Genomic DNA, 56652 nt, shown 5'->3' on the forward strand with positions numbered 1-56652 from the left:
CGGCGCGGCTGTCCAGGCACAAAGCGCTGCGAGCAGGACCTCACCTGTAAGGATCGAGTTCTTGGCGACACCGCCCATGCCGGAAAGCGCGGCAGCGCCGCCGCTGCCGAGATTGAGAAGCCGATAGGCATCGGTCGGATTGGCAAGCAGCAGGAAATCGAGCAGGCCATCCGGCAGTGAACGGCCTTGCACTGCCACGAGCCCACCCAGCAGTGCCATGTCGTAGATCAGCACGAAGAAAAGCCAGAGGCCGATGGCGATGCCGCCAGCAGTGCTGCGCTCGCCCGCACTCGCACTCACGAAATAGCCGATTGCGATGAAGACCGCGCCAAGCAGGACGGACGACCCGGTCATGGAAACGAAAGCGAGCCAGCTTTGTACGTCCGTTGCCCCGCCCATCAAGGCCAGTGCAATGGCGGCTGCGCCATAGCCGCAAAAGGTTGCGAAGCACAGTATGGCGATATGGCCGAGGAATTTGCCGAGCACGATCTGGCCGCGTCCAATGGGATAGCCGAGTAGCAGCAGCATGGTGCCGCGTTCGACTTCGCCGACGATGGCATCGTGCGAAATCAGAAGGGCGATCAGCGGTACCAGAAAGATTGTCAGGCTCGAAAGGCTGACGATCACCACGTCCAGGCGGCTCGCGCCGACATTGCCGGTGGGCGCGCTTCCAAGGAAGGTCAGGGTCAGCGCAAGGGCGGCGAGGACCAACGTCGTCGCAAGTACCCAGCGATTGCGCATGCCCTCGCGAACTTCCTTTGCCGCGATAATCAGGATGTTGTGCATTATACCGCCTCCTGGCTGTTCAGGAAATGCGCGTAGAGGTCGTCGAGTGTCGGCTCCATCATCGTCAGGGTGTCGATCCCGGAGGCCGCGTCGCTGAGGCGGTGCAACAAAGGAAGTCTTTCGGAATGGGCCACTTCGGCCTCCAGGCTGCCGTCGCCCGCTTCCGTCCATCGGACGCAGGGATCATTGAGAAGGCCGGGCCTTTCGTCAGAGACCGGTCGGATCCGGATTCGGGACGGCAGGCTGGCGATCCGCCTGAGGTCGTCGATGGTTCCATCAGCGATCTGCGAGCCGCGGTTGACGATGATCACCCGCCCGGCGCGATCTTCGAGTTCCCCAAGCGCATGCGAGGACAGGAGGATCGTCGTTCCGCCAGCGCGCAGTTCATCGATAAGAGTATAGAAATTGCGCCGTAGCGCCGGATCGAGGCCGCTCGTCGGTTCGTCGAGAAACAGCACTTTTGGTGTACCCAACAGCGCCTGCGCCAGCCCAAGTCTTTGCCGCATGCCCTTGGAATAGGTGCGGATGGGGCGGTCGGCGGCGCTGATAGCAAGCCCGACGCGCTCGAAGAGCCCGTCTGCGCATTTGATATCCACGCGCTTCAGGCGCGCGTAGAAGGAGAGCGTTTCGCGCCCCGTCAGCGCCATATGGAAGGATACGCTTTCCGGAAGATAGCCAAGCGCCCTGCGGACAGCGAAATCGCCCTTTGCCGGATCTTCGCCGAGGACACGCACCTCGCCGGATGTCGGGCGGATAAGCCCGAGCAGCAGCTTGATCAGCGTCGTCTTGCCGGCGCCATTGTGGCCGACGAGCGCGACGGTCTCGCCCTCGTCGAGGGTGAAGGAAAGCGCACGCAGGGCATCCACCTTGCCGCCGTATCTTTTGGAAACCCCTTTGACACTAACGGTAGAGGTCATGGTCATTGTTCCTTTCGTGGCGGCATCGCCATCAACGGATGGCTGTCGGTGACGCCGCCGGGCAGAAGTGCGGGAAACCGCGCCTGGGCCCAGCGTACGACCTGAACGGCAGGGCTGCTGGTCAGCACGCGCGCCTGCGGTGCCGTCCAGAGCACCCGATCGATCAGATCGTTGGGCCGGTAGGCGTTGTCGGAGATGCCGTCGCCATCGAGGTCGAAGGCCGGGTTGTCGCTCCAGTAATTGCCACGTCCGTCCTCGGACCAGTCGAGATAGCGGGCGCCGACATACTTCACCTGGTTGCGGTTGCCGACGAAGGCGTTGCCGCTCAGCTTGTTGCTTTCAGAACCGGCGGTGAAATGGATACCGATCGCGCAGCCCTCGAACAGGTTGTCCCGCAGGCGATTCTTGTTGGCGTTGTAGATGAAGACGCACTTGTCCGGACCGGGACGCATACCCGTCCTGTCTTCGACGGCATCGCCGTCGGCCGCTGGAATGCCGTGCTCCTGAGACCGGACGCCGCGCTCGTCCCAGCGCGAGGCGGGTTGCAGGCGTCCTTTGACGATGTTGCCGGTGATGGTTGAACCGTTGGCATAGTTCAGAAGCAGACCGTGGTCGCGGTCGCCATCGGAGACGTTGCCGGTGATTTTCAACCGACTGGAGAACATGATGGCATAGCCGACCGAGTTGCCGGTGGAGATGTTGTCGCGGATCTCGCTATCGTCGGTGTACATGTAATGGATGGCAAAACGCAGATTGCTGAAGCGGTTGCCACTGAAGACGTTACGCTTGCTGGCGTTGGTCGCGATGCCATCGCGCCCGAAGCTGATATCGTTTCCGGTCACGCGTGCGCCCGGCGCATTCCACAGCGTCACGCCGTTGCCGGTTTCGCTCAACCGGCCTTCCCCGGTGCCGATGATGACGTTGTCGCGTGCTATCGAGTTCTCGGCGCCGTGCAGATAGATACCGTAAAGATTGCCCTCGATCCGGTTCTTCTCGACGATCGCCCGCTTGGCGGTTTGCGCAACGAAGACGCCCGAATTCATGTCTTCGAGAGAGCTGCCCGATCCCGAGACGGCAATGCCGCTGAAGACCACGTCTTCGGCGGTGATGGTGACGACGCTACCCTTGCCGTTGCCTTTGATTGCAGCGCCGGGCTCGCCGCTGAGCGTCACAGGTGTCGCGATCGTGATCGGGCCGTAAAACTCTCCGTTCTCCAGCACCAGTTCATCGCCGGGCTTGGCAGCATCGATCGCTTGCTGGAGGGCTGGCGCGGTAGCAGGCGAGAGGCGGATTGTCTCCGCCTCAGCCATTGCCGGGATGGCGGCGACTGCCGCCATCCCGAGCATTACCGCCTCGTGGAGACGCATCATGCCTTCTTCGGCTCCACGAACATCCGGCCCTTCATCTCCATGTGCATGGCGTGGCAGAACCAGGAGCAATAATACCACCACACGCCCGGCTTATCGGCGGTGAAGGTCACAGAGGCCGTCGCCTGCGGCGCAACTTCCATGTTGATGCCGTAGTTGATGATCGAGAAGCCATGCGTGAGGTCTTCCACCTCGTCGATATTGGTGACGTAGACGGTTACCTCGTCGCCCTGCTTCACCGTGAAGCTCTCGAGCCCGAAGGCGGGCGCGGCCGACGTCATGTAGACGCGAACCTTGTTACCGTCACGGATCACCTCGGAATCGACGAGCAGGTCGATGTTGTCGGCTTTTGCCTGGGCCACCGCATCGGCAAAGAAGCTGTCGTCGCGGCTCCAGATGCTGACCGGGTTGATCTTCGAGTTGTGAACGATTGTCGCGTCATGCGGCTCGGCGAACGTCGGGTTGTCGTGAACCAGCACCATTTCATCGCCCGAGATATCGATGAGCTGATCGTTCTCGGGCTTCAGCGGGCCGACGTTCAGGTAGCGGTCCTTCGAGAACTTATTCAGAGAAATCAGCCACTTGCCATCAGCTTCCTTCGTTTGCCCCATCGACGTGTGGTTGTGGCCGGGCTGATACTGCACATCGAGCTTCTGGCGGATCGGATTGACTTTTTCCCCCTTGTAGGCGCGCCTTGCATCCTCAAGGTTCCACTTGCAGATCTGGCTGTCGATGAAGAGCGTCGTGTAGCAATTGCCCCGACCGTCATAGGCGGTGTGCAGCGGTCCAAGCCCGAGTTCCGGTTCCGCGACGACCGTATCGCGCGGCTTGATCTTGTCGTCGAAAAGGTCGTCGAACAGACGCACGTCCATGACGGTGACGGTTGGCGACAACTTGCCGTTGGCGACGATATGAATGCCGTCCGGCGCAGTGTTCATGCCGTGCGGGCCGTTGGAAACCGGAATGTAGCGGGTGTAGGGGGAACCCTTGCGGCCGTCCAGAACCGGAACGCCGCCCATTTCCTTGAAATCGCCTTTCGCGACCGCTTCCTCGATGCGCTTGAGGTTAAAAACGACGATCCAATCCTGGTCTTTCGCCATCATCTCGGCGAGGTTCACGCCTTCTTCGGAGTTGTAGCAGGTGGCAAAGGCATATTTGCCCTGGTAGTCGGCGTCGACGTTGTCGAGATTGCCGTCGACCATGACCTGCCATGCCACCTTCATCGTGTCGCCGTCGATCGCCGAAAAGATCGCGTGATACTGCTTGTGGTCGTCGAGAACCGAGCCATCGTTCGGGATCGGTACACGATCTTCGCCATTGGCGAAGACGTAGCCGGTACGCGGGTACTTCTGCACGCGCAGACCGTGAACCGTGTGCTGGTTCGGCAACTGGATGATCTTGTCGCACTTCATGACGTCGAGGCGAATGCGGCAGACGCGCGTATTGGCCTTGTCGTTCGCGAAGAGATAGCGCCCGTCATAGGTGCCCTCGGTGAAGGACGGGTGCGGGTGGTGCAGGTCGCCGTTGAGGTAGATGCCGCCCTTGTCCTTCAGATATTCCTTGGTCTCCGGCAGCAGCCCTTCCGTCAGGATCTTGCGGCTCTCGTTCGTCTGGCCCCAGCCGGTGGCGCTGTCGCGGTTGAAGACCGGAATTCGCATCAGCTCACGCATCGACGGCAGGCCGAGGATGCGGACCTCGCCGCTGTGGCCGCCGGAGAAGAAGACGTAGTATTCATCGAGTTCACCAGGCTTCACTTCGATGGACTGGCCACCGGCTGCCAGTGCCGGTGCTGCCGTAACGGTGGAAATCGTAACCGCGCCACCGACGGCCGCAGCACCCGCGACGGCCGCCGCGGCAGTGGAGCCGAGAAGCTGGCGCCTGCTGAGGGCGGTTGGATTGTTGGGATCTGACATGTCTTTGCTCCTTTGATGATGGCTTCAGGCGGGCTCGCCTGTGGCCTCTTCCTTGCCGCCGATCGGCTTGCCCTTGTGGGTAACCACGGTTTTCGCCGGCGCCTGTCCCCGCGATGCAGGGGTGGAAAGCGCCATGAATTTCTCCCGCTTGAGCCGCACCTGGATCATGTGCGGGCAGCGTTGGTCGTCCTGGTAAAGTTCCTGGCAGTGCATGCAGTAGATGCACTCGTTGACGTTGATCTGCCCTTCCGGATGGATCGACTGCACCGGACATTCCTTGGCGCAGCGCTGGCAGGGCGAGCCGCATTCAGGCCAGCGCTTCAGCCATTCGAACATGCGGATGCGTCCGGGAATGGCGAGTGCTGCGCCGAGCGGGCAGAGATAGCGGCAGTAGAAACGCTCGATGAAGAGACCTGCAGCCAGCAGCGTCAAGGCAAAGAGGACGAAGGGCCAATCGCGCGCGAACTTCAGGATGATCGCCGTCTTGAAGGGCTCGATCTCGGCAAAGGTCTCCGCCAGCGCCACCGAGTAGAGCGACAGGCCGAACAACCCGAGGAAGATGATGTATTTCACCGGCCAGAGGCGCTCGTGCAGTCCCCAGGGCAGCTTGACCTGCGGCACCTTCAGCCATTTGGCTATGCCGTTGGTAAGTTCCTGCAGTGCGCCAAACGGGCAGAGCCAGCCGCAAAACGGGCCGCGTCCCCAGAACAGCAGCGCTGCCGCCACGGCCGCCCAGAGAATGAAGATAAGCGGCGCGGAGAGGAAAAACTCCCAGTGAAACCCGGTGATCAGTGAATTGACGAAGGTCAGAATATTGACCACGGAGAGCTGTGCATTGGCATACCAGCCCAACCAGACCAGGGCGAAGAGCAGATAGCCGCGTCGTATCCAGCCGAAGAGTTTCGGCCTGCTGACCAGCCAGTTCTGGAAGAAGAAGATGGCGGTCAGTACCAGCAGTCCGGCAAAGGTGATGACGACGGAAACGCGGCTCATTTCCCAGATGCTGACCCATAACGGCACCTGTTCCCCCTCGACCTGCTTAACCCCCGCCGCGGCTTGCGCGGAGGGCGCGGCGGCGGGCTGGGCTGCCGCTTGGACAGGCGCCGCCTCGACGATCAGGTAGCGTTCGGGAAGTGTGTATCCGAGATCGTAGGGCAGGGTGGCCTTGTCGCGCACGCCGGTGCTGCGCTGGACCAGAAGTTGCAGTTCCCACGGCTCTGTGACGTCGAAGGTGAAGTTGTCGGGAATGATGTAAAGGGCGATTTCGCGCAAGCGAGGCGCGCCTTCGGCGGCGATCTGTATCAGCCGTGTGTGGTCGCGGTCACGAAAGCGCAGACCTTGCCCGTCCTGCAACAGTTCGATGCGGTCGAAGATGCCGCCGCGCACATAGCCTGATCCCTTGAACGAATAGGCACCGTCACCGGCGACCAGAATGGCGGACTGGCCGGGCTTCAGCCGCTTGGCAAGGCGTGCATAACCCTCTTGGCCAAGCAGGCTCTTGCCGATGGCGGGCACGCTGACGGGTGCAAGATGGAGGTCGATGAAGCGGTCCTTGGGGTCGGCTGTTTCGGGCTTCTCGGCCGCATCCTTGTGGCCGGCCCTCAGGAAAGCTTCCGATACTTCACCGACGTCGAGCCGAAGGCTGCGGATCGAGCCGTCGCCGAGAAGGGCTTGCCAGTCGCGGACCTCCTGTTGCGAGGGATCGAGCTTTCGAACCGGAGCACTGCTGGCTGCTGCTGCTGCGGCCTTGTCGCCGAGCCTGCCGCTTCGCACCAGCTTGACGGAAGAGCGCACCACGCTATCGCCCATCACCAGAACGGTAACGGTCGCGCCGCTGACGATGTCCACCTGCGGCGGACGCTCGGCACCCGAGGCGACGTGCGAGAGGTCGCGGCCGATGATCGAGTTCAGCGCCTCGACGACGCGGGCTTCCGGTATGCCGATCAGCACGATCGGCTCCTTGTGGTCCACCAACTTCAGCCCACGCACCACGCCAGTCTTGTCGATCCCGACAATGATATGGATTGGCTTGCCCGAATAGCCGGTCGAGTTGGTGAAATCGGAGTTGAGATAGGCGTAGCCGGCAATGTCGGCCCCCTTGTAGACGGGCGCGATTGCGGGCTCGCCAACGGGGTCGCCAAAGCGGTCGGCGCCGGCAAAGAGCTCCGTCGGCTGAACCTTGGCGAGGTATTCGGAAAGGCGGCCGGCGGCGAACGCCTGGCCCCCAACGGCAAGGACCGAGATGAAAAGCGCGAGAAAACCGGCCAGACCGTGGTTTCGGATGGGGACGTTCTTCAGCATTCGCATTCCATCTGGCGCAGCGGCCGCTCTCACACCGTTCCTGCGCCGCGCCGCGATCTTCGACACAGGAAATTCGAGCGGAAGTTAGCGCCGGAGACGGCCTGATCGTTGAGCCAGATCAACCAACGGTTTTTTTATTTCCATAGAATGCGGACGTTATTTTCGGAGAGACTTCATGCCCAAACTGACCGAAGAGCCGCCTGTTCTGGACACCATGGAGGGCCTGATGCAAACTGCCGCGCGCATGGAGCAGGAGGCGATCGAAGGATATGAGGCGCTGCGAAACAGGATGAGCGCCGAGGGACGACCTGAGCTGGTCCCGGTCTTCGAACGGCTGATCGCCGAGGAACGATCGCATTTGTCCGAGGTCGCAAATTGGTCCAGGGTAAGCGGAATTGAAGCTGCCGGAACAGCGGCCGGGGATTCGGCGCTGCCTGATCTCTTCGACCCTGAAGGCGCCGATTTGATCCCGGCGGAGGCCTTAAGCGCCTATCGCGCTTTTTCGATCGCAGTCAGAAACGAAGAGCGCGCTTTCGAATTCTGGAGCTACGTTGCCGGGAGAGCTCCTTCGCCAGAGATCCGGCAGGCAGCCGAAAGGATGGCCGGCGAGGAACTGGGCCACATCGCGACCTTGCGGCGCGAACGGCGGCTAGCCTTTCATCGCGCGCGTCAGGCTGCTTCGGCTGGCGCCGAGTTGACGCTTGAAGATCTCGAACGGCGTCTTCATGAGCAGTTGCTGGGCTTGGGAGATATTGCGGGTTTGAGGGAACTAACCCGCTTCGCGCATGACGCGAGAGAGCGTCTCGCGAGATGCTACGACCTTGGCGTGGTCTGCAGGCCCAATATCGACGGGTTTTCTCCGGCAGCGTTCGAACGTCCAGCCGTCCTTTGCGGCATCGTGCTCGACTGTTACCTCGATCTCATGGCGCGCGAAGAGGACGAAAATATCCTTGTCTTCGCCCAGGACGCTGCCTCCCAACTGGTGCGGTGCCTTCTGTTCCTGCGGAGCTTGCCGCCCCAGATGTGATCTGGCGTTGCGATGATACCAGATCGGATTACCCCCGAATGGCGATGACGGGCGCGCGTGTCTAAGCCTGGCGGTGCCTGAGGACCATCGTGATGAGCGTGGCGAAGACCATGATGACGCCGTAGGGGATCTTGCGGCTTGCGCGGATCTCCTCGATGCGCCTGACGACGGCGTAGTGCGCAAATGCCAATGGCATGGGCACCCTCAGGGCCAGCATGGTCACGATGCCGCCAAGCAGCAGGAAGAGAGCGAAGGGGAGCATGCCGTGCCAGCCGACGAAGAGGCCGATCGGCAGGAAAAGCTTGGCGTCACCGGCGCCAAACAGCCGGAAGGCCCAGAGCGCGACGCCAAGTGCAAAGAGCAGCAGACCCGCGCCGACATCACCACCTATACCGTCGAGCGAGAAGAGCGCGGCGCCGGTGTCCTGTGTTGTCGCGAGCCTGGCCGTGGCGCCAAGCGCATAGACGGCGACGAGCGCGAGGACAACCCCGTTCGGAATGCGCCAGCGTTGGAAGTCGCTCCAAGCGGCATAGAGAAGGAGTAGGGCCGCTACCAAAGTAATTATGTTGATTGTTTCCATCATGTTTTGCCCGGCTCGCACGACAGATGCTCTTTGCGTTGTGATTGTCGAGTTCTTCCAAAGACTTCGCAACAATCCTAGCGGCGGAAGATCTCAAGAAATATTACACGATTTCACAGTTTGGTGGGTTACTCCTGTATTCGCCCCTAAAAAACAAGGGGTTCTGATTTTAACCATAAGACAGGAATGCTCCATACTGCATCGTATTAGAAGTTGACGATATAATAATTAAGGGATTATTAATTATCTTAGTCGGAGAGGCGGTCTCGATGACATGCGCGGACCGGGGAAGTAAGCGGTCACGCAGAAGTAATATTGCGTTGGAGGTAATTCTCGATGAAAGCATTTTTGACAAAAGTCCGCGCTTTCTCGCGGGAAGAAGACGGCGTAGCGCTGACTGAATACCTTATTCTGCTCGCGCTGCTGGTCGGCGGTGTGATCACCGCAGTAACTGCAGCCGGCTCAAATCTTAGTAATGCCTGGGAAGCCTGGGGCAACTGGTGGACCACGAGCTTGTCTCCTCCGGCTTGAGCTACTTAACATCATTATCGAGGAGGAGGGGAGTTTGTTAACTCCTCTCCCCCTAAATTAGAATTTCAGAATAGTTGTACTTTTCAACTTTGCGAGAATTGGCGATGCGCTCTTCAACGATCATCAGCCTTGTAGTTGCCCTCTTTCTTGCTTTCGCGGCGGTCTATGCTACCCGCACCTATCTCGCTGGTGAGCGCGCCCGCCTTGCGGCGAGTGGCGGTGTCAAACAAACGGAAAAAACGCTCGTCGTCGCGGCGAAGCCCATGCGCTTCGGCGACCGGGTCCGGGCAGAGAACTTGAAGACCATTCCCTGGCCATCAGATGAGAGACCGGAAGGCTCCTTTGATGCGATCCAAGCGGTTCTTGGAGACAAGGAAGAAGCGCGTTATGCCATGGAGGCGATCGATCCAGGCGAACCTGTGTTGGCTTCGAAGATCACTGGTGCAGGTGAACGCGCCACCCTCTCGGCCGCTCTCGATCAAGGGATGAAGGCCGTTTCCATCCGCGTCAACGATGTGCTTGGCGTCGCCGGCTTCGTGCGTCCCTCGGATCGGGTCGACGTACTTCTGACCCGCGTTATCCGCAATTCGAAGAGCGGCAACGAGCAGACCTCGGTGGACGTCCTTTTGCAGGGGGTGAAGGTGCTCGCTGTCGACCAGACAGCCGACGAACGCAAGGACGAACCCTCGGTCGTGAAGACCGTCACTTTCGAAGTGACGACCGACGAGGCGCAGCGCTTGACGCTTGGCGCCAATATCGGGACGCTTTCGCTCGCACTTCGCAATATCGCCTCGGCCTCTGTCGAACAGACGCGACCGGTAACCGTCGCAGATCTGGGGGGTGGCCCCGTGGCCACCGAACTCGTACAAGGTTCTGACGATGGGCGATTCGAGTCGATCGAACGCATGGTTCGCAAAGTCGGCGAGGACCTCGGTGGCCGGATCAATTCCGTCGAAAGCAAGATGAATGCACCTGTAGGTGAAAAACAGGTGCAAATTGTCGAGCGTGATGTCGCGCCGGTCTTGCCCACGGAGCCGAAGTGGGCGACGGTCGGCGTCTGGAGCGCGAACAAACGGGAAGAATACCGGGTGGGGCTGATCCAGTAACATGGGATTTAACCTGTTCCGATTCGGTGCAGGGCCGGCTTCGAGGAGAGGGGCTTTGGCAGGAATGAGGGGAAACATGAGGCACGCTGCGAGATGCAGAGCCCTCCTGGCGACGGCCGCGATTTTTTCGGCCTGCGCTCTTTGGGGGCCTGGCCTAGTCGGGCCGGCGGACGCGCAGGAGAAGTTCATCAATCTCGGCGGGTCGGTTCAGCAGGTTGTGCTGCCACCGAACGACACGATCACGATCGCGACGGGCAAGCCTTTCGGAGACCTCGTGATTGGCAGCGCGGAACTCATCGATGTGGTGCCACTTTCCGACAAGTCGCTTTTTATCCGCGGCAAGAAGACCGGGGCAACCAACATCTCTGTCTATGGTGACGACAAGAAGCTTCTCGGCGTCATCGACATCCGCGTCGCCAGCGATTTCAGCGAGGTGGCATCGGCGATCCGCTCCGCCTCGCCGGGGTCACAGGTTCGGGTGATCAATTCGAATGATCGTATCCGCCTGACGGGCATGGTTCGCGACGCCACCGAGTTGCAGCGAGTGCTTGAAATCGCCCAGTCCTATTCGGATCAGCCCGTCCTCAACCAATTGCGCGTCAACGACTCTCAGCAGGTTATGCTGGAAGTTCGGGTGATAGAGGCCTCCCGTCAAACCGGACGTGACCTCGGTATCGGTTGGTCAGGGCAGGGCAAGAATGGCATCGGCAAGGCGACGACCAGCCAGGGCATCGCGGTAAAGGATGGCGCTCTGGTTCGAACCCTCGAAGATGCGGCGGGCGCGGCAACTGGCATGCAGCCCTTCGGCCAGCTGATTGCCAAGGTCCTCGAGATCTCCGGCGGCCAGATTGACGTGGTCATCAATGCTCTCGAACAAAAGGGTCTGGTGCGTCGCCTCGCGCAACCGAACCTGATTGCCATGAGCGGCGAGACCGCGAGTTTTCACGCAGGCGGCGAAGTGCCGATCCAGACGACCGTGGCCAATGGCGCGACGCTTGCGACGCAAACCGACTACCGCCCCTTCGGTGTGCGATTGACTTTTACCCCTGTCGTCCTCGATGGCGGGCTGATCAGCTTGAGGGTTGAGCCGGAAGTCTCTGAAATCGATACATCTATCAACGTCAACGGCAATCCGGGCTTCATTTCGCGTGCGGCCAAGACGACCGTGGCATTGCGCGATGGCCAGAGCTTCGCCATGGCCGGATTGCTGCAATCGATCAACTCCAAGGATATCCAACAGCTCCCGGGCCTGGGCCAGCTTCCGGTGATCGGTGCACTCTTCCGTTCAACCAGCTTCCTGAAGCGCGAATCCGATCTTGTCATTGTCGTGACCCCGCACATCGTGCGGCCGGCGGCCCCTGGTGAGGCGCTCTATAGTCCGCTGGACCAGACGCGTTCATCCAATGATGTCGAGCTTTTCGCGCTCGGCGTCATGGAAGTGGACAAGGACATGCTCCGTCGCTTCCGCAATGGCGAAGGCATCACCGGGCCCTATGGCCACAGGCTCGACCTCGACACGGGAGGCGCACTTGCAGTTGCGAAGAAGTAAGCACGTCCTCTTGGCTCTTGCCGCAACGAGCCTCATTTCCGGCTGCGCCGACTATTTGAACCACCGTGACAGTATCACATTCGGGCTTGGAAACGCTGTTGAAGCCAATAAAGGGATCCATACTCAGGATCCCTTCCCGCGGGTGGCGCAAAACACGCATATCGCCACCGACGGCAAGACGATCAGTAAGGTCATGCGGAACTATAACGGCTCCGGCCCGAGTGCTGGCGCAGCGATGCCAACGGCGGTGATCCTACCGACGGCGACGCCGCCCATGGGGGCGAACGGCAACAGCAGCGCTGGAAAGTGAACGTGATCCTGGCAGCAGATAGGCAGCGAGGGCCTTGAAAGGAATTCAATAGAAACAACGCGTCACGACGGTAAGCCGCCGCGATCAATGGGGCATGCCAATGTTGAACAGGGCAATCAGACGCTTCTGGAACGATCATCGGGGCTACGTCATCGCGTTGACGCTCATTGCCATGCCACTGCTGCTTGGCGTCTCTCTTTTCGTCATTGATGTCGGCCGCAGCGCCAATCTTCATACCGACCTTCAGAACGCGGTCGATGCCATGGCGCTGACAGGAGCGCGTGAACTCGACGGCCGGGACGACGCGATCGCTCGTGCCGAGGCGGCGATCGAAAAGCTTGCCAACACCGCAGCCTTCGGTGACGGCGGCACCGGGATGTCGATGGGGTCGTACATCACCGTCTCCTACGATGCGGGGAACGATGCAGCCAGCACGGTGACGGTCAAATTTCTGAAAGGCATTCCTGGTGACGGCACTTTCGCTGGAGACGACGACGATCCGATTACCGAGGCGATGGTCACAACGGATCCGAACGAGGCCGGTTACACCTGGGTAAGGGCCAAGGACCAGGCGATGCAGACCATCTTCCCGGTGCCTGTCGGTCTCAATCGCGATACCATTAATGTGTCCGCTGACGCGGTCGCAGCCTACCGGGTCAGCGCCTGTGACGTGACACCGATCTTCATCTGCAACCCTTACGAGCCTGCCGGTAACACCAGTGCGGCCGCAAGCGAGCAGGCGGCGGAGGCGTTGCACGACAAATTTGCGGCCGGCGACCTCTATGGGGTCCAGATCGAGCTTCACAGCACGTCTTCGTCCAATCCGGGGCCGGGCAATTTCGGCTTCCTTCGCACGCCGCTCGGAAATGGCGCATCCGTGCTCGCCGAGGCTCTTGCAACAGGCAATCCGGGCACATGCTACACGAAGGACAGCCTCGATACCGAAACCGGCGCAAAGGCGGGACCGGTGGAAGCCGGCGTGAACACCCGCTTCGGTTTGTATTCAGGATCATTCAAGAGTGTAAGCAACGACGGTCGGTACAGACCGTCCGACAATGTGCGTTCAGCGCAGAATCAGACGGGTGGTGCCAGCAAGATCTGCGGCGACTATAACCCGGTTATGGCCGGAAGCGCGGTTGGAGACGTCACCAAGGCGGTGCCGCTTGGTTACGGTGCGATGATGACCTCGATGGGCGGGGGCAAGATCAGCAGTGGCAACAATTGGAACTACGCCGCCTATTGGAATGTCGCGCAGGGTGGCACGGCGCCGTCCGTCACCGCAATCCTCAGCAACCACTCGAGCTATCCTGGTAATGGCGCCTCGGCCCCGAGCCAGCCCTCTGCCTACGATGTCTATCGCTACGAACTCAACAACCCGTCGCTGATCAGCCATGCTTCGGCGAATGGAGAAAAGGGTACACCGACAACGGGCGGCCAGTGCTATTCGGGGCCGGCATTGTCGAACTATACCTCGGACGAATATGGCGATCGCCGCGAGATCTTTTCCGCAATCGTCAATTGCGGCTATGAGGCGTCGGTCGGCCATCTGAACGGCCATAAGGCCACTCAGGCGGTCGCCTTCGCTCGTATGTTCCTGACCAAACCCGCGATCACGGACGGCGGCGAACGGTATCTTTCCCTGGAGATGATCGACATCACCGGCAAGGGCGGGCGTGGCACTCTCGACGAATTCCTGCGCGAAGAAGCGGAGCTGGTTCGATGATGATCGCGCTCCGAAAATTCCTCTCCGATCGCGGCTTCTGGTCGAGAGATGACGGCGCCGTGCTGACCGAAGCGCTGGTTGCCGTGCCTTTCATCACGCTGTTCGCCGCCGGTGTTCTCGAATTCGGCAACCTTTTCTGGGAACGAATGCAGATTGACGCCGGCCTGAGAGATGCGGGCCGCTATCTAGCGAGGTGCCGGCCCGATTCCGGGACCTATGACCCGACATGCAATGCGGTAACCGCAAAGATGATCGCATTCTACGGGACGCAGAGCCCCGCCGCGAACGCTGCCTTGCGCGTTCGCGGCTGGGGGCCTGATGCTGCCGACATCACGATCGTTCCCGTCGATGCCGATGGCACGATCACGGTGCAGACCTCGCATGTCTATCAGAGTTCGCCGGTCTTTTCCTGGCTCGGCATCGATCAAATCACCATCAGATCCTCTCATGAAGAGAGGTACATGGGATGGTAAAGCGACGAATGCCCGTTTCATTCTGGCAGGATGAGCACGGTGTGACACTCACCGAAGGCCTGATAACGCTGCCGCTCGTCCTTCTGGCGATTTCGGCCTTTGTCGAGTTCGGTTACGCCATGTCGCAATGGAACCAGACGGTGAAGGCCCTGCAATTTGGTGCCCGCCTCGCCGCAGTCTCCGATCCTTTGACCATTGACTTCGCCGATGTTTTCCCGACCGACGCAGCCGACCCGCTGAACAACGGCGACGCGACGCCGAACGACTCGACGATATCGTCGACCTGCTGGCCGGGCTCGACCGATCCGGCAGTGAGCGGGAACTGCAGCGCAGAACTGAACCGGATCGTTATGGGAAGCGATGGTGCCTGCGGGGTGGCGGGTGATCCGAACCCGGGCATCTGCGATCTCAATTGGCGGATCCAGCCGGCAAATCTGGTGGTGACCTATCAGCGTTCGGGGCTCGGTTACTGGGGGCGGCCGAACGGACCGGTGCTGACCATGCGGCTGGAAGTGCGCGGCGTTACATTCGACCTGCCACTTCTTGGCCATCTGCTTGGATTGGATCAGATCGGAGTTCCCGCTCATCCGGTCACACTGACGACGGAAGACCTCGAGACATGTTCAAGCTGCTGAGCCCTTCAATATTGCGTGGGGGTGCGAGATGACCGCACATATGAATTTTGCAACGACCACCAAGATTCTCGTTCTTTCTGACGATGCGGCGGCGGCGAGTCTCATGCTCGATACGTTCGGGTCGCTGTCGCGTTACGAAGCGCGCCACATGGCGCTGAGCGCGCTTGGCGAGGCGGGACGAGTCGATCCGACACAGTTCAATCTGATCGTGCTCGACGTCGATTGTGGCGACATGCTCTGCCGCCCGGAGATTTTCGCGTTTCGTGCCAGTCATCGCAATATTCCGATGGTGATCGTTTCCGAGCTTCTGTCGGATGAATTGATGCGACCGCTGTTTCGGCTGAACGGTGACGACTGGCTGAAGAAGCCGCTCGAGCGCCGTGCACTGATCGAGATGATCTCGACCCATGCGCCAGGCGTCGGCGGCAACGAGAGCCGGGTTCATGCCGTCGTTGCTGCCGTCGGCGGCGCCGGGGCGAGTGTCATCTCCTCGTCGCTTGCCCATCTGTTGGCGCAGCCGACGAAAGGCGTCACGCCGCGTGTCGGTCTGTTCGATCTGGATTTCTCGTCCGGATCGCTCGGTTACTATCTCAACCTTCTCAACGACTACGATCTGAAGACCGTCATCGCCAATCCGGCGCGTGTCGATCTCGAATTCATCGATCTCGTGCGCAAGCGCCATGCCGGCGGCTTCACACTGCTGTCGTTCAAGCAGCCATCGGTGCTGTTGGAGGCGAAAGGGACCGAGTTGGTGCTACGCATGCTGGATGTTGCAGCCTTCGAGAGCGATCACCTGGTGATCGATGTGCCTTACTACGAAACGCCCTGGAAGAGCGATGTGCTGGCCTCGGTCAACAGTGTTTCCATTGTCACCGAAATGACGATCCCGGCGCTTCATCAGGCCAAGGATCTATACGTCGACCTTGTACGGCAGCGCGGCAGTGCCGACACGATCCAGGTGGTCATCAACAAGTATCATACCAGGCTCTTCAGCCTCGGGGTGCGTCGCGAGCAGGTGGACAAAGTGTTCAAGGATACGCACGCGCAGATCATCCCCTATGACTGGGACACGCTGAGCGAGGCGGTGAACCGCGGCGTTCTTCCCAACGAGGTCAATTCGCGCTCGCCCTTCTGTGGCGCCGTCGGCAAGCTCGGAGCTCTCGTCAGATGAGGGAACTCCTCCACGGCAGCAGTGGATCGGAGGACCGAAGCAGCGCCGGCTTCGGTCATGCCCGATATACGTGGGCCGTGTTGCTCTTGAGTGCGCTGGCGCTTGCGGCGGCTGCGACCGGAGCATTGGCGGGCGGGACGGTGCCGCGCAGTCTCGGGCCGAAAACGAGCACGATCGTAACGATCGAGAACAAATATCCGGCTGGCACGATCGTGGTCGGCAGTCAGCAGCGGACGCTCGATCTGGTCATTTCAGGCAACCGCGCGATCCGTTATCGGATCGGCGTCGGCCGCGACGGTTTCCGTTGGAGCGGCGTTGTGAAGGTGGGACGAAAAGCCGAATGGCCTGATTGGCGACCGCCAGCCGAGATGAAGGCGCGGGCACCGGAACTGCCGGCGCTTGTGCCTCCTGGTCCGTTCAACCCATTGGGCGCCCGCGGCATCTATCTCTACCGGGGGAGCGCCGACACGCTTTATCGCATTCACGGAACGAACGAGCAGTCCACGGTCGGGCAGTTCGCGTCCTCAGGCTGTTTCCGCATGAGCAATGCCGACATCATCGATCTCTACGAGCGGGTGACGGTCGGAGCAACGGTGATCGTCAAATAGTCGAAGAAGGTAGGAAGCAATGGCAACCGGGTTCATTGGACGTTTCTACAAGCAGCGGGATGAGGAGCTGAAGGAAGCCGCTGAACCCTCTCAGATGCCGGTTGCCGAAGCTGCCGTCGTGCCCGATCCCGAGGCTGCCGGCGCCGCGGCTAGCGCCAGGCTGGAGGAGTCTCTGGGGCTCGACATGGTTGCGGAGCGCGTCAATCTGCACCGCCATCTTCTCGATCGCATCAACCTCGGCATTCTCGACACGATGGACGAAGAGGAAATCGCCACCGAGATCAGGCCGCTCGTCAAGGACTACATTCGGCGCAACAATTTCCCGCTTAATGCCAAGGAAATCAACGACCTGATCCGCGATATCACCGACGAGATGCTCGGACTGGGGCCGATTGAGCCCTTGCTTGCCGATGACTCGATCGCCGATATCCTGATCAACGGCTACAACAGCGTTTATGTCGAAAGGCGTGGCAAGCTCGAAAGCACCGCGGTGCGTTTCAAGGACGAAGATCACCTGCTGAGGGTGATCAACAAGATCGTCTCCGCGGTCGGACGACGCGTCGATGAATCGACGCCGCTGGTCGATGCACGATTGAAGGATGGATCTCGTGTCAACGTCGCCATCAGACCAATCTCAGTCGACGGGCCGCTCGTCTCGATCCGCAAGTTCACGCGCAAGCCGCTGACGCTGGAGCGCCTGGTCGAGAATGGCGCCATGGCGAACGCCATGCGGATTCTGCTGAGCGCCGCTGTGAAAGGCCGGGTGTCGATGGTCGTCTCCGGCGGCACCGGCTCGGGCAAGACGACCCTGCTCAACGCCCTGTCGTCGCAGATCTCGGCCAAGGAGCGCCTGATCACCATCGAAGACGCGGCCGAATTGCAGCTGCAGCAGCCGCATGTCGGACGGCTGGAAACGAGGCCGCCGACGCTCGATGGCCGTAACGAAGTGCGCCAGCGCGAACTCCTCAAGAATGCCCTGCGCATGCGGCCCGATCGCATCATCGTCGGCGAAGTGCGCGGCGAAGAGGCCTTCGACATGCTGCAGGCGATGAACACCGGCCACGAAGGCTCGATGACGACCATTCACGCCAACACGCCGCGCGACGCCGTCGGCCGCCTTGAGCAGATGGTCGGCATGGCGGGCATGCCCATGTCGCAGCTCAGCATCCGCTCGCAGATCGCCTCGGCGATCACCATCATTGTTCAGGTCCAGCGCCTGAGCGACGGCAGCCGCAAAGTGGTGTCGATTTCCGAGATCACCGGCATGGAGGGCGAAGTCGTGCAGATGCAGGAAATCATGCGGTTCAGGCGAACGGCTACCGACGATAACGGCCGCATCCACGGCGAATTTCGGGCGACCGGCCTTCGACCCCGCTTCGTCGAGGAATTCGCGGAGCTCGGGATCGTGATCCCCGCGGCAATCTTCGATCCGGGAAAACCGTTGCAAACGGGGGCGATTGAACCATGACCTTGCTGCTCCTCTACGCTGCGGTCTTCATCGCTGCGCTGGTTTCCGTCGAGGCGCTGATGCGCAGCTACTTCCGGAAGTCCGAGCGGCAACGCGCCGTCAATCATCGGCTAAGCCTACTCGATGCGAGCGAGGACCACCTCAAGACTTACCGCGCGATGCTGAAGGAGCGCAGCGCCGACGAAGATTGGCGATCCATGCCGCTGGTTCAGCGCGCCCGGCAATTCTATGCTCAGTCCGGTATCAAGTTCGACGCGAAGCGTTTTGCGCTCTACGGAATCGTCGGCGCGGTACTGGTCTGGTTGGCCGCTCAATTCCTCATACCGAGTATCCTGGTCCGGATTCCCGTCTTCGTGCTAACCTGCCTGCTCGTCCCCATCATTGCCGTCTGGCGCATTCGGGCCAACCGGATTCGCAAGTTTACCCTCAAGCTTCCCGAGGCACTCGACGTTGCCAATCGCAGTCTATCTGCAGGTCATCCGCTGCCGGCCGCAATTTCCCTTGTAGCGCGCGAAATGCCAGATCCGGTCGGAACGGAATTTGGTCTGCTCTCTGATGAGCTGACCTATGGCACCACCTTGGACGATGCCCTCGTCAACCTCAGTCACCGTGTCGGGGCGGAAGACCTGAACCTGCTGGCAATTGCCTTGAGCGTGCAGGCGGGCACGGGTGGGAATCTGGTCGAAATCCTTCACAATCTTTCGAAGACCCTGCGTGATCGCACGATGCTGAAAGCCAAGGTCAAAGCGATTTCGTCGGAAGGGCGTATCACCGCGATTTTCATGTCGGTCTATCCGTTCCTTCTCTACGCAATGATCAAGGCGCTTGCGCCAACTTACTTCGACACGGTTTGGGCGAGCGGTCACGGCACGACCATTGTCATCGTGCTCATCTCCATCATGGCAGTCGGCAATATCATTCTCTACAAGATGATCAACTTCGAATACTGAGGTCGCCATGGGCGAGTACGGAATCTACATCGTCGTCTTTTTCGCGGTTCTGATTTTTTCCGCCGTTACGTCGGAGCTGATGTTTCGCAGACGCGAGGTTGGCGTCCGGTTGTCGGAGACGACCACAAAGCCAAGTGCCGACGATCTTCAACTCGGCGACGGTACGTTTGTCGATCTCGGCGAGGCCGAGAACCGACTGATCCGCCGCTATTTCGAAATCACGCGGCGGGATCAGAATGCCAACTCCACCCAGAACCGGCTGATCCGAGCCGGATATTTCGGCGCAAACGCCGTCACCGTGTTCCAGGTCGTGCGCGCGGTTGTTTGCGGCGCGGTCATGGTCGCTGCGGCCTGGTCCATGGACCGCTTCCTCCCACAGATGTCCAGGGCGGCAATTCTGCTGGTCGCGATGATCGCGACCGGCGCCACCTTCGTACTGGTGAACATCTACATCGACCGGCGCGGTGACGCCAAGGAGCGGGAATACCGGCGGCTGTTCCCCGACTTCATGGATATGTTGATCGTCTGTCTGGACGCCGGCATGAGCCTGGAGGCGGCAGCGAACCGCGTCGCCCGGGAGTTCGTCCAGAAGCGGCAGGATTTTGGTCTGCACCTTTCAATCATGATGCTGGAGGTCCGCGGTGGCCGACGCTTGCGCGAGGCTCTCGCGAATCTCGCGACGCGTTTACGGATTGACGAAGCGCGCGCGCTCGCCGTGCTCTTCCGCCAATCGGAAGAGCTTGGAACGAGCGTTACCCAGACGTTGCGTGTCTACAGCAAGGAAATGCGTGATGTTAGGATCGTGCGGGCCGAGGAGAAGGCCAATGCCCTGCCGATCAAGATGCTGTTACCGCTCGGCGCCTTCCTCTTTCCCGTCAGTCTCATCATCGTACTCGTCCCCATCGTCATTCGCGTCATCAACCTTCTCTCCGGGCTCCGCGCCGGTGGATAGGTAGGAGTGAGACTCCATGCAATATTCGCCCAGCCAGGACCGTGAGGACTTTGCACTCGCGCTCGACCCACGAATGCCGGTGGTGCCGTTGAGCATCGAAGAGACCGGACTGGAACTGTCCTTCCTGTTGCGGCTTGCCGCTAAATGTGCAACCGAGCAGGACACGGTTACAGCCTCGCATCTTTCCGACCGGATGAAGCTTTCGAAGGTGCTGACCAACCTTCTCATCAAGGAATTGGTGAAGCTGTCCTGTCTCGAAGCGCGGGGATTAGCGGGGGACGACGTCAAGTCCGACATCCGCTATGCCCTTTCGGCAAAGGGCTTGGAATATGCGCAGGCGGCCCAGCGACAGTCCGAGTATATCGGTCCGGCTCCCGTGTCACTCGACGCCTTCTGTCGCCAGATCGGCGTACAGTCGATCCATCACGAACGCGTCACTTCCGAGCGGCTTGTCCGGAGCCTGGACGGGCTGGTGTTGTCGCCGGCATTGGTCGAGAAGCTGGGACCGGCGGTCAATTCGGGCCGTTCCATCCTTTTCTACGGTCCGCCGGGCAACGGTAAGACGAGTATTGCCGAGCGGACCTCCGAACTTTTCATCCAGACGATCTGGGTGCCCTATGCTATCGAGGTCGGCGGCTACGTCATCAGTTTCTATGACGAGGCGACACATCAGGCCGTGCGAGAGCCGACGGCCAGACCGCATCCGAAGGCGGATCAACGGTGGGTGGAATGCCGGCGGCCGGTCATCAAGACGGGCGGCGAACTCACGCTCGAGCTGCTTGACCTGACCCACAACCCGGGATCCAACGTCTACGAAGCGCCGGTGCACCTGAAGGCTTCGGGTGGGGTCTTCATCATCGATGATTTCGGGCGCCAGCAGGACCGGCCGCAAGCGCTCATCAACCGCTGGATCGTGCCGCTCGAGCGTGGCTACGACTTTCTGACATTGCATACCGGCAAGAAGTTCAAGGTGCCCTTCGACGAGCTGGTCGTCTTTTCGACCAACATTCCGCCCCGGGAGCTTTCCGATGAAGCCGGCCTGCGACGCCTCAAATATAAGATATATGTGAATAACCCGTCGCGGGATGAATATGTTCGCATCTTCGAGTCCTATGCCCGCTCGGTCGCGATAAACTTGGCGCGTGATGATTTGCACGTTTTCTATGAGCGGAAGTACCGAGGGGATACGCTGGCGTCCTGTTACCACCCTAAATACCTCCTGGATTTTATCTCCTCTTATTGCGAGTTTAACGACCTGCCCAAGGTCGCGTCGCTGGAGATGCTTGAGCGGGCTTGGGGAGGGGTGTTCACATTGGATTGAGGCGGAAGACTGAGCCGTTACCGGCAGGGGGTAATGCCTATTAAGGAATATCTGAAATACTCGTGCAGGCCGGCCATCGGCGCAAAAACACAGAGCATGATCTAAAGCGAGTGCGGCCCAGCGATCACGTGGGGTCTAGGGGACAGGTAGAGTGAGGGCCGTGGCCCAGTTTGCTGACGGAGGAAATCGATGACGCATATTTCGAATGTCGGTGTCGAAATCGAGCCTGACGTCGAGTTGCGGCGCAGGGAGCACGGTGCGAAGGAGCCAAGCCGTTCGAGAACCATGCCGATCATCGCGCTGGGACTCATGTTGCTGCCGCTCAACACCGGCATCTTGCTTTACACCGCAAAGAATGCCGCGGACGTGCGCGAAAGCCGAGAAACGCTTTCTGCTCTCAAACGCTCGATCGACGGCCTGAAGCAGCAGATCAGCAAACAGGCCGTGAACATCGCCAGCGGGGCCAAGGCCGATGATATGGCGGCCGTTCGCAAATCCGTTGAGGAGTTGCAGAGGGATGTCGCCGACCTCGATGGCCGCGTAACCCCGAGCATGTTCGCATCCGGCGGTAGCATGATCATCAGCGCGCCTGGGAAAGAAGTAACCCAGCGCCTGTCACCGTCATCCTATTCGGTTTCCGCTCCGCAATCCGCTGTTGACGATGTCCTGGCCGCAGCCGATCCCCAGGGCGGCTCCATCGCCAACTTGCCGCGCTACGAGCGAACTGTCTCTGCGGATGGCAAGCTCGTTCTAAGAAAAGTGCGCTAAATTGAGCAGCCTTGACGTGGGTTCTCACCTGTAGCTTCTTCGATGAGGCGTCGAAGAAGCAATATTTGTCTCAATAGCAGCCCAGCGTCCTTCACTCGCAGAAGTGTACTGCCGACGCGTTCGTTCTTAGTAGAAACTCACGTAAGTGCGCTCACGCCCTGGCGATATGCGCCGGCGGACTGACCTGAGCGAACGGCGACAACCAGTTACCGCTGTGCGTACTTGACGCTGTTCTTCATCAATTCGAGATTCCTCGCCGTCGTCTCATTCGAGGGGTCGATCTCATATGCTTTCAGGAAATAGGTTCGAGCCCCGGGCAGGTCACCGCGCAGCAGGTGGGAATAGCCGATATTGTTGTAGTAGACGGCTGTGCCGCCGATCATCTTCGACAACTGCGCATAGGCGCGATCGGAAGTATCAAACCGGCCGATCATGTCGGACGAGGCCGCAAAGCCCAGCCATGCGGCAGGGTCTCGTGGAAAGACCTCGACCGCCCGTTTGTAGATCGCGTAGGACTTTCCGTAGTTCTTCTCCTGGAACTGGAGCTTGCCCGTAGTCACCAGTTCATCGTCTTTGTAGAAGGCAACCGCCGAATCATCGTTGAGAGTTTTCGCGCTATCGCCGTAGGCGGCGACATCGTCGAGTGCATCCGTTTGGCACCCTGCCAGCAACAGCACTCCTGCGAGCAGCGTAACGCGGCCTATTTGGCTCCGAGACATTTCCATTACATTCCCCCAATTGCGGGCATCCTAGCTCGCCTAGAAATGAGCTCACCGGAAATCTTCCAGAAAAATACCTAATAAAGATAGAATTGAAATTGGGAGTCGCAATAAAGAGACACATGCCGGCCGGCTGGCCCCATCGGCGTCCGGAAATCCGCCTTGCCGCCGAGATATTCAAGCGGTGGAACTGAGAGACACCAGCGGAAGGGCCCGTCAAGCAGCAAGATGTTCCGATTCGGTCGGCGAATCGCGTAAGCCTCGATTAAGCATCATCTTATATTGTCGTCTGATACGACCCAGATGGGGCCGGGGGCTGAAGGAATAGACCATGCGCGTTTTAGCTTTGACCGTCATTCGCCTTGGTCCCTGCGGAGCCTACATGGCGGCGGTCATCTCCCTTCTCAGCGTCGCGCTATTGTGCAGCACTCCGTCCAGCCCATTCGCATGGGCCGTGTACACAACTATGCTGCCGATGACGCGCACTCTCATACTCACGCTTGTGACCTCTTCCGATATGATCTTCTGGGGCGCGACCGTGGCGCTGCTTATCGCCGCCGCGGCCGGCGGCTATCTGGCAATCCGGCCGGAGCGATACCTGCGGCTGCGCTTCATTCATGCGCACGTGGCGCTCATAGCCTCGGGACTTGCGGTGCTCCAGATTTCACAAAACAGCGCGGGCCTCGCCAGTATTTCGTTTTCTCAACTTCCACCGGTTGGCTGGTCATTCGTCGACGGCTCGTCTGCGGCGTTCGCCTTGTTCGTCCTGATACTCCTGGCATGCCTCAGCGCTCACGTGGCGATCATCAACAGCATCCGCTCCGCTCGCCATTGCGCCAAATGAAATGGCGAGCTTGTTGAGGATGGTCCCCCTTTAACGAGAGTTCGCGGATTTCCCATTCAGCATTGAGGATCTCGCTGGCGCGTTGATCCGGTGCGGCGCAATCAAGCAGGCGGCACTTCGCAAGGGATCGCGGCGTGTCGTCTGATCTGCCGGCCGGAAAATTGTCTATTTTTACAGCTGCTGTAGGTTGATCAGCCGTTGCCCGACTTCAAGTCGGCATACTTGCGCGAAAGTTATTAAGAGCACGCATGGATTCACCATCAGTCATCAACGATTTTGCCTCGATCATCCAGACGTCTCTGGCGCCTGTTTTTCTGCTTGCCGGCACGGCTGGATTTGTCAGCGTCTATGCGACCCGCCTCGGCAGGGTCTCGGATCGGGTTAACGAGGTGGGGGAGAAAGACGGGGTCGGTGAAGCGCGGCGCATACAACTAGACTATCTGCGCCGGCGAACGCTTGCTCTTGAGATCGCGGTCGCCTTGGGGACCTTGGCCGCGATCTGCACCGGCTGTGCGATCCTGAACCTGCTTGCAGGTGCGCTCGAATTCGGGTTCCGCGAAGAAAATCTGTTCTGGTTCTTTGGCGGTGCGATCGTCTCGCTCATTGGTTCGCTTGTGGCATTCCTGTTTGAGATGCTCATCGCCGGGCGGAACATGCTGCGGCAAATGCGGATGGATCAGTCGAGTCTCGAGCGCGATTGAGGTTCGCAAGATCGTCAAGACAGGGAGAGCGCCCTGTGGCGCTTTGGGGGCCGTTCTTGAAGGTTGCATATCCCCAGTCGTATCAGCACTCGGATTATACGCGCGGCAACCGGTCTACGTGAGGGGCGAAGCGTCATTGGAAGGTTCTGGGCCTTGACCACGGCAATCGACGGTTGACTAAATATTAGAAACTGCGATTGAATGGCAGTAGGGGAAATCCGTAACGGTTATGCTCGATGGCGATGCTTCTTTCCTCGTTTCGCAGGACTGCCGCTGACTATGGGCTGGCCTATGTGATGCTGTTGGCGCACGTTGCGGCTATGGCGAGCCTGGCTTGGTATCTTGGTGTTGAGCCGCACTATCAAACAGCATCGCTCTACGCGGACTGGTCCTTTTCGGCGATTACAAGCATGGCATCGCTCTACATGCTGTGGACAGTGCTCAAAATGATCGCAAGAAGGGAAGAGCACCCAACGGCGGCGCTGAAAGCGCACATGGAAAAAGTTCTGCTCGGGAACGATAGACTGGCGCACGCAACGCATTCGACCGCAATCTTTTTCGCGATGATCGTTGTGTTCAGCACCGTCAAGTCGACGATTCCGGCGATCGTTCCATTCTCGTGGGATGAGGGCCTGATCCGGCTGGATCGGGCGTTGTTCGGTGGCGTGGATCCGTATGTCCTGACCAGCACGGTGTTCGGGAATGCATATGCTCTTATTGCCTTGAATTTCGTCTACAATCTTTGGATGGTAATTTTTACGTTATCGATGATCGTGGTTCCGTGGATCGGTAATCATGAGTTGCGGTTGCGGTACATCTTCACGATCCTACTGACCTGGTTCGTAGGCGGTAACATCTTGGCACTCCTGTTATCGTCGTCCGGGCCTTGCTTTGTGGAACTTCTTTATGGTGACGACACATACGCACCCTTGATGGCGCTGCTCAGGAACGTCGATGCCGACACCGGGATGGTCTGGGCGCTGATCGCGCAAGATACTCTTTGGGAGTCCTACACGCGCGGTGGTGGGGCGATCTCCGGTATTTCGGCAATGCCCAGCCTCCATGTCGCGGTTGCCGTGATCATGGCGTGTGTGACCTGGCAGCGAGGTGGCGTGTGTCGCAAGATTGGTTTGGGCTATGCCGTCACGATCTACATCGGTTCGATCCAGCTCGGTTGGCACTACGCGACCGACGGAATCATTGGGGGCGCCATAGCGCTCCTGTTTTGGAAAGCGTCTGCGTATTTGACTGACTGGTCTCTGTCCCGACGGCTCGATCCGGCTGAAGTAGTGAGAGGGATCTGACTATGTTTAGTCCTCAGGCACTTGTCAGCGCGTTGATTGCAGGTGCACGCCGAGATGCTGCGGTTGTATTGTTGTCGATTGCTTACTTACTTCTGGCATTTGTTGACCTTGAAATGACGGTTAGCACCTGGATTGGGTATTTCTTCGCTTCCTTGATGGGCCTAGTCGCAATAACTGCCCTATTCGCTGCAGGCGTTAGGGGTGGCTACCATGTTCTGGTCAATCGCATGGATCGGCCGATTACTGCGATCATCCGCGACATCCGCGGCGTATCATTCGCAACGGCTACGTCCTACCTTCCTGTTGCCCTCGCACAAGTGATCCTTACAAGCGTATTCTGGCCGTGGAAAACTCGCTTGCCGGCGTTCTCCTGGGACGCGACGCTGAGCGATCTTGATCGAATGCTTCACTTTGGTTGGCTTCCGTGGCAGTGGCTTCAGCCGGTCTTGGGCTATTGGCCGGTGACATTCCTGCTCAGCATGAACTACAGTATTTGGTTCATGGTGATGTGGACCTTTTGGATGACCCTTGCATTCAGCGAGCGGCCCCAACGCACTCCGTTTCTCATCGCTTTTGCTTTGCTGTGGATCCTTCTCGGTAGCGTACTGGCGACCGCGTTTGCATCAGCCGGCCCGTGTTTTTTCGGCAACCTCGGGCTTGGGGACAACCCGTATGCCGGTCTGATGTCCTATCTCAAGGCTGCTGACCAGAGCGCGCCGATCTTTGCTCTAGACGTCCAGGACCTGCTTTGGAGGGGGTACGCAGGTTCAGGCACCGAGATGGGCATTTCCGCCATGCCTAGCCTTCACAACGCCACGGCGCTCCTGATGGTCCTGGCTTCAAGAAGCCTTCACCCCGCCATACAATGGCTGCTCAAGATCCATTTTGTTCTGATATTTTTGGGGTCGATACACCTGGGCTGGCACTATGCCGTTGATGCTTACGTCTCCTATGCGGCAACACTAATGATCTGGTTCGGGATTGCATCGCGGTTCCAATCTCGTGCGCCGATACCGCACGTCGTTTTGGGTGCGCCCGAACCACAGGCGGCGGAACTTCCAGATTCATCAGCAGTTGTCTTCGTAAGAGGGATGAACATAGGAATGGATGAGCCGAAGGGCGGCGCGCCAGGGACTGCCAGCTAGCCCTGGTTCAGAGGCGCTTTGGGCGAACGCATACTGCGCGAATGGCTCGATCAACGGCCCGACCCGTGATGATGATGATCGCTGGCGGTATCGCGTCGCGCGATGTTTGGAGAGGTTGGGCGGTGTTGGCCGCCCATTTGTTTGACCGCCTTTCTTAAAGCGCGATGACGGCCTCGATCTCGACCTTTGCTCCCTTCGGAAGCGCCCTGACTTCGTAGCAGGCGCGTGCGGGGAATGGCTTGGAGAAAAAGCCGGCATAGACCTTGTTGATTTCGGCGAAATGGCTGAGATCGGTCAGAAGGACCGTTGTCTTGACGGTGTTGGCGAGGCTCGTGCCGGCAGCGGCCGCAATTGCGGCAAGGTTCTTGAGGCATTGTTCGGCCTGCGCGATCGCGTCGTCGGAGTTGAATTCTCCGGTCGCCGAATCGATCGGGAGCTGGCCGGAAACGAACAGCAGGTCGCCGACCTTGATCGCCTGGGAGAAGGGGCCGACGGCGCCCGGCGCGTCGTTCGTGTGAATTTCCTGGATCATGATCTGGTCCCTCGAAAGTGGTTGAACGGAGCCGCCTAAGCGTAGCGGGCGATTGCGAGATCGGTTGCATCGATCTCGGGCTTGCGGCCACTGACGAGATCGGCGATTACCCGGGCCGAACCGGAGCTCATCGTCCAGCCGAGCGTACCGTGACCGGTGTTGAGATAAAGACCCGCGACCTTCGTCGCACCGATGACGGGCGTGCCATCCGGCGTCATCGGGCGAAGGCCCGACCAGAAGCTGGCCTTAGACACGTCGCCGCCCGGGAAGAGGTCGGTGACGGAATGTTGGAGCGTGAGGCGGCGGGGTTCGCCGAGATCGTTGGTGTAGCCGGAGATTTCGGCCATGCCGCCAACGCGGATGCGATCTCCGAGCCGGGTAATGGCGATCTTGAAGGTCTCGTCCATGACTGTTGATTCCGGCGCGCGCGAGGCGTCGGTGATCGGGATCGTCAGCGAATAGCCTTTGACTGGATAGACCGGCAGACGGATACCGTGCGGTCTGACGAGGAGCGGCGAGAAGCTGCCAAGTGCCACGACGACGGCATCGGCCTGCAGCGTGCCGTGCGCGGTGACGGCGCCACGTACGTGGCCACCCTCGACATCGAGGCCGCGGATGATGCTGCCATAGTTGAAGCGAACGCCGAGCTCTTCCGCCTTTTTCGCGAGCGCGTTTGTGAACTTGAAGCAGTCGCCAGTCTCGTCCTTCGGCGTCAGCAGGCCGCCGACGATTTTGTCGCGCACATGCTTCAACGCCGGCTCGACGCGGATGCAGCCGTCGCGGTCGAGAACTTCGTAGGGAATGCCATCGGCGGCGAGCGCCTTGACGTCCTTGCCGGAAGCATCGAGCTGCTGCTGCGTGCGGAACAATTGCAGCGTTCCCTGCATGCGCTCATCATAGGCGATGCCGGTTTCAGCGCGCAGTGTGGCGAGCGAGATGCGGCTGTAATCCGCCAGGCGCAACATGCGGCTCTTGTTGATCGCATAGCGCTTGGAGGTGCAGTTGGAGAGCATCTTCACCATCCAGCACAACATCGCGGCATCGACCTTCGGGCGTAGGATCAGAGGCGCATGCTCCATGAACAGCCACTTCATAGCCTTCATCGGAATCCCGGGCGCGGCCCAGGGCGAGCAATAGCCGAAAGAGACTTCGCCGGCGTTGGCGAAGCTTGTCTCCAGGGCCGGGCCAGGCTGACGGTCGATGACCGTTACCTCATGTCCGGCCTTGGCAAGCTGGTAGGCCGACGTCACGCCGATGATGCCGGAGCCGAGAACGATAACTTTCATGATGTCCTCATGGGAGAAGAGAAGGGGTCAGCGGTATTGCCGCTCATAGCGTTGGCCGAGGCCGGTCAGGATTTCGTAGGCGATGGTGCCGGCGTCGCGGGCAATGTCTTCAAGCGTCTGGCTGGGGCCGAGTACTTCCACGAGGCTGCCGAGGTGCAGGCGATCTCGCGGCAGGGCGGAGATGTCGATGGTGATGCTGTCCATTGACACGCGGCCAACGATCGGCAGGCGAATGCCGTCGCAATAGACCGCGCCCCGGTCGCTCAGGCTTCGTGGCAGGCCATCGGCATAGCCGGCAGCAATGGTGGCCAGGCGGGTTTCTGCCACGGCAATATGAGTGCCGCTGTAACCGACGCGCGCGCCGGCAGGCACGGTGCGCGTCTGAACCACCGCAACATCGAGGCGCACGACTGCTTCCATCGGGTTCGGTCTGTCGGCGGCCGGTGCGCCGCCGTAAAGAGCGATGCCGGGCCGGGCAAGCACCCCGTGATAGGGCCTGCCGAGGAAGATGCCGCCCGAATTGGCGAAGCAGAGGTCATACTCGGGGAATTCAGCCGTGATGCGGTTCATCTCGGCAAGCTGGCTTCCGTTCTGTTCGCTCACTGGCTCGTCGGCGGAGGCGAGGTGACTCATGATGAACTGGACATCGACGCCAGAGCCCGCCTTCAGCACGCCGGCAACGGCTGCACGCTCTGCCGGTGGAACACCGAGACGGGACATGCCGGTATCGAATTGCAGTGCCGCCGGCAGCTTGCGGCCGAGCGCCTTCGCAGGCTCGCTCCAGCGCTGCAACTGCTCCATCGAATTGATGACCGGCACGATGCCGTGCTCAGCACAGGCAGCCTCATTGCCCGGCTGGAGGCCGTTCAACACATAGACCTTGGCGTCAGCGGTAAGCATTGGCTGCAGACGCAGGGCTTCGATGAACTGCGCGACGAAGAAGTGGCGGCAACCATGCTCGTAAAGCCTGGCGGCAATCCGGTCGGCACCGAGGCCGTAGGCGTCCGCCTTGACGACCGCCGCTGCGCGTGCAGGCGCTACCTCGGCCGCCAGCCGTTCATAGTTGCGAGCAAGGGTCGCAAGATCGATTGTCAGGTAGCCCGACGCGCCGCCCGTGGCGGTTGTCCTAGCCTGAATTTTTGCCTGTATCGCCCCGTCCATCTCAGCCTCCCCACGTTGGCGGGAGACTAGTGAAACGATCGTGAAATTTCCGAGGAAACAGTGATTGATCGTTGCGTGAAACCATGATCAGTGAAAGAAACGAAGGCGAATTGGAATGATCTGCTATGGCCGCACTTGACGCGATAGACCGCAATATCCTTCGGCTGCTTCGACTCGATGCCCGACGGAGCAATGCGAGCCTAGCCGCCGAAGTTGGCTTGTCGCCATCGGCCTGTCTCAGGCGCATAAAGCTGATGGAGCAGGCCGGTGTGATCCGGGGCTACACCGCGCTGGTAGATACATCCAACGTCGAAGCCACCATTGCCGTGATCATCAACATCACGCTCGATCGTCAGACCGAGGATTATCTCGACCGCTTCGAAGCCGCGATACGCAGGCACCCCGAAATAAAGGAGTGCTTCCTGATGACCGGCGGATCGGACTATCTTTTGCGCGTCGAAGTCGCCAATGCCGGTGAATTTGAACGTATTCACAAGGAAATCCTTTCGGCTCTTCCTGGAGTCTCACGGATACATTCGAGCTTTGCGATCCGTAACGTGCTCGCAACACGGGCCGGGACCAAGCGTTCGCTGCGACAGTAGAGCGGACGAGGCAGGGCACAGATTCCGCTTGCGCGTAGTGCACGCGTGTGCAATTGTGCACGCGTGTGCACTGGAGTTTTGCAGATGGACGATCACAATTCACGCTATTCAAATGACCTCGCAGGGCGAGCGTCGTTATGTCGGGACGTCATCCGTTCCGCCGGCGCCCTGGTGCTCAGCGGCTTCAGGGAGAGTTCCGGGCGTGGATTCTCGATGAAGGGGCCACAGGATTTTCTGACTGAGACGGATGCCGCGTCCGAGGCGCACATCCGTCAGGCGATCGCTGCGCACTTTCCTGGAGATGCCTTTCTTGGGGAGGAAGGCGGCGGCTCGATCGCCGAGCGCGTGTGGGTCGTCGACCCGGTGGATGGCACCGCGAATTTTGCGCGCGGAATCCCGCATTTCTGCATCTCGATCACCTATGTGGAGGGGGGCAGGGCGGAGATCGGCGCCATTTACAGTCCGGCGCAGGACGAACTCTATTTTTGTAGACGGGGGGCTGGGGCGACGTTGAATGGGAAGCCCATCAGCATCTCGTCGACGATCACTTTTGATGCCGCTTCGGTCGAAATGGGATGGTCACGCCGGGTGCCGGACGAGACCTATCTCGAAACCATGCGGCTGATGCTGGCGAGCGGTGCCAATGTCCGACGCGGCGCGTCGGGAGCACTGGCGCTTGCCTATGTTGCTGATGGGCGCTCGGACGCCTACGTGGAACTGCATATGAACTCGTGGGATTGCCTCGCCGGCCTCTTACTCGTAGCCGAAGCAGGTGGTGTCGTGTGTCCCTTCATGGAGCTAGGCAGTCTTCGGGACGGAGGACCAGTGCTTGCCTCGACACCGGCCATCGCCGATGTCGTGAGCGAGGCTTCGGGCATCCCGATCCGCGCCCGGGAATTGACCGCGGCACTTCTGCCGGCTTGAACCAACGAATGGCGGCATCGCCAGGCGAACGACACGTTCGTCGCCCCGGAGGAAATACCAATGGATGCACCCGTTTACGCGCGACCTGCGATCAGCCTGATCGCCAGGGGGATCGGTCCGCGCAATGCCAGCCTTTATATTGGCGGCAGCGATGGCGCGCGCGACATGGATTTGCTCAAGCGCCACCGGATCACTATCGTCGTCAACTGCGCTGTCAACCTGGATATTAATCTAGTGCGCGAGGAAGAGGTGGCAGTCAACGACGACCTCTGCGCGAGTGGCTACGCCGACATACGCTACTACAAGCTCGGCATGATCGATGGCGACGGCAGCCCAGACACGATGATGCTCGGCGCCTACTACATTCTTGATGGCGCCTTGCGTCAAACGATGCCCAAGCGCCCAACCTACCCCTTTGTCGATGGCGGCAACATTCTGGTGAATTGCCGCGGCGGGCGCAGCCGCTCCGTGTCACTGGTGGCGCTTTTCCTGCACAAGCAACAGCCGCATCTGTTTCCGACACTCGACGCTGCGGTCGCCCATATCCGGGAGCACCGCGAACTGAGGCCGGACGAATGGTTCGAAACGCCGAAGCCCATGCTGTACGAAGCGGCAAGACGTGCCTCTCACTGGATTGACCTCGTGGAAGCGTCCCGTGCGGAGGCGAATATCAATGGCTAATTTGCCGCAGATTGCCGTGATCGCCGATGCCCATTTTCATGATCTCGAGGCCGATTTCGGATTTCCCGCCATCGAGATCGATGGAAAGAGGCTTGCCGTCAGAAGCTGGGCGGATACACGCGAGTCGACCCGCGTGTTCAACGAGAGTGCCAAGGTGCTGGACGAGGCTTTGGCGGAGGTGGTCCGGCGGGGGATCCGCCACATCGTCCTGCTCGGCGACTACACGGATGACGGCCAGAGACAAACCACCGAGCACCTGCGCGCCATTCTGGAGCGGCATGAACGCGAGCATGGTACACGCTTCTACGCGCTTCCCGGCAACCACGACATCTTCGGCCCGAAGGGGCGTCATCACACGAAACAGTTCCTCGACGCAAACGATGCCAGGGTCTTTGTCACGAGCGATGAAGAAAAGGTTCGCCCCGGCACTTACGCCACGCCATTGATGTATTGCGAGGGATATCCGGCAGGGCTCGCATCCGTGGCCGTGTTCGGATACTTCCGGAAGCCTGACGACATCCATTGGGAGACGCCGTTCGGCGCTTCGGACAAGGTCGAAGACCGGCTCTACGAAGTCTCGTCTCCCGATGGCCGAAACAGTTATGCGCTGATGGACGCCTCCTACCTGGTCGAGCCGGAGCCCGGCCTCTGGCTGATGATGATCGACGCCAACGTGTTCGAGCCACGCGACGGGACGTTTGAGGACGGTGAGGAGGCCGCGTTCGTCGACAGTACCGGGGCCGGCTGGAATGCGCTTCTGCGGCTGAAGCCGTTCATCATCGATTGGATCGCCGATGTGTCGGCGCGCGCCCGCAGGCTCGGAAAAACGCTTCTCGCCTTTTCGCACTATCCGGTTCTCGACCCCTTCGACGGTGCGACGGGAGCTGAAAGCGTGCTCTTTGGCGAGACCAATATTGCCCGCAGAACGCCGCGTGAGGCGGTTGCACATGCGCTCGTCGACGCCGGGTTGACGCTGCATTTCAGCGGTCATCTGCATGTCGAGGGCGTCACCCGCCGGGAGCGGGACGTCCGTCCGCTCACCAATATCGCCGTGCCATCGCTGGTGGCCTTTCCGCCAGCCTTCAAGATTGTCGAGCCATCCGCCTCCGGTCTGCTGGTCGAAACCGTTGAGCTGTCCTCCATCGCTGTCGATCCACGCATCTTGTGCGGCTATCGGCGCGAAATCGCCCACCTCGGTGAAGAACGTGATCGTGCCTTTGATGCGCCCGACTACGGATTGTTTCTGAAGGCGCATAAGCGCGCCCTGGTTCAGCATCGCTACTTTCCCAAGGAATGGCCGAAAGATGTCGTCGACGAGATATCTGGGCTCTCCGTCGAAGATGTCTGCACGCGCCTCGGTGGCCCCGGCACGATGGAGGGCGTGATTGCCGCATGCCCGCCGGGGGAGGCGGCTCGATTAGCGCGCCTAGATATGCTGGAGTTGATCGCCGATTGGTACTGCCTGCGTCAGGCGGCCGTGCTTGCGCTCGACAAAATCCCTGCGCCACGCCTGAGGCTTTATCGTACGCTCGCCGCACGGTTTGGGCGCCCTCCGGAACGTGGCTGGGACGGCTCGGCGCACGAGTTCCTTTCGATCTTCTTTGGCGCGTTTGACGCTTTCCTCGCTCGCGCGGAGGCCGGTGGCCTTCGCGTCCACATTCAGAATGCACCCTCCAAAGAGGCAGCGTGTACATGACGCACCATCCGTCCATCACTGCGGCCAAGGCCGTCGCGCCTACAACGTTCAGCGAATTGCGGGAGTCCTGCCGCCTCGGCGCGCGGCGGCTGAAGGGCGGACGCCTGGAGGTGGCGAAGTTCGTGCTTGCCCACCCCTATGACGTTGCCTTTGCGAGTGCGCGGGAGGTGGCCGAACGCAGCGGCGTCTCTACGACGACAGTGATGCGCCTCGTCGGCGGTCTTGGTTTCGAAAGTTACGCAGCCTTTCAGCGGCTCTTCCGAACGGAATTGATGCGCGGCAGGCAGTAGGGCTCACAGGAGGGGCGGCATGGGTTCGGCGATCGTCGGCATCAATCTCTTCGGCGCTGTGGCTCTGCTCCTGTTCGGTCTCAACCAGGTGCGTGACGGCATGGAGCGCGCCTTCGGCGCTCGCTTGAAGGCCGGTCTCGCAGGCGGAACGTGTGACGGCCTTCGCTCCTTCTGCACCGGCCTGGTCGCGACCGTTGCACTGCAGAGCTCGACCGCCACCGCCCTCATTGCCGCGTCCTTCGTCGGGCGCGACCTCATCCTGCCACGTATGGCGCAAGTGGTGTTGCTTGGTGCCAATGTCGGAACGGCGGTGACCGCCTGGATCGTCGCATTGGGCCTCGGGTGGCTTTCGCCGCTTCTGTTGCTTTCCGGCGTTGTCATCGGGCGCGGAAGCTCGAACGCCCGCAAGGGGGCAGGCGCCGCCCTTGTCGGCGTCGGGTTGATGCTGCTGTCACTGCATCTGATCGACGCAGCGACGGCGCCGCTTCGCGCGTCGGCGGCGCTTTCGACCTTCCTTGCGCTGCTCGACAATGCCTTGCCGGTTGCGTTGGCCGTCTCCGCGGTCCTCGCCGTGCTTGCTTCGTCCAGCCTTGCGATCGTGGTGTTGATCCTCTCGCTTGCTGCGTCCGGGCACCTTTCGACAGGGCTGCTCATCGTCCTCGTACTCGGCGCAAATCTCGGTGGCGCCGTACCGCCGGTTCTTGCCACGCTCAATGCGGCGCCAAGCGCCAGGCGTGTCGCACTTGGCAACCTGATCGTGCGCGCGGCCGGCTGTGCTCTGGCGCTGCCGCTCGCCGGCTATTTCGCGCATTTGCTCGAACTGTTGCCCCTGTCGCACGACAAGCTGCCGGTCGACGCGCATCTTGGCTTCAATCTCGCATTGGCGGTTCTGGCTGCTCCCTTCGCCGGTGCACTTTCTCGTCTCACCGCACGGCTTCTGCCGGATCCGGCGAAGGCTGAGGACGGGCCATCGTTTTTGGAGCAGGGCGATCTGCAGACGCCGGTCGTAGCCCTCGCCGGTGCAAGTCGAGAAGTCCTCGGCGTCGGCGACATGATCGAACGCATGCTCGTCCAGGCAAACGACGTCTTGCAGCAGACTGATCTTTCTAAGCTTTCGACGATCAGCACGCTCGAGGGGCGGGTCGACCGCGTGCAGCACGAAATCAAGGTCTACGTCTCCCGCGTCGGGCAGACCGACATAGATGACCAATACCGCCGTCGCGCCACGGATATCGTCGATTATGCCATCAACCTCGAACACATCGGTGACATCATCGAAAAGGGTCTGCTCGCTGAACTCGGGAAAAAGATCACCCGAGGCGTGACCTTTTCCCGCGACGGCCACGACGAACTGTCGCGACTGTTCGCGATCACAATCGACAACCTGCGTATGGCGCAGGCGGTGTTTGCCACGCGTGATGACGGCATGGCGCGGCGCCTCGTCGAGGCGAAAGAGCATGTCCGCAGATTGGAACGGCTATCGGCGGAACGGCATCTGCAGCGGCTACGCGACGGGCGCGCCGAAAGCATCGAAACCAGCTCGCTTCATCTCGATATGTTGCGTGATTTGAAGCGCATCAATGCGCACATCGCCTCGGTTGCGCATCCGATCCTGGATCAAAGCGGACTATTGATCGAGAGCCGGATCAGGTCAGCGGCTTCTTGAAGCGGCAGGCTTAGCGCCTTGCCGTCTTGCGCTCGACCATCGTGACGGGAACGACCTGAAGCCGGGTTTCCATCTCCTCGGCTTCGAGTGCCTCCAGGACGTGATCGGTCAGGGCGGTGAAGGATTGTGCGACCGTGGTGAGCTCGTAGCTCTTCCAGCCTGCTTGCGGAATGTCGTCGAAGCCGACGACGGAAAGATCGGCTGGTATGCGGCGGTGCATCTCGGTGCGCGCGGCATCGAGAAAGCCGAGCGCCAAGAGGTCGGTGACGCAGAAAGCACCATCGATCGCTTCGTCGACGAGCACCTCGCAACCCGCCTGATAGCCGCTTTCGTAGCTGGTGGTGCCGCCCGACCAGGCGACGACTTCGATGCCCGCCGTTGTCATCTTCTGTTTGAACGCCGTGGTGCGGCGAAGCTGCGCAGGAGTATGGCTGCCGCTGGAAATCACGGCCACCTTCTTGCAGCGAGCCTCGATCAGCCGCAGCGCGGCGAGATCGGCGCCGCGGGAATCGTCGCTCAGAACCATGCTCGTATCGGTGCGGTCGATTTTCTGGTTGATGAGGATCAGGCGGACCCCATTGGCAACGCACTGATCAACGATCGATTCCGGCGGTTCGCCGGAGAGAACGACGATGGCCTGCGCCCGGAACTCGAACAGTAGCTCAATCAGCGGCGCGATATCCTTGCGGGCATCCGCTGCATTGAGCAGGAGGCACTGCAACCCGCGACGCAGCAGGCCGATGCTCAGAAGGTCGAGTTGTTTGGCATGGAAGGGCGAACTGAGGTTGGCGCCCACGACACCGATCAGGTTGGAGCGATCGCTGTTCAGGCCCTGCGCCAGCCGGTTGACCCGATAGCCGAGCTCGCGCGCGGCCTTCAGCACCTTGCGCCGAACGGCCTGGGAGACGCTGGCTCCGGGCGTAAACGTTCGCGAGACGGCCGAGCGCGAAACGCCCGCACGTTTTGCGACCTCTTCGGCCGTCACGAACCCTCTTGCCATGCCGCTCCCCTATAGAATCAGACAGTTTCCATCAGGGCCATAAAAGCTGCCCCATTCCAACGAAAAAGTGCGACCAAGCGTTCAAGGAGCGACGGTCCGCGGATTCCGCTCGACAACCCCTATTCACGGGTCAGTTTGCCTTCGAGTCCGTCGGCGATCGGAATGCCGGACGGTCCTTCGATCGTCGATTGAGCACGTGTTCGAAAACCAATAGAGCATACCAAAAAAATAAGAAAATAAAACAATAGCTTATGGCATTGCGCACGTGTGCATTTTTTTGTTGACAAGGCGCCTACGACGTTGGATCATGCATTCCACAGGCGGAGAGTTTTTGGAATGTTTGTTCCGTCTGTGTTCGCGGTAATGACGGCGCCTCTGAGGAGTCGGTGTCGTCGTTTTTGCAGGGCGTACGGGTCTGTCCGCGAGTGGGGAGGATTGGAGTCAGGCAGTGCGGTGTCTCGTGACCATGCGCGGCTTTGCGTGCGGCTACGTGAGATTGAGCGCGAACTCTGCTTCCCCATCAAGGCTACTGGAGCGCTGCCCGGCGTCGATCGCCGCAACAGGCCGCGCATGTCGAGTTCCAAGGGGAAGAGCATGGCCTTATTGAGTGAGACAGCCAAGGCGTCGGCTGTGCCAGACGATGGGATCGCGCCGACGGCATGGCAGCGCTGGCGGTATCGTGCGAAGGTCGCTTCGAGGGAGCCGACGACACTGATCGGTGTCCTGACGGCTGTCATGTTCACCTATCTGATCGTCGTGCCTATCATCTCGATCGTCCTGGACTCGGTCCGGGTTCAGTTCGGTCACGAGCGGCGCCTCGGCAAGGATTTCGGTGATCTGACACTTTACTATCTCGATCGTGCGTTCCTTTCTCCTGTTTCCGTTGATCTCTTCTGGCGCCCGCTCGTCAACACGCTTTCGGTTGCAGTCGGGGCGATCAGCCTGTCGCTCCTGATCGGCACGGTGCTCGCTTGGCTGATCAGTCGGACCGACATGTTCGGCCGCCGCTGGTTCGCGACCGCACTCATCGTTCCCTACATGTTGCCAGCCTGGACCTTCGCGCTTGCCTGGACGACGCTCTTCAAGAACAGGACCGTCGGCGGGCAACCGGGCTGGTTCGAGGCCATGGGGCTGACACCACCCGACTGGGTCGCCTATGGCCGTTTTCCGATCGTCGTCATCCTAGCCTTGCACTATACGCCTTTTGTCATCCTGCTCTTCGGCTCGGCCCTCCGTCGCTTCGATTCCCAACTCGAAGACTCCGCACGCATTCTCGGGGCAAGGCGTTATCAAGTGGCGCTGCAGATCATCCTGCCGTTGATGCGCCCGGCGCTGTTGTCTTCCATGGTGCTGATCTTCGCCAAATGTCTCGGCGAGTTTGGCGTGCCCTATGTGCTCGGTCTGCCCGTCAAGTTCGAGGTGCTCTCCACGTCGCTCTTCCGTAGCATCGCGTCGCGCCAGACGGGCGTTGCCGGCGTTGTCGCCGCTTCGATCATGCTGATCGGTATCGTCACCCTGATGATCGACGCCCGGCTCGTGCGCGAAGCGCGCCGCTTCGTCACGGTTGGTTCGAAGGGCTCGATGAATCGTCAAAGCCGGCTCGGCAAGTATCGCCTGCCGGCCACGGGCTTCGCGGCACTGATCTTTCTGCTGAGCGTCGGGTTGCCGCTGCTCACACTGTTTCTGTCCACCATCATGAAGCTGCCGGCACAGTTTACGCTCGACAATTTCACTCTGGACTATTGGGTCGGCCGCGATCTCCATACCGTGGCGCTGCAGACGGGTGTGTTGTTGAGCCCCGATCTCTGGGCCGCTGCCAAGAACACGCTGATGATCGTCGGCCTTGCATCCCTGACGTCGGGTATCCTCGGACTGCTTGTCGGCTATGTCGTCATCCGTACCCCCGTTAAGGCGCTCTCCGTCTACCTGCGACAGGTGACTTTCCTGCCCTATCTCGTGCCCGGCATCGCTTTTGCCGCCGCGTATCTGTCGCTCTTCGCGGTGCCGCGTGGTCCCGTGCCCGCGCTCTACGGCACCGTCACCATCCTCATCCTGGCGCTGATTGCCGACCAGATGCCCTATGCCTCGCGCGCCGGCATCTCCGCCATGACCCAGCTCGGCAAGGATCCGGAAGAGGCCGCTCAGATTGCCGGCGCCGGCTGGTTCCGCCGCATGATGTTGATCGTCATCCCGATCCAGAAGGGCTCGCTGGTCACCGGCGTCCTGCTGCCGTTCATTTCGGGCATCAAGGGATTAAGCCTGTTCGTCATCCTCGCCGTGCCGAGCACCGATGTGCTGACGACCTATTCGCTGCGGCTCGTCGACTACCACTACACCCAGGCGGCAAACGCGGTTGTGCTGATCATCGCCGCCATCGCCTATCTCGGAACGCTGGCGGCACAGAAGCTGACCAGGACCAATCTCGCAGAAGGACTCGGAAGCTGATGCCAACCATCAATCTCAGCGGCGCTCAGAAGAACTATGGCGTCAATTCCGCCAATGCCGTTTCGAACCTCGACCTCGAAATCCGCGATGGTGAATTCATGTGCCTTCTCGGGCCGTCCGGCTGCGGCAAAACGACGACGCTGCGCATGATCGCCGGCCTGGAAAACCTCTCTGACGGCGAGATCCGTATCGGCGAGCGGTTGGTCGACTCCGTGCGGGCGGGCGTGTTCATTCCGCCCGAAAAGCGGGAGATGGGGCTCGTTTTCCAAAGTTACGCGCTTTGGCCACACCTGACCATCGAGCGCAACACTGACTTCGGCCTGCGGTTGCGTAAGCTGCCGAAGGAAGAACGCGAGCAGCGGGTCGAGAAGGTCATGCAGGCGCTCGACATCGCCAAGTATCGCGACCGCTACCCTTCACAGCTTTCCGGCGGTCAGCAGCAGCGCGTGGCGCTCGCGCGCATGCTGGCGGTCAATCCGGGCGTGCTCCTGCTCGATGAGCCGCTCTCGAACCTCGACGCGCGGCTGCGCCTCGAAATGCGGGCTGAGCTCAAGCGCATCCACAAGGAGTTCAAGACGACGATCGTGTTCGTGACCCATGACCAGTGGGAAGCGATGACACTGGCGACGACGATCGCCGTCATGAACGAGGGCACGTTGCAACAAATGGGCACGCCCAACGATATCTACGACCGCCCCGCAAACCGCTTCGTCGCCGAATTCGTCGGCAGCCCTCCGATCAATATCCTGACCTTAGCGCCATCCGCATCGGCGATGTCCCGCGCTGCAGAAATCTATCTCGCCGAGCGCTATCCGTCGCTACGCGGCATCGGCTCGGTTGGTATCCGGCCGGAAGCGATAGGCTACATGACCAAGCGCGAGGAGGTTCCCGCGGGCAGTTTCACCGGCGAGATGGCGGTGACGGGCGTTCTGCCGACCGGCGGAAGCTGGATTCTGGAGCTTAGGAACGACAGCGACACGCTCTTCCTGACGACGAATGCCCTGCCACGTGTCGAGATCGGGTCGAAGGTTTCATATTTTGCGCCGCCCGAGGCGCTGCATGTCTTCGACAAGAGTGGCCAGCGCATCGCCGAGGCTGACGCGTTGCTGCGCAAGAACACGCTGAACTAAGGCGCCGGGCACCAGACGGCACACCGAAACATAATCTGAGGGAGGACAGACGATGCAAATTCGGAAGACTGACAGGACGCGACGCGCAATCAGGCGCGCCTTGCTGGCCACGACGATCTTGGCGATCAACGGACCGGCGCTGGCCGAGGAGCCGTTCGACCTGAACGCCCTCATCGAGGCCGCGCGAAAGGAAGCACCTATTAGGGTCTACGACAGCACCGGCAAGATCGTGGAAATGGCCAAGGCCTTTACCGAGAAGTATGGCGTTGCCGCCGAGGGGGCCAAGGTCAAGGCGACCGCTCAGCTCGAGATGATCATTCGCGAAGCCCGTGCCAACAATATCCAGGGGGACGTCTCGATCATCAGTGACGCACCGGCCGCTATGGCGCAGCTCATTCCGCAGGGCTTTGCCGAGAGCTGGTTGCCGCCGGACCTCGCATCCAAAATTCCGGCGGAATACCAGGACCCGCTGACGGTGGTCACCAGCGCCAATGTATGGGCCTACAACACTGAACTCTTCGACAAATGCCCGGTCACCAACATCTGGCAGCTGACGGGGCCGGAGTGGAAGGGCAAGGTCGCGATGCAGGACCCGCTCGGCAAGGCGTCCTATGTCGACTGGTTCAACCAGATGGCCAAGCACGGTGACGACCGGGTGGCCGCCGCCTACAAGGACCTCTATGGCAAGGAGCTCCAGACCGACGACGGCAGCGCAACCGCGGCCTGGGTGAAGGCGCTTGCCGCCAATGCTCCGTTGTTGACCGATGCCGATGCCGCCGCCGCCGATGCAGTCGGCGCGCCAGGGCAATCGCAGCCGTTCATGGGGCTGATGAGCTCGGCTAAGTTCCGCGATAATGCCGACAAGGGCATGAAACTCGGCCTTTGCAAGGACCTGAAGCCGTGGCTCGGCTGGATGTATCCGGGTGTCGGACTGATCACCAAGGGCACCAATAGTCCGAACGCCTCCAAACTCTTCATCCACTACGTGATGACGGCCGAAGGCATAGCACCACAGGCGGAGGACGGGAAAATATCGACGAACAAGGATGTCTCGCTGCCTGCGGACGAGCCTTCAGGCATCGGCACCGTTCTCGATCAGGTCATGCCCTATGACATGTCGACCAGTCTCGACGATTGGGATGCGCGTGAAACCTGGCAGGACCTCTGGCGGATCAACTACCAGAAGTAGTCTTGTGAACCTGAACGGTCTCCTTGGGAGGGAAGCCATGAAAGAAGGTAACAGCAAGTTTCTGGCCCTAGGGTCGGTGTTTGCCGCACTGACAACGGTAATCGCGGCCGAGGCGAAGGCAGATGAGGCGTTCAACCTCGACGCACTGGTCGAGGCCGCAAGAAAAGAAAAGCCAATCAACGTCTATGACAGCACCGGCAAGATCGTCGAGATGGCGGAGGCCTTCACCGCCAAGTATGGGGTGAAGGCAACGGGTGTCAAAGTCTCGGCCAACAGCCAACTGGAGATGATCATTCGCGAGGCGCAGGCCGGCAACGTCCAGGGCGATGTCGCCCTCATCACCGACGCGCCGGCCGCACTGGCGCAGCTTTTGCCGCAGGGCTTTGTCGAGAGCTATCTGCCCGGCGACATGAAGGCGAAGATACCGGCAGCCTTCCAGAACCCTCTGGCGATTTCGACGAATGCCAACGTCTGGGCATATAACACCGAAGCCTATGACAAGTGCCCGGTCAGCAATATCTGGGAACTGACGGAGGAGAAATGGAAGGGCAAGATCGCGCTCGTCGATCCCCTGACCAAGAGTACCTATACCGACTGGTTCAACCAGTTGGAGAAACACGCCGATGCCAAAGTCGCGGAGGCTTATAAGGTCCGCTTCGGCAAGGACCTGGAGACGGGTGAAAGGAGCGCTGCGGCGGCCTGGATCAAGGCTCTGGCCCAGAACGGACCGCTCGTTACAGATGGCGACGATCCGGTGGCCGAGGCGGTCGGCGCCGCCGGCCAGAAGGAACCTTTCTTCGGACTTCTGAGTTCGGCGAAGTTCCGCGACAACGCGGGCAAGGGCTACAAGCTCGGTCTATGCACGGAGCTCCAGCCATGGGTGGGCTGGACCTACACCAAGCTCGGTCTCGTCGCGTCCAAAACGGCGAGCCCGAACGCTGCGAAGCTCTTCATCCACTACGTGCTGACGGAAGAGGGGATCTCGCCGCAGATGAAGGATGGCAAGCTGCCAACCAACATCGACATCAAGATGCCGGCGGACGAGCCGTCGGGGATCATGGAAGTGGCGGACCGCCTGTTCCCCTACGATGCGGCAACGGGTCTTGAAGATTTCGACCGGCGCGAGGAGTGGCAGGACTTCTGGCGCCTGCACTACAGCAAATAGAAACGTCGGGCGGCGCGACATCGCGAGGACAGGTCGCGCCGGCCCGCTTTGCATGAACGGAAAGAGAGTATGAACAAACCCTATCCGGCGGTAAGCCACAGTCCCCCTGTTGATGCGGGCAGGCTTGCCCGCTCACGTCACCTGATGAAGATCGCCGAGGGTGCCGCGCGCGCCGTGGGACCGTCGCTGCTTGCGGCCTTTCGTTCGGAAATGGCGATCGACTACAAGCGCGACCTGCACGACGTCGTGACGATCCACGACAGGAATGCCGAGGCGCTGATCCGCGAGTACGTCTTCGCGAACGAACCGAACTCGGCCATGCTCGGTGAAGAAGGCGGTCAGGTCGGCGAGGGTGAAATCCAATGGTATGTCGACCCGATCGACGGAACGGCGAACTTCGCTCGGGGGCTCGCCTTTTGGTGCGTGTCGATCGCCGCGGTCGCAGAGGGCGTCGTCGTGGCAGGAGCCGTCTACGACCCGGTCGCGGGCCTGCTTTTCGCTGCCGATCTCGAGCGCTCCTATTTGAACGGAGAATGCATCGCCTCCAAGGCAGTCGGCGACGAAAACCGTGCAACCTTGATCACAGGATATCCGGTTTCGAGGGACTTTCGCCTCGATGGGCGGGACGTCGCCCTTCGCCGCTTTGGCGGTCTGGTCGAAACCTTCTCGACGTTGCGCAGGCCGGGCAGTGCCGCCCTCAGCATTGCGTATGTGGCGGCCGGGTTCGTCGATGCTGCAGCCGGTTTCGGCGTCAATGCCTGGGATGTGGCCGCCGCCACGCTGATCCTGAAGAATGCCGGCGGCCGTTACGAGCCGCTGACCCTCGGTAAGGTGCCGGTCGGTTCTGCCGATTATCTATGCCCGGGCTATGTGGCCTACGGCGCCGGCGCCGACTATCCGACCTTGAACCGTATCGCTGCCGCCATTTCCGATGGCCGCACGGCAAAAGCCTTGGCGCCATCATCGCAGACGAGGTAAGCATGCAGCGCAGTACAACCGACCCGATCGCCACCGGCAAGAGCAGCGGCGAACTGGCGAAGCTCAGTCTCATCTATGCCAGGCATCCGGCCTATGATGTCGACATCTTCATCGCGGGCAAGGAAGGGGCCAGCGATCTCGATCTCCTGCGCAGAAATGGCATCACCACCGTTGTCAATTGTGCCGTCAACCTCGATTTCAATTTCGTCAGAGCGTCGCAACTCGTCTCGGATCATCGAAACAGCGTCCATGGACCAGGCGAAATCCGCTACTACAAGATCGGGCTGATCGATGGCGACGGGAACCCGGACACTCAGATGCTTGCGGCGCACTACATCCTGCGGGCTGCGCTGGAGCAGATCCTGCCCGAGAAACCTTCCTATCCGCGACGCGAGCGCGGCGGGGTCCTCGTCAATTGCCGCGGTGGACGCTCACGCTCCGTTGCCGTCGTGTCGTTGTTTCTCCATCTCACGCTGCCGGAAGAGTTCCCAACCCTGGAGGCGGCGATAGGCTTTGTTCGTGATAAGCGCGGCCTTCCCGAGGACGAGTGGTACAAGGCGCCAAAGCCCGTGCTGACGGAGGCGGCGCGGCGCGCTGCCGGATGGGCGCGGGCAATCGGTTGCTAAAGTCCGACAAATGGACCCAGGTCCGATTGCGCCCCCCGGGCGTCGTTCACATACTTGCCCATCGAGACCAGGGACGCCGCAACGCCGGTTCATTCACCCACGCTTCCAGGACCTTCCAGGATGCTGCCGAGCGAAACTGCGCCAGCCAAAGGGGCGTTTTGCTGACCGGCCTCCTCTTGACGACAAGGTCTCCTCTTTCGGCCTTGCGGATATTGCCCCTTGTCGCTTTGGTGGAGAGCTTGTTGTAGACGTGGTCGAACCCGTTCTTCAGATCGGTAACGTGCCAGGACAAAATGTCATGAGTGGAAGCGGTTTGAAAAAAATCCTGGTGACTGGGGGAGCCGGATTTATCGGACAACATCTCGTGCGACGGTTGTTGGAAACTGGCCGACAAGTTGTGGTGCTGGATGATTTGAGCTCAGGAAAGCGTGGAAATGTTCCACTGGCAGCCACCTTCATTATAGGTTCGATTTTGGACCGAGAGGTGATTGAAGAGGCGCTTTGCGGTGTCGATGCCTGCATCCACTTGGCTGCCGTCGCTTCGGTTGAGAAATGCAATCGACAACTGACGTCTTCTCATGCGATCAACATAACCGGGTTCCTGAACCTTGTTGAGGCAATTGCCAATTCCGGTGCCAAGCGGACAATTGTCTATGCCTCTTCGGCTGCCGTTTATGGAGTCAGCCAGAGCCTGCCGCTTTCGGAAGAGGGGAGGTGCGCTCCTCTGTCACCCTATGGTGCGGACAAGCTATCTTGCGAATTGCACGCGCGAGCGGCCTACGAAGTTTACGGGATTTCGACGACAGGTCTTCGTTTATTCAACGTCTTCGGACCAGGTCAGGACTCGCAGTCACCCTATTCCGGGGTGATTGCCAGGTTCGCGCAAAGATTGAGTAACAATGAGAATGTTGTGATCCATGGCGATGGCATGCAGACGCGGGATTTTGTTTACGTCGACGATGTGATTGAAGCGCTTATCCGGTCAGTGGAACGTCGCCCAGACGGTGCCCGTGTCTTGAACGTTTGTAGTGGTGTCGAGACGTCGATCAATGACCTCGCACGAGTAATGATCGAAGAGACCAAATCAGGTTGCGGCGTCGACCACGTTGACGGGTTGCCCGGTGAAGTCAGGCGCTCCCGGGGGTGCGTGCGAGCTCTTCAGGCGGAGCTCGATTTTCGATGCCGCACGGATCTTCGTGCTGGACTGGCACAATTGCTGGCGCCGATTCGACAATAACGGAAGGAGCGTTTGGCTCGCATAGGTTGCGAACTCTCTAAGAGGCCTGCAGCTGAAGGTTCTCCTTGAGCAGGATCTCGATACGGATCCTCTCCTGCGAGGCCAGGAGCTCACGATGGTCGGCGCGGGCGCGCATGATGCGCAGTGCGCTTCGAACCGCGTGGCCTGGGTCCTGGGCGATCAGCGCATCGATGCGTTCCTCCATCAGCGCCCGCTCGTTGAAGGGCGTGCGCTCGTGGGCGATAACCGTGAGCTGACGCGAGCCCTGCGCATTCCAGACCGCCGTCAACGGCGCCCGCGCCTCGGAACTCAGCACGTAGACGGCCAGGGTGTCCGGGTTGTGTTGCAGCGTCCGGTGAATGATCAGTTCCGCGCGCGTCTCGTCGGCATAGGTCTCGAGCGATGGCAGACACTGGAGCTGTGGAAACTGCGCGTTGATGATGCTGTCGAAGCCGAGGCGGCGCTGGATGCTGTCGAGTGCCATCATGGTTTCCGCCACGACCATGATCTTGCCGGACCGGTTGCCGATGAACCGGCCTGCGATCTTGCCGGCCGTGGCGCCGGCCGCGAAGTTGTCGATACCGACATAGTCAGCGCTTTCCAGTCGTTCCTGGCCCGACAGGAACTGCACCACCCTTACACCCCGTTCCACGAGCCGTACCAACGCATCGCGCACCTGTGGGGACTCCGGTGCCATCACCGCGACGCCATCGACGGTCTCGTGATCGATGAGGCTCAGATATTTGGCGACGTGGTGCGGATCTGCCATCGGGATCTGCACGGCCTCCACCTCGGTGGAATCGGCGCGCAGCGCGTCCCGGGCTTCGGTGACGCACCCGATCAGCTCGCTCAGATACTGGTCGCCCGAGAGGGGAAGGACGAAGCGAAACCGGTAGGTCTTGTTGCGCGCAAGCGCCACCGCCGCCGGGTTCCGGACGAAGCCGATGCGCTCGATGGCGTCGTTGACCTTGCGGAAAGCCTTCTTGCTGACATTCGGCCGGTCGTTCAGGACGCGGTCGACCGTGGCCAGGCTTACGCCGGCGGCTTCTGCCAGGTCCTTCGCGGTAGGGCGCATTCTATCGCTTCTCTTTGCTCTCGATCCTTCAGGGTGATTCCTCCAACAAAAGCAACCGAAAAGCAAGAATTGATGTGCGCACCTCAAAATTTGCTTGCATTGAGGTGCGCACCTCAATATCATTCTGTCTGTGGCCGTTCAGAGGAGTGCGTGGGGTCACGAAGTGATGCGAAGAAGTCGAGTCCACGCAGGGACGTCGCTTTGCGTCCAAAATTCGCCGCAGGCGTTTTCAGCTTCCGATGGAGGTCGGAAGGAGAGGGGAGGAGGCCCCAGCTATGGAACTTCGTCATTTCAAATCATTGGCCGCATCGGGTGCCCTGCTGGCGGCCGGCGTCGCAAATACCGGTCACGCAAGCGCAACGGAGCTGACACTTTGCTGGGCGGCCTGGGATCCGGCAAACGCTCTTGTTGAACTCAGTAAGGATTTCGAAGCCAAGAGCGGCATCAAGATGAAGTATGAGTTCGTGCCGTGGCCGAACTTCGCCGACCGCATGCTCAACGAGCTGAACTCCGGCGGCAAGCTGTGCGACCTGATGATCGGCGACAGCCAATGGATCGGCGGCGCCGCTGAAAACGGCCAGTACGTCAAGCTCAATGATTTCTTCGACAAGGAAGGAATCAAGATGAGCGATTTCATTCCGGCGACCGTCGTCGGTTATGCCGAGTGGCCGAAGAACTCGCCGAACTATTGGGCTCTACCGGCATTCGGCGACGTCGTCGGCTGGAGCTACCGCAAGGACTGGTTCGCCCGCCCGGAACTGCAGGCCGAATTCAAGAGCAAGTACGGTCGTGACCTCGCCGTGCCGAAGACCTTCGCCGAATTGAAGGACATCGCCGAATTCTTCCAGAAGCGGGAGATTGATGGAAAGACCGTCTACGGTGCCGCGATCTACACCGAGCGCGGATCCGAAGGCATCACCATGGGCGCGATGGACGTGCTCTACAGCTTCGGCTTCGAATATCAAAACCCGGACAAGCCGTACGAGCTCGAAGGATACGTGAACTCCGCCAAAGCGGTGAAGGGGCTGGAATTCTACAAGGCGCTTTACGACTGCTGCACGCCTCCCGGCCATTCCGACGCCTACATGTCCGAGGATATCGACGCCTACAAATCGGGCCAGGTCGCGCTGCACATGAACTTCGCCTTCACCTGGCCCGGTATCAATGCCGATGCCAATGTGGGCGGCGAAAAGTCGGGCTATTTCCCCAATCCGGCCGGACCTGATGGCGTCGCATTCGCACAGCTTGGCGGCCAGGGGATCTCGGTCGTCGCCGCGTCTGAGAAGCAGGACGATGCGCTCGCCTATATCAAATGGTTCGCCCAGCCCGATATCCAGCAGAAATGGTGGCAGATGGGCGGCTATTCGGCGCTGCGCAAAGTGGTCGAAGATCCTGGCTTTGCGACCAGCCAGCCCTATGCCCAGACCTTCCTCGATTCCATGGCAATCGTGAAGGACTTCTGGGCCGAGCCCTCCTATGCCTCGCTGCTCCAGGCCGCACAGAAGCGCTTCCACGACTATGTGGTCGCCGGCCAGGGCTCCGCTCAGGATGCGCTCGATGGTCTCGTCAAGGACTGGACGCAGATCTTCGACGACGAAGGCAAATACTGATCGCCATCAAGGCCGTGGCGGCGCACCTCCCAGCGCGCCATGGCGCGACATGGAGCCGGGGGTCTTCCCCGGCTCTGTCGCCGCCTAATCACATGAGGGACTACCCATGCTGAAATCAACAGTGGATCGGGTCGCCGGAGCGACGCCGCACGCCATTGCCAAACGGGTTCGAGGATTGTCGGATCGCGCGCTTGCCTGGTTGTTCGTCGCCCCCTCGATCGTCCTGCTTCTTGCGGTCAATATCTTTCCGCTGATCTGGACGGTCCGGCTGAGCTTTACGAACTTTCGCGTCAACCGACCCAATGCCGAGGTCCAGTTCGTCGGGCTCAAGAACTACCTGAGCATTCTGTCCGACAAGGACATCTGGTTGACGATGCAAGCCACGGCGCATTTCCTGATCTGGACGATCGTCCTTCAAGTGCTGATCGGCTTTTCCCTTGCCTACCTGATCAACAAGAAGTTCCGCGGCAACGATTTGTGGACGACGATCATCGTGCTGCCGATGATGCTGAGCCCGGCGGTGGTCGGCAATTTTTGGACTTTCCTCTACCAGCCGCAGATCGGTCTCTTCAACTACGCAGTCGGTTTCCTGACCGGGGCTGATCCGTCGAGTTTCTCGATGATCGGCGATGTGTCGCTGGCACCCTGGGCAATCATCATCGTCGACACCTGGATGTGGACGCCGTTCGTGATGCTGATCTGCCTTGCCGGCCTGCGCTCCATTCCAAGCAGCATCTACGAGGCGGCCGAATGCGATCGCGCCAGCAAATGGCGGCAGTTCTGGACGATCACCATCCCGCTGGTGCTGCCCTTCCTGATGCTCGCCGTGCTCTTTCGCGGCATCGAGAATTTCAAGATGTTCGACCTGGTTGTGCAGTTGACCGGCGGCGGACCGGGATCGATCACCGAACTCACCTCGATCAACCTGAAGCGCGAGGCTTTTGAGAAGTGGCGCACGGGCTACGCCTCTGCCTATGCCGTCATTCTCTTCGTCACCGTCTTCGGCCTAGCGTCGATCTACGTCAAAGCCCTGAACAAGGTGAAACAACGATGAGCAGCTATTCCGTAACCGAGCCATCGCAACGGCAAAAGTGGTTCGCCGGGATCCTGGTCGTTGGCTACGCGCTGATCACCATCCTTCCGCTTGTCTGGATCATCGCGACGAGCTTCAAGTCGCCGTCCGACGCGATCGCCTATCCGCCGAAGACCTTCTTCGAGCCGACGGTGGAAGGCTATGTCAACGTCTTCACGACGCGTACCCGGCTTTCCGAGGAGCAGTTGCAGGCAGTCGGCGAGCCGCAGACCTGGTATGACCGACTGGTTCGCAAGGATGGCCTCGTGATCTCCGGCCCGTCGCGTTTTGCCGAACGCTTCTCCAATTCGGTGATCATCGGCTTCGGTTCAACCGTGCTTTGCATCGTGCTCGGCACGGCCGCCGCCTATGCTTTCTCGCGCTTCAAGGTTCCGCTGAAGGACGATCTGCTGTTCTTCATTCTTTCGACGCGTATGATGCCGCCGATCGCCGTCGCCATCCCGATCTTTCTGATGTTCCGCTCGTTGGGCCTGAACGACACCCATACGGGCATGATCCTGCTCTATACGGCCGTCAACCTCTCGCTGTCGGTCTGGCTGCTCAAGGGCTTCATCGACGAAATTCCGGTCGAGTATGAGGAAGCGGCTCTCATCGATGGCTACACCCGGTTCCAGGCGTTCTACAAGGTGGTGCTGCCGCAGGCGGCGACGGGCATCGCCTCCACCGCCATCTTCTGCCTGATCTTTGCCTGGAACGAATACGCCTTCGCCGTGCTTCTGACCTCGGGCAACGCCCAGACGGCGCCACCCTTCATTCCAACCATCATCGGTGTCAGCGGCCAGGACTGGCCGGCGGTTGCTGCCGGCGCGACGCTGTTCCTCGTGCCGGTCATGGTCTTCACCATTCTCCTGCGCAAACACCTGCTGCGCGGCATCACCTTTGGAGCCGTGCGCAAATGACAAGATTTTTCAACGGATTGCTGCATTTGCGCCGCGGTGCCTGGGAAATGCTGGCATCGGCGCTGATCGCGGCGGGCGTCTTCATGCTGATGCAGCCCTTCGTTCTCGCGCTCTATTCCTGGTCCTTCGTCATAACCTTGCTGGGCACGGTGATGTTCATCATCGTCAGCCATTTTCCGGAGTAAGCCGATGGCGCAGATCAGAATCCAGAACGTTCGCAAGGAGTTCGGCGCCTTTACCGCGGTCCGCTCTTCGAGCTTCACTATCGAGGATGGCGAGTTCTTCATGCTGCTCGGTCCGTCCGGCTGCGGCAAGACGACGACATTGCGCATGATGGCAGGCCTCGAACTGCCGACGAGTGGTGAGATTTTCATCGATGGCGAAGAAGTCGGCATGAAGCCGGCGAGCAAGCGCGACATCGCTTTCGTCTTCCAGATGTTCGCGCTCTATCCGCATATGAATGTGCGCAAGAACATCTCCTATCCGCTGCTCAGCCAGGGTCTGCGCGGCGAGGAGGTGAAATCACGCGTCGCGGAAGTCGCCCGTATTCTCAAGATCGAGAACATTCTCGACAAGCCCGTCGGCGGCCTTTCGGGCGGAGACCGCCAACGCGTCGCGCTCGGCCGCGCGATCGTGCGCCGCCCCAAGGCGTTCCTGATGGACGAACCGCTCGGCGCACTCGATGCCGAGTTTCGTGAGCACATGGCCGAGGAGTTGCGGGCGCTGCACGACCGGATGGGCGCAACCACCGTCTATGTGACCCATGACCAGCTCGAAGCGATGCAGATGGGCGACAAGATCGTCGTGATGAATCATGGGGTCGTCGAACAGTTCGGCAAGCCGCAGCAGATCTACGACTGGCCCGCGACGAAATTCGTGGCTCAGTTTATTGGTTCACCGCCAATGAACTTCCTGGAGTTTGAGGGCATGATCGGCGTCGGCGGCGGCTTGATCGATCTCGGCGGCATAATGGTCAAGGTGCCGACGTCGCGGGAAGGTCGCGCCGGTAGGCTGACGCTCGGGGTCCGGCCGGAGCACGTGACGTTCGCAAGTGACGGCGCCTACCGGGGCCGCGTAAGCGCCGTCGAATATCTCGGGACCACCCAGATCGTGACGCTCGTCACCGGCCACGGCGAACTGAAGGCGCGCATCCCGTCGAGCCACCGCGTTCATGAGGGCGAACAGGTCGGCCTGGAATTCGACGCGCGGACGCTTTCGATTTTCGACGCGGAAACCGGCAAGGCGCTGTTATCCGAAGGTAATGAAGGAGTACTGGGACATGGCTGAAGTCGTCTTGGAAAACGTTTCGAAGACATTTGCCGGCACGGTCGCTCTCGATAATGTCTCATTGACGGTTCCGGATGGTTCTTTCGTTGTGCTGCTCGGGCCGACTGGCGCCGGAAAGACGACGACGCTCAGAATGATTTCCGGCCTCGACGCGCCCGATCGCGGCGAGGTCTATATCGATGGACGGCCGACGAGAGGGCGCGCGCCTGCCGAACGCAACGTTGCCATGGTCTTTCAGCAATACTCGCTGTATCCGCATCTTACCGTTCGTCAGAATCTTGAGTTTCCGCTGAAATCTCCTTTGTTGAAGACACCGAGGGAGGAGATCGACCGGAAGGTGAGGGAGGTTGCCGAGGTTCTCCAGATCGCGCACAAGCTCGACAACAAGGCGACGGCGCTGTCAGGTGGGGAGATGCAGCGCGTTTCCATCGGCCGCGCCCTTGTCCGAGACCCGCAGATTTTCCTCATGGACGAGCCGTTGAGCTCGCTCGATGCCAAGCTGAGGGCCGATCTTCGCATCGAACTCAAGCGTATTCAGGCAAGGTCCGGCGCAACCCTGCTCTACGTTACCCACGACCAGATCGAGGCGATGACGATGGCCACCCATGTCGGCGTGCTGAACGAGGGCAAGCTCGTTCAGTTCGGCTCGCCGCGCGAGGTGTATGAGCAGCCGGTCAGCGTCTACGCGGCGACGCGCCTGGGACAGCCACGGATCAATGTGCTTCCGGCCGATATTTTTGCCGGCGCTCCCTTAGGCGCTGCAAGCATCGGCCTCAGGCCGGAGCATATCCAACAGGGCGAGGGGGAGGACGCGCTGGTCAAGCGCGTCGAGCACCTCGGCGACCAGACGCGTCTGCACCTGACCTTCAGGAAACACGACCTCATTACCGTCACGGACGCCCATACGCCGCTCCGGGGTGGTGAAACGATCAAGATTCAACCTTCGAAGCCGCTCTACTTCGACGCGGCAGGCATGCGTTTGGCTTAAGGAGCTCGAAATGGCGCAATTCATCAACAAGCGGGAAGATGTCGTGACCGAAGCGATCGACGGCGTTCTGGCCCTGTCCGGCGGCGCGCTTACCCGTCTTGACGGCTATCCGCATATCCGGGTCGTGTTGCGCAGCGACTGGGATAGATCGAAGGTCGCGATCGTCTCAGGTGGCGGTTCCGGTCATGAACCCGCCCATGTCGGTTTCGTCGGCCGCGGTATGCTGACGGCCGCGGTCTGTGGCGATGTCTTCGCCTCTCCGAGCGTAGACGCCGTGCTCGCCGGCATTCTCGCGGTGACCGGTCCGGCCGGATGCCTGCTCGTGGTCAAGAACTACACCGGTGACCGGCTCAATTTCGGCCTCGCCGCCGAACGTGCCCGCGCCTTCGGGCTGAAGGTGAGCATGGTGATCGTTGGCGACGACATAGCGCTGCCCGACCTGCCGCAAGCGCGTGGCGTTGCCGGCACGCTGTTCGTGCACAAGATCGCCGGCGCACTCGCCGAACGCGGTGCGGATCTCGACACGGTAACCGCCGCCGCCAAGAAGGTCATTGCCGGCACGCACACCATCGGCATGTCGCTGGACACCTGCAGGGTCCCGGGTTCCCCAAAGGAAGAGCGGATACCTGAGGGCAAGGCGGAGCTCGGTCTCGGCATTCATGGTGAGGCCGGTGTCGAGCAGATCGACTTTGCAGGCGCCCGCTCGTCGGTGGCGACCATGGCGGAGCGGCTGGCGGCCGTCATGGGTGAAGGCGCGCACGTCGCGCTGATCAACAATCTGGGCGGCACCTCGGTGCTCGAAATGTCGGTGCTCGCTCACGACCTTGTCCATTTGCCCGTTGGCAGAAGGGTCACCCACACGATCGGTCCGGCACCGCTGATGACATCGCTCGATATGCAAGGTTTCTCGGTTTCGGTCTTTGCCGCCGACGAGGCCGAATTGGAGCTCTTGAAGGCGCCGGTGGCGATCGCCGCCTGGCCGGGCGTATCCGAGGTCCGGCCGATCGCCGTCAGAGCCTTGCCAGATGGCCTGACGCCGATCACGCCGATGGCATCCGACCATGGGGCGACGCGCGCGTTCCTCATCGATTGCTGCAAGGTGCTGATCGCCGCCGAGCAGGATCTCAATGCCCTCGACGCAAAGTCCGGCGATGGCGATACGGGCTCGACGCTGGCGGGAGCCGCCCGGGCATTGATCAACGCTATCGATCGGCTGCCACTGTCCGATCACACCCAGCTTTTGCGGGCGATCGGCCAGGAACTCAGCCAGACCATGGGCGGTTCCTCCGGCGTGCTGCTTGCGATTTTCTTCGCAGCCGCCGGGGACGGGGCATCGAGCGGGCTACCGATGCGCGAGGCGCTTCGGACCGGCCTTGCGCGCATGCAGGAGATCGGCGGCGCGAAGATCGGCGACCGAACGATGATCGATGCTCTGGCTCCAGCGCTCGACGCCCTAGAGGACAGCGTCGTTGCGGCGGCGGCTGCCGCGCGAACGGGGGCGAACTTCACTTCCACCCTGACACGCGCCAAAGCCGGACGCGCGGCCTATATCAATGCGAAGCAGCTTGAGGGTCATGTCGACCCCGGCGCCGAGGCTGTCGCCCGACTGTTCGAGCATCTGGCCGCGTAGTTGCAGCGATCACTAATTTGCCGCCGAGCGTGGGGTTCGGCGGCAAAGGGCGCTTACCGCCCCGTAGATGTCTGATCGAAAACCCGCCGCGTCGTCGGCGGGCGGCAGCAGATCAGGATATTTTCTCCTGCGTATTGCCAAAGTGTTTTTCATCATGGTAACGTTCCCATGAAGTGCAGGTGATACCTTGCGGGATATCGTCTGAACTTTGGGAGGAAGCTTTATGAACACAGCGACGGGCCGAAGGGCGACGATTATCGACGTTGCCAAACGCGCAGGCGTTTCGAAGAGCACCGTCGCGCGTGTTCTCGGCGGCTCTGCAAATATTTCCGAGGAAGCACGCGATCGCGTGTTGAAGGCGGTCGCCGCCACGGGCTACGAGCCCAATCAGCTTGCCGTCGGCATGCGCTCCGGCCGAAGCGGCCTGCTCGGCATCGTCATTCCTGATATCACCAACCCGTTCTGGGCCGAGGTTGCCCGCGGCGCACAGGATCGTGCGGCGAAGGATGACATTTCGCTTCTGATCTTCTCGTCCGATTGGGATGCGCACAAGGAGGCGACCCACCTGCGAGCCCTTCGCCGGGCCCGCGTTGATGGCGCGATCATCAATCCCGTTGCCGATAATTTCGACGATCTCGACCGTTTTGGCATGCCCTTTGTTTTCATCGGTTCCAGCGCCGAGCGCTTCCCCGATACGTTGAGCGTCGGTTCCGATATTGCGCAGGCGGTTCGGCTCGGCATGGACATTCTCGTCGAGCGCGGACACCCGGCGCCGGCGCTGATGCTCGGGCCGAGGTCGCGTCTCGCTCGCGCGCGGTTCCTGCGTGCCGTCCACGAGCACTGCATCGCCCGGGATGTGGATCCTGAGATCCTGCTCGTCGAAGAGTCCGACTATACGGTCGAGGGCGGCCGCAGCGCGATGGCCCGGTTGCTTACGAGGCAATGGAGAGGAAGTCGCGCCGTGTTCGTGGCGAACGACCTCATGGCGCTTGGGGCCATGATGGCCGTTCGTGAAGCGGGGTTGAGATGTCCCGAGGACATCTCGATCCTGGGCTTCGACGGCATCCCGGCAGGGGCTTTTTCCTGGCCGGGGCTCACGACCATCGAAAAACCCGGCCGGCAGATCGGCATTCGCGCGGTCGAATGTCTGCTTGACCAGATCGCCGGCCGCCACCAGCGCGAACGGATATATCTGCCGTGCCGGCTGGTGGAGCGCGGCTCGCTTGCCGATGTTTCTGGGGCGGCAACCGTGCGCATGGCGGCAGGGAGGTAAGGAATGGCGGTCAGCAACGAGCTTGCGGTGAACGCAACAATGTCAGAAAATGGGAACGTTCCCAGTGTTCGGCGCCAAAGCTTCTCGAAGGGCGTGCGGCAATGGTGGCCCTATTACATGATGATGGCGCCGGGCCTGAACTTCTTCGTGATCTTTCACTATTTTCCGATCTGGGAAGCCAAGATCGCCTTCGAGCAGCTGCGCATCATCCCGCCGAACATCTGGGTCGGCCTCAAGCATTTTCAGACGCTGTTCTCGTCGCCGATCTTCTGGCAGGTGCTGGCGAACACGCTGATCATCTCGACGATGAAGATCGTCTTCTTCTTCCCGGTCCCGATCATCGTCGCGCTCCTGCTCAACGAAATCCGGGGAGGGGCTTTCCGCAAATTCATCCAGTCGGCGATCTATCTGCCGCACTTCCTCTCCTGGGTCGTCATCGCCGGCGTCTTCATCGCGGTGCTCTCGCCGAGCGATGGCGCGGTCAATGACGTGCTCGGCTTCTTCGGCATGCAGCCGGTGTCCTTCATGACCGACAACGGCTCGATCCGCTGGGTGCTGGTTTTCTCGGAGATCTGGCGCTCCGCCGGCTGGGACAGCCTGCTTTATCTCGCCGCCATCATCGCCATCGACCAGGAACTCTATGATGCGGCCGAGATCGATGGCGCGAACCGCTGGCAGAAGATCCGCTACGTCACCATCCCTGGCATCGTGCCGACGATCGCGACGCTCTTCATCCTGAATGCCGGCATGTTCCTGAATGCCGACCTCAATCAGGTGATCAACTTCTCCAACGACGTCGTGCGCAGCAAGATCGATATCATCGACACCTATGTCTACCGCATTGGCCTGCAGACCGGCGAATATTCGCTGGCAACGGCCGCCGGCCTGTTCAAGGCTGTGCTCGGCATGCTGATGATCGTCGCCGCGCACCTTCTCTCCAAACGTCTTACCGGCAAGGGGGTATGGTGATGGCCGCCCACAACGTCCGCAGAACGCCGCTCGAGCGGCTCGAATATGCGA

At 60.5% G+C, this 56652-nt stretch carries 54 protein-coding genes (2 of these 54 only partly in view); 42 read left to right on the top strand and 12 right to left on the bottom strand.

Annotated elements, in window-relative coordinates; translation table 11 throughout:
- The 5 genes in view from QM996_RS22775 to QM996_RS22795 are tightly spaced (at most 24 nt apart) and all read right to left on the bottom strand, a layout consistent with a single transcriptional unit that may run on beyond the window.
- Window positions 1-786: the 5' portion of an ABC transporter permease gene (locus tag QM996_RS22775; RefSeq protein ID WP_334198310.1), read on the bottom strand. 42 nt of this gene lie to the left of the window's left edge; only the first 786 of its 828 coding nucleotides appear in the window; its start codon is at window positions 784-786; its stop codon lies beyond the left edge, outside the window.
- Window positions 786-1703 (bottom strand): ABC transporter ATP-binding protein, encoded by a 918-nt coding sequence (locus QM996_RS22780; RefSeq protein ID WP_334198311.1) that lies wholly within the window; start codon window positions 1701-1703, stop codon window positions 786-788. Before QM996_RS22780 ends, QM996_RS22775 begins: the two co-directional genes overlap by 1 nt.
- A 2-nt stretch (window positions 1704-1705) precedes the next feature.
- Window positions 1706-3070, bottom strand: a complete 1365-nt coding sequence (locus QM996_RS22785) for a nitrous oxide reductase family maturation protein NosD (protein ID WP_500270528.1) — start codon at window positions 3068-3070, stop codon at window positions 1706-1708.
- Window positions 3070-4983: a TAT-dependent nitrous-oxide reductase gene (gene nosZ, locus QM996_RS22790; RefSeq protein WP_334198312.1), complete on the bottom strand. Its 1914-nt coding sequence runs from the start codon at window positions 4981-4983 to the stop codon at window positions 3070-3072. Before nosZ ends, QM996_RS22785 begins: the two co-directional genes overlap by 1 nt.
- 24 nt (window positions 4984-5007) lie before the next feature.
- A complete protein-coding gene (locus tag QM996_RS22795) occupies window positions 5008-7284 on the bottom strand; it encodes a 4Fe-4S binding protein (protein ID WP_334198313.1) in 2277 nt (758 codons plus the stop codon).
- Between the two features lie 244 nt (window positions 7285-7528).
- Here QM996_RS22795 and QM996_RS22800 point away from each other — a divergent pair, with 244 nt between their 5' ends.
- Window positions 7529-8311 carry a ferritin-like domain-containing protein gene (locus tag QM996_RS22800; protein ID WP_500270479.1) on the top strand — a complete coding sequence of 261 codons (783 nt, stop codon included), beginning with the start codon at window positions 7529-7531 and terminating at the stop codon, window positions 8309-8311.
- A 61-nt stretch (window positions 8312-8372) separates the two neighbouring features.
- On the opposite strand, the gene QM996_RS22805 is transcribed toward QM996_RS22800, so the two are convergent.
- Window positions 8373-8894: a prepilin peptidase gene (locus QM996_RS22805; RefSeq protein ID WP_334198315.1), complete on the bottom strand. Its 522-nt coding sequence runs from the start codon at window positions 8892-8894 to the stop codon at window positions 8373-8375.
- 333 nt (window positions 8895-9227) lie between these two features.
- Here QM996_RS22805 and QM996_RS22810 point away from each other — a divergent pair, with 333 nt between their 5' ends.
- From QM996_RS22810 to QM996_RS22875, 14 genes are all read left to right on the top strand, one after another.
- Window positions 9228-9422, top strand: coding sequence for a Flp family type IVb pilin (locus tag QM996_RS22810; RefSeq protein ID WP_173518464.1), 195 nt, complete (start codon window positions 9228-9230; stop codon window positions 9420-9422).
- A gap of 104 nt (window positions 9423-9526) precedes the next feature.
- Window positions 9527-10528, top strand: coding sequence for a Flp pilus assembly protein CpaB (gene cpaB, locus QM996_RS22815; protein ID WP_334198316.1), 1002 nt, complete (start codon window positions 9527-9529; stop codon window positions 10526-10528).
- Window positions 10529-10604: 76 nt separating this feature from the next.
- Window positions 10605-12077: a type II and III secretion system protein family protein gene (locus tag QM996_RS22820; protein ID WP_334198317.1), complete on the top strand. Its 1473-nt coding sequence runs from the start codon at window positions 10605-10607 to the stop codon at window positions 12075-12077.
- Entirely contained in the window at window positions 12058-12387 is a 330-nt protein-coding gene (locus QM996_RS22825; RefSeq protein WP_334198318.1) for a pilus assembly protein, read from the top strand. The genes QM996_RS22820 and QM996_RS22825 overlap by 20 nt, the downstream gene beginning before the upstream one ends.
- Before the next feature lie 100 nt (window positions 12388-12487).
- Window positions 12488-14110: a TadE/TadG family type IV pilus assembly protein gene (locus QM996_RS22830; protein ID WP_334198319.1), complete on the top strand. Its 1623-nt coding sequence runs from the start codon at window positions 12488-12490 to the stop codon at window positions 14108-14110.
- Window positions 14110-14583, top strand: a complete 474-nt coding sequence (locus QM996_RS22835; protein ID WP_334198770.1) for a TadE/TadG family type IV pilus assembly protein — start codon at window positions 14110-14112, stop codon at window positions 14581-14583. Before QM996_RS22830 ends, QM996_RS22835 begins: the two co-directional genes overlap by 1 nt.
- Complete coding sequence (locus QM996_RS22840; protein ID WP_334198320.1) at window positions 14577-15218, top strand: TadE/TadG family type IV pilus assembly protein; 642 nt, start codon at window positions 14577-14579, stop codon at window positions 15216-15218. Before QM996_RS22835 ends, QM996_RS22840 begins: the two co-directional genes overlap by 7 nt.
- 28 nt (window positions 15219-15246) lie before the next feature.
- Window positions 15247-16389: a pilus assembly protein gene (locus tag QM996_RS22845; RefSeq protein WP_334198321.1), complete on the top strand. Its 1143-nt coding sequence runs from the start codon at window positions 15247-15249 to the stop codon at window positions 16387-16389.
- Entirely contained in the window at window positions 16386-16997 is a 612-nt protein-coding gene (locus tag QM996_RS22850) for a L,D-transpeptidase (protein WP_334198322.1), read from the top strand. Before QM996_RS22845 ends, QM996_RS22850 begins: the two co-directional genes overlap by 4 nt.
- Before the next feature lie 19 nt (window positions 16998-17016).
- Window positions 17017-18465, top strand: a complete 1449-nt coding sequence (locus QM996_RS22855; protein WP_334198323.1) for a TadA family conjugal transfer-associated ATPase — start codon at window positions 17017-17019, stop codon at window positions 18463-18465.
- Window positions 18462-19415 carry a type II secretion system F family protein gene (locus QM996_RS22860; protein ID WP_334198324.1) on the top strand — a complete coding sequence of 318 codons (954 nt, stop codon included), beginning with the start codon at window positions 18462-18464 and terminating at the stop codon, window positions 19413-19415. The genes QM996_RS22855 and QM996_RS22860 overlap by 4 nt, the downstream gene beginning before the upstream one ends.
- Window positions 19416-19422: 7 nt before the next feature.
- A complete protein-coding gene (locus tag QM996_RS22865; RefSeq protein ID WP_334198325.1) occupies window positions 19423-20367 on the top strand; it encodes a type II secretion system F family protein in 945 nt (314 codons plus the stop codon).
- A 16-nt stretch (window positions 20368-20383) separates the two neighbouring features.
- Window positions 20384-21688: a DUF8689 domain-containing protein gene (locus tag QM996_RS22870; protein ID WP_334198326.1), complete on the top strand. Its 1305-nt coding sequence runs from the start codon at window positions 20384-20386 to the stop codon at window positions 21686-21688.
- A 285-nt stretch (window positions 21689-21973) separates the two neighbouring features.
- Window positions 21974-22456 carry a hypothetical protein gene (locus QM996_RS22875; protein WP_500270480.1) on the top strand — a complete coding sequence of 161 codons (483 nt, stop codon included), beginning with the start codon at window positions 21974-21976 and terminating at the stop codon, window positions 22454-22456.
- 206 nt (window positions 22457-22662) lie between these two features.
- On the opposite strand, the gene QM996_RS22880 is transcribed toward QM996_RS22875, so the two are convergent.
- The gene (locus QM996_RS22880; protein WP_246304480.1) at window positions 22663-23175 is read right to left on the bottom strand and encodes a tetratricopeptide repeat protein; all 513 of its coding nucleotides are present in this window, start codon (window positions 23173-23175) and stop codon (window positions 22663-22665) included.
- Window positions 23176-23557: 382 nt separating this feature from the next.
- Between QM996_RS22880 and QM996_RS22885 the strand changes: the two genes are divergently transcribed.
- The 4 genes from QM996_RS22885 (at window position 23558) to QM996_RS22900 (ending at window position 27169) form a co-directional block, all read left to right on the top strand.
- A complete protein-coding gene (locus QM996_RS22885) occupies window positions 23558-24019 on the top strand; it encodes a hypothetical protein (RefSeq protein ID WP_334198328.1) in 462 nt (153 codons plus the stop codon).
- A 248-nt stretch (window positions 24020-24267) separates the two neighbouring features.
- A complete protein-coding gene (locus tag QM996_RS22890; RefSeq protein ID WP_334198329.1) occupies window positions 24268-24720 on the top strand; it encodes a DUF2721 domain-containing protein in 453 nt (150 codons plus the stop codon).
- Between the two features lie 236 nt (window positions 24721-24956).
- A complete protein-coding gene (locus QM996_RS22895) occupies window positions 24957-26024 on the top strand; it encodes a phosphatase PAP2 family protein (protein WP_334198330.1) in 1068 nt (355 codons plus the stop codon).
- Between the two features lie 2 nt (window positions 26025-26026).
- Entirely contained in the window at window positions 26027-27169 is a 1143-nt protein-coding gene (locus QM996_RS22900; protein ID WP_334198331.1) for a phosphatase PAP2 family protein, read from the top strand.
- Between the two features lie 154 nt (window positions 27170-27323).
- On the opposite strand, the gene QM996_RS22905 is transcribed toward QM996_RS22900, so the two are convergent.
- From QM996_RS22905 to alr, 3 genes are read right to left on the bottom strand one after another with little or no spacing between them, the layout of a single operon-like run.
- Complete coding sequence (locus QM996_RS22905; protein ID WP_334198332.1) at window positions 27324-27701, bottom strand: RidA family protein; 378 nt, start codon at window positions 27699-27701, stop codon at window positions 27324-27326.
- 35 nt (window positions 27702-27736) lie between these two features.
- Window positions 27737-28987: a D-amino acid dehydrogenase gene (locus QM996_RS22910; protein ID WP_334198333.1), complete on the bottom strand. Its 1251-nt coding sequence runs from the start codon at window positions 28985-28987 to the stop codon at window positions 27737-27739.
- 27 nt (window positions 28988-29014) lie between these two features.
- A complete protein-coding gene (gene alr, locus QM996_RS22915; RefSeq protein ID WP_334198334.1) occupies window positions 29015-30148 on the bottom strand; it encodes an alanine racemase in 1134 nt (377 codons plus the stop codon).
- Window positions 30149-30273: 125 nt separating this feature from the next.
- On the opposite strand from alr, the gene QM996_RS22920 reads away from it, so the two are divergent.
- The 6 genes from QM996_RS22920 (at window position 30274) to QM996_RS22945 (ending at window position 36007) form a co-directional block, all read left to right on the top strand.
- Entirely contained in the window at window positions 30274-30750 is a 477-nt protein-coding gene (locus tag QM996_RS22920; RefSeq protein WP_334198335.1) for an Lrp/AsnC family transcriptional regulator, read from the top strand.
- A gap of 84 nt (window positions 30751-30834) precedes the next feature.
- Window positions 30835-31674 carry an inositol monophosphatase family protein gene (locus tag QM996_RS22925; protein WP_334198336.1) on the top strand — a complete coding sequence of 280 codons (840 nt, stop codon included), beginning with the start codon at window positions 30835-30837 and terminating at the stop codon, window positions 31672-31674.
- 60 nt (window positions 31675-31734) lie between these two features.
- Window positions 31735-32355 (top strand): dual specificity protein phosphatase family protein, encoded by a 621-nt coding sequence (locus QM996_RS22930; RefSeq protein WP_334198337.1) that lies wholly within the window; start codon window positions 31735-31737, stop codon window positions 32353-32355.
- Window positions 32348-34051: a metallophosphoesterase family protein gene (locus QM996_RS22935; RefSeq protein WP_334198338.1), complete on the top strand. Its 1704-nt coding sequence runs from the start codon at window positions 32348-32350 to the stop codon at window positions 34049-34051. Before QM996_RS22930 ends, QM996_RS22935 begins: the two co-directional genes overlap by 8 nt.
- Entirely contained in the window at window positions 34048-34341 is a 294-nt protein-coding gene (locus tag QM996_RS22940) for a MurR/RpiR family transcriptional regulator (protein WP_334198339.1), read from the top strand. Before QM996_RS22935 ends, QM996_RS22940 begins: the two co-directional genes overlap by 4 nt.
- A 19-nt stretch (window positions 34342-34360) precedes the next feature.
- Window positions 34361-36007 (top strand): Na/Pi cotransporter family protein, encoded by a 1647-nt coding sequence (locus tag QM996_RS22945; protein WP_334198340.1) that lies wholly within the window; start codon window positions 34361-34363, stop codon window positions 36005-36007.
- 10 nt (window positions 36008-36017) lie between these two features.
- Here the strand turns inward: QM996_RS22945 and QM996_RS22950 are convergent, their stop codons facing one another.
- Window positions 36018-37007: a LacI family DNA-binding transcriptional regulator gene (locus QM996_RS22950; RefSeq protein ID WP_334198341.1), complete on the bottom strand. Its 990-nt coding sequence runs from the start codon at window positions 37005-37007 to the stop codon at window positions 36018-36020.
- Window positions 37008-37601: 594 nt separating this feature from the next.
- Here QM996_RS22950 and QM996_RS22955 point away from each other — a divergent pair.
- The 7 genes from QM996_RS22955 (at window position 37602) to QM996_RS22985 (ending at window position 45777) form a co-directional block, all read left to right on the top strand.
- Entirely contained in the window at window positions 37602-39452 is a 1851-nt protein-coding gene (locus tag QM996_RS22955; RefSeq protein WP_334198342.1) for an ABC transporter permease, read from the top strand.
- Entirely contained in the window at window positions 39452-40582 is a 1131-nt protein-coding gene (locus tag QM996_RS22960) for an ABC transporter ATP-binding protein (protein ID WP_334198343.1), read from the top strand. The genes QM996_RS22955 and QM996_RS22960 overlap by 1 nt, the downstream gene beginning before the upstream one ends.
- Before the next feature lie 52 nt (window positions 40583-40634).
- Window positions 40635-41771: an ABC transporter substrate-binding protein gene (locus tag QM996_RS22965; protein ID WP_334198344.1), complete on the top strand. Its 1137-nt coding sequence runs from the start codon at window positions 40635-40637 to the stop codon at window positions 41769-41771.
- Window positions 41772-41808: 37 nt separating this feature from the next.
- Window positions 41809-42936, top strand: a complete 1128-nt coding sequence (locus tag QM996_RS22970) for an ABC transporter substrate-binding protein (RefSeq protein ID WP_334198345.1) — start codon at window positions 41809-41811, stop codon at window positions 42934-42936.
- A gap of 69 nt (window positions 42937-43005) precedes the next feature.
- Window positions 43006-43914, top strand: a complete 909-nt coding sequence (locus tag QM996_RS22975; protein ID WP_334198346.1) for an inositol monophosphatase family protein — start codon at window positions 43006-43008, stop codon at window positions 43912-43914.
- A 2-nt stretch (window positions 43915-43916) separates the two neighbouring features.
- A complete protein-coding gene (locus QM996_RS22980) occupies window positions 43917-44540 on the top strand; it encodes a dual specificity protein phosphatase family protein (RefSeq protein ID WP_334198347.1) in 624 nt (207 codons plus the stop codon).
- Between the two features lie 298 nt (window positions 44541-44838).
- Window positions 44839-45777: an NAD-dependent epimerase/dehydratase family protein gene (locus QM996_RS22985; RefSeq protein WP_334198348.1), complete on the top strand. Its 939-nt coding sequence runs from the start codon at window positions 44839-44841 to the stop codon at window positions 45775-45777.
- Window positions 45778-45814: 37 nt separating this feature from the next.
- Here the strand turns inward: QM996_RS22985 and QM996_RS22990 are convergent, their stop codons facing one another.
- Complete coding sequence (locus QM996_RS22990; protein WP_334198349.1) at window positions 45815-46852, bottom strand: LacI family DNA-binding transcriptional regulator; 1038 nt, start codon at window positions 46850-46852, stop codon at window positions 45815-45817.
- Between the two features lie 275 nt (window positions 46853-47127).
- On the opposite strand from QM996_RS22990, the gene QM996_RS22995 reads away from it, so the two are divergent.
- The 10 genes from QM996_RS22995 to QM996_RS23040 form a co-directional block, all read left to right on the top strand.
- Window positions 47128-48462 (top strand): ABC transporter substrate-binding protein, encoded by a 1335-nt coding sequence (locus tag QM996_RS22995; protein WP_334198350.1) that lies wholly within the window; start codon window positions 47128-47130, stop codon window positions 48460-48462.
- Between the two features lie 106 nt (window positions 48463-48568).
- The gene (locus tag QM996_RS23000) at window positions 48569-49516 is read left to right on the top strand and encodes a carbohydrate ABC transporter permease (RefSeq protein ID WP_334198351.1); all 948 of its coding nucleotides are present in this window, start codon (window positions 48569-48571) and stop codon (window positions 49514-49516) included.
- Window positions 49513-50454, top strand: coding sequence for a carbohydrate ABC transporter permease (locus tag QM996_RS23005; protein WP_334198352.1), 942 nt, complete (start codon window positions 49513-49515; stop codon window positions 50452-50454). The genes QM996_RS23000 and QM996_RS23005 overlap by 4 nt, the downstream gene beginning before the upstream one ends.
- On the top strand, window positions 50451-50639 hold the full coding sequence (locus QM996_RS23010; RefSeq protein ID WP_334198353.1) for a hypothetical protein: 189 nt from the start codon (window positions 50451-50453) through the stop codon (window positions 50637-50639). The genes QM996_RS23005 and QM996_RS23010 overlap by 4 nt, the downstream gene beginning before the upstream one ends.
- 4 nt (window positions 50640-50643) lie before the next feature.
- On the top strand, window positions 50644-51741 hold the full coding sequence (locus QM996_RS23015) for an ABC transporter ATP-binding protein (RefSeq protein WP_334198354.1): 1098 nt from the start codon (window positions 50644-50646) through the stop codon (window positions 51739-51741).
- A complete protein-coding gene (locus QM996_RS23020) occupies window positions 51734-52729 on the top strand; it encodes an ABC transporter ATP-binding protein (protein ID WP_334198355.1) in 996 nt (331 codons plus the stop codon). Before QM996_RS23015 ends, QM996_RS23020 begins: the two co-directional genes overlap by 8 nt.
- Window positions 52730-52739: 10 nt before the next feature.
- A complete protein-coding gene (locus QM996_RS23025) occupies window positions 52740-54359 on the top strand; it encodes a dihydroxyacetone kinase subunit DhaK (RefSeq protein WP_334198356.1) in 1620 nt (539 codons plus the stop codon).
- Window positions 54360-54582: 223 nt separating this feature from the next.
- Window positions 54583-55632 carry a LacI family DNA-binding transcriptional regulator gene (locus tag QM996_RS23030; protein ID WP_334198357.1) on the top strand — a complete coding sequence of 350 codons (1050 nt, stop codon included), beginning with the start codon at window positions 54583-54585 and terminating at the stop codon, window positions 55630-55632.
- A 39-nt stretch (window positions 55633-55671) separates the two neighbouring features.
- Window positions 55672-56601 (top strand): ABC transporter permease, encoded by a 930-nt coding sequence (locus QM996_RS23035; protein WP_334198771.1) that lies wholly within the window; start codon window positions 55672-55674, stop codon window positions 56599-56601.
- A protein-coding gene (locus QM996_RS23040; RefSeq protein ID WP_334198358.1) for a carbohydrate ABC transporter permease crosses the window boundary here: on the top strand, window positions 56601-56652 show its start. The gene runs 851 nt beyond the window's last position; the window shows 52 of its 903 coding nt (coding positions 1-52); it begins with the start codon at window positions 56601-56603; its stop codon lies off the right edge, out of view. The genes QM996_RS23035 and QM996_RS23040 overlap by 1 nt, the downstream gene beginning before the upstream one ends.

It is taken from the genome of Sinorhizobium chiapasense (genome assembly GCF_045277575.1).
Taxonomy (GTDB): domain Bacteria; phylum Pseudomonadota; class Alphaproteobacteria; order Rhizobiales; family Rhizobiaceae; genus Ensifer; species Ensifer chiapasense_A.

Bases quoted from the DNA above. Each gene is read 5' to 3' on its own strand.
- QM996_RS22820 (WP_334198317.1), top strand. From the start codon at position 10,605: ATGAGGCACGCTGCGAGATGCAGAGCCCTCCTGGCGACGGCCGCGATT.
- QM996_RS22860 (WP_334198324.1), top strand. From the start codon at position 18,462: ATGACCTTGCTGCTCCTCTACGCTGCGGTCTTCATCGCTGCGCTGGTT.
- QM996_RS22910 (WP_334198333.1), bottom strand. From the start codon at position 28,987: ATGAAAGTTATCGTTCTCGGCTCCGGCATCATCGGCGTGACGTCGGCC.
- QM996_RS23035 (WP_334198771.1), top strand. From the start codon at position 55,672: ATGTCAGAAAATGGGAACGTTCCCAGTGTTCGGCGCCAAAGCTTCTCG.
- QM996_RS22955 (WP_334198342.1), top strand. From the start codon at position 37,602: ATGGCCTTATTGAGTGAGACAGCCAAGGCGTCGGCTGTGCCAGACGAT.
- QM996_RS22880 (WP_246304480.1), bottom strand. From the start codon at position 23,175: ATGTCTCGGAGCCAAATAGGCCGCGTTACGCTGCTCGCAGGAGTGCTG.
- QM996_RS22950 (WP_334198341.1), bottom strand. From the start codon at position 37,007: ATGGCAAGAGGGTTCGTGACGGCCGAAGAGGTCGCAAAACGTGCGGGC.
- QM996_RS22895 (WP_334198330.1), top strand. From the start codon at position 24,957: ATGGCGATGCTTCTTTCCTCGTTTCGCAGGACTGCCGCTGACTATGGG.
- QM996_RS22930 (WP_334198337.1), top strand. From the start codon at position 31,735: ATGGATGCACCCGTTTACGCGCGACCTGCGATCAGCCTGATCGCCAGG.
- QM996_RS22875 (WP_500270480.1), top strand. From the start codon at position 21,974: ATGCCGATCATCGCGCTGGGACTCATGTTGCTGCCGCTCAACACCGGC.
- QM996_RS22905 (WP_334198332.1), bottom strand. From the start codon at position 27,701: ATGATCCAGGAAATTCACACGAACGACGCGCCGGGCGCCGTCGGCCCC.
- QM996_RS22890 (WP_334198329.1), top strand. From the start codon at position 24,268: ATGGATTCACCATCAGTCATCAACGATTTTGCCTCGATCATCCAGACG.
- QM996_RS23020 (WP_334198355.1), top strand. From the start codon at position 51,734: ATGGCTGAAGTCGTCTTGGAAAACGTTTCGAAGACATTTGCCGGCACG.
- QM996_RS22990 (WP_334198349.1), bottom strand. From the start codon at position 46,852: ATGCGCCCTACCGCGAAGGACCTGGCAGAAGCCGCCGGCGTAAGCCTG.
- nosZ (WP_334198312.1), bottom strand. From the start codon at position 4,983: ATGTCAGATCCCAACAATCCAACCGCCCTCAGCAGGCGCCAGCTTCTC.
- QM996_RS23030 (WP_334198357.1), top strand. From the start codon at position 54,583: ATGAACACAGCGACGGGCCGAAGGGCGACGATTATCGACGTTGCCAAA.
- QM996_RS23010 (WP_334198353.1), top strand. From the start codon at position 50,451: ATGACAAGATTTTTCAACGGATTGCTGCATTTGCGCCGCGGTGCCTGG.
- QM996_RS22870 (WP_334198326.1), top strand. From the start codon at position 20,384: ATGCAATATTCGCCCAGCCAGGACCGTGAGGACTTTGCACTCGCGCTC.
- QM996_RS22925 (WP_334198336.1), top strand. From the start codon at position 30,835: ATGGACGATCACAATTCACGCTATTCAAATGACCTCGCAGGGCGAGCG.
- QM996_RS23015 (WP_334198354.1), top strand. From the start codon at position 50,644: ATGGCGCAGATCAGAATCCAGAACGTTCGCAAGGAGTTCGGCGCCTTT.
- QM996_RS22920 (WP_334198335.1), top strand. From the start codon at position 30,274: ATGGCCGCACTTGACGCGATAGACCGCAATATCCTTCGGCTGCTTCGA.
- QM996_RS22995 (WP_334198350.1), top strand. From the start codon at position 47,128: ATGGAACTTCGTCATTTCAAATCATTGGCCGCATCGGGTGCCCTGCTG.
- alr (WP_334198334.1), bottom strand. From the start codon at position 30,148: ATGGACGGGGCGATACAGGCAAAAATTCAGGCTAGGACAACCGCCACG.
- QM996_RS22980 (WP_334198347.1), top strand. From the start codon at position 43,917: ATGCAGCGCAGTACAACCGACCCGATCGCCACCGGCAAGAGCAGCGGC.
- QM996_RS22840 (WP_334198320.1), top strand. From the start codon at position 14,577: ATGGTAAAGCGACGAATGCCCGTTTCATTCTGGCAGGATGAGCACGGT.
- QM996_RS22785 (WP_500270528.1), bottom strand. From the start codon at position 3,070: ATGCGTCTCCACGAGGCGGTAATGCTCGGGATGGCGGCAGTCGCCGCC.
- QM996_RS22805 (WP_334198315.1), bottom strand. From the start codon at position 8,894: ATGATGGAAACAATCAACATAATTACTTTGGTAGCGGCCCTACTCCTT.
- QM996_RS22885 (WP_334198328.1), top strand. From the start codon at position 23,558: ATGGCGGCGGTCATCTCCCTTCTCAGCGTCGCGCTATTGTGCAGCACT.
- QM996_RS22975 (WP_334198346.1), top strand. From the start codon at position 43,006: ATGAACAAACCCTATCCGGCGGTAAGCCACAGTCCCCCTGTTGATGCG.
- QM996_RS22865 (WP_334198325.1), top strand. From the start codon at position 19,423: ATGGGCGAGTACGGAATCTACATCGTCGTCTTTTTCGCGGTTCTGATT.
- QM996_RS22830 (WP_334198319.1), top strand. From the start codon at position 12,488: ATGTTGAACAGGGCAATCAGACGCTTCTGGAACGATCATCGGGGCTAC.
- QM996_RS22985 (WP_334198348.1), top strand. From the start codon at position 44,839: ATGAGTGGAAGCGGTTTGAAAAAAATCCTGGTGACTGGGGGAGCCGGA.
- QM996_RS22850 (WP_334198322.1), top strand. From the start codon at position 16,386: ATGAGGGAACTCCTCCACGGCAGCAGTGGATCGGAGGACCGAAGCAGC.
- QM996_RS22845 (WP_334198321.1), top strand. From the start codon at position 15,247: ATGACCGCACATATGAATTTTGCAACGACCACCAAGATTCTCGTTCTT.
- cpaB (WP_334198316.1), top strand. From the start codon at position 9,527: ATGCGCTCTTCAACGATCATCAGCCTTGTAGTTGCCCTCTTTCTTGCT.
- QM996_RS22810 (WP_173518464.1), top strand. From the start codon at position 9,228: ATGAAAGCATTTTTGACAAAAGTCCGCGCTTTCTCGCGGGAAGAAGAC.
- QM996_RS22800 (WP_500270479.1), top strand. From the start codon at position 7,529: ATGGAGCAGGAGGCGATCGAAGGATATGAGGCGCTGCGAAACAGGATG.
- QM996_RS23005 (WP_334198352.1), top strand. From the start codon at position 49,513: ATGAGCAGCTATTCCGTAACCGAGCCATCGCAACGGCAAAAGTGGTTC.
- QM996_RS22945 (WP_334198340.1), top strand. From the start codon at position 34,361: ATGGGTTCGGCGATCGTCGGCATCAATCTCTTCGGCGCTGTGGCTCTG.
- QM996_RS22960 (WP_334198343.1), top strand. From the start codon at position 39,452: ATGCCAACCATCAATCTCAGCGGCGCTCAGAAGAACTATGGCGTCAAT.
- QM996_RS22855 (WP_334198323.1), top strand. From the start codon at position 17,017: ATGGCAACCGGGTTCATTGGACGTTTCTACAAGCAGCGGGATGAGGAG.
- QM996_RS22935 (WP_334198338.1), top strand. From the start codon at position 32,348: ATGGCTAATTTGCCGCAGATTGCCGTGATCGCCGATGCCCATTTTCAT.
- QM996_RS22795 (WP_334198313.1), bottom strand. From the start codon at position 7,284: ATGCTGAAGAACGTCCCCATCCGAAACCACGGTCTGGCCGGTTTTCTC.
- QM996_RS22835 (WP_334198770.1), top strand. From the start codon at position 14,110: ATGATCGCGCTCCGAAAATTCCTCTCCGATCGCGGCTTCTGGTCGAGA.
- QM996_RS23025 (WP_334198356.1), top strand. From the start codon at position 52,740: ATGGCGCAATTCATCAACAAGCGGGAAGATGTCGTGACCGAAGCGATC.
- QM996_RS22940 (WP_334198339.1), top strand. From the start codon at position 34,048: ATGACGCACCATCCGTCCATCACTGCGGCCAAGGCCGTCGCGCCTACA.
- QM996_RS22780 (WP_334198311.1), bottom strand. From the start codon at position 1,703: ATGACCTCTACCGTTAGTGTCAAAGGGGTTTCCAAAAGATACGGCGGC.
- QM996_RS23000 (WP_334198351.1), top strand. From the start codon at position 48,569: ATGCTGAAATCAACAGTGGATCGGGTCGCCGGAGCGACGCCGCACGCC.
- QM996_RS22965 (WP_334198344.1), top strand. From the start codon at position 40,635: ATGCAAATTCGGAAGACTGACAGGACGCGACGCGCAATCAGGCGCGCC.
- QM996_RS22900 (WP_334198331.1), top strand. From the start codon at position 26,027: ATGTTTAGTCCTCAGGCACTTGTCAGCGCGTTGATTGCAGGTGCACGC.
- QM996_RS22970 (WP_334198345.1), top strand. From the start codon at position 41,809: ATGAAAGAAGGTAACAGCAAGTTTCTGGCCCTAGGGTCGGTGTTTGCC.